We start from the raw sequence: 57,671 nt of genomic DNA on the forward strand, positions 1-57,671 counted from the left end.
TATCTACAACCGTCTGGGGCGTATTTTCCTGCGTCTTTACGAAGAGCAGCAGGACTTGCCGCTGTACCTGATGCCCGATCTGTCCGAGAGCATGTATACCGAAGGTGCTGTGCGTGCCAAGGCAGCGTTGAAAGCCAGCCTGGCGATGGCGACGATCAGCATGAACCAGAATGACTCTGCCGGTCTGGTGCCCTTTGGCGAAAATATGGAAATCATCACCAAGGGCAAATCCGGTAAAGCCAACATCATGAGTTTTGCCCGCCACCTGTCGGGGCTAAAACCCCAGGCACAAACCGATCTTGCCAGCTGTTTGAAAAAGCTGAGCAGCCTGAACCTGCGCCCCGGATTGCTGGTGATTGTCAGCGACTTTTTTGATCCGGCCGGGTTGGACGGAATCAAAAAAGCACTGGGTCGCCTCAAGCACAAGGTTCTGTTGATTCAGGTCACCCGCCCCTCGGATGCAGACCCGACCATGCAGGGCGAGCTGCGCTTGCGCGATTGCGAGACCGGTGAAGTGGCGGATATCGCCATGACCCCTGCGGTGATCAAACGCTACAAAGAAGTCTACGACGATTTTTGTGGGCGTTTGGCAGAGCTGGCGAAAAAGCGTCAGGCGGGGCTGTTGCGGCTGGATGCTGAAGGCGACGTGGTGTCGCAGATGGCAAAACTGTTTGAGACCGGCAGTTTGGCGGTGTAGAGCCGCCGCGTTGCGTCTGGCGGTCGGACGCAACCCCAACGTGCTTTCGTTATTCCCGCGTAGGCGGGAATCCATCTCACTACCTTGTGAGATACATGGATCCCCGCTTTCGCGGGGATGACGGAAGGGGAATAACGACGAAGCTGTAGGTTTTAGCGTCAGACGTCAGACGTCAGACCACAAATCGAGCGAAGCGAGAGAGCTATGAATTTCGCAAATTTATCACCACTGTCAGTAATGGCAGGCATCGCAGCCCTGGCTGGGATTTTGTACGCCCTGCAACGGCTGCGTATTCGGTTCCAGGAGCGAGAGGTTTCGACCCTGATTTTCTGGAAGGAGGCGCTCAATGAAGCGCCGGTTAGAACCTTTACCCAACGGTTTCGCCATTTCTGGGCGTACCTGTTGATTCTGGCGATCTGCTCCCTGGTGTGGCTGGCGATTGCCGAGCCCGAGTGGAAGAACGAAGCGGGCAGTGACTTTTATGTGTTGCTGCTGGACGGCTCAGCCGGTATGGCGCGAGGCGATCGCTTTGAACAAGTGGTGGCCGAACTAAAGGCCGACCTTGAACGCCTGCCGCCGAGCCAGCGTCAGGTGATCTGGTGTGGCGGCGAAGCCAAAACCCTGCTGAATCCCGGCGAGCACACGCTGTTGTTGAGCAAGCGACTGGACAATCTGGTGCCGGAAGCGGTGCCGGCCAGTATCGAGCGCCAGTTGGCGAATGTAAGCGCCACCCGTCGACAGAAATCCGATGTGCAAATTCGCGTCTATGGTGATGCGCCAGTGCGTGGCGAGATTCTCGAGCAACTGCCGAACGGCGTTGATGTGGTGCGTGGTTCCAGCGAGATCGAATCCATCGCCGGCAACTCCGGAATCACGGCACTGGGTGTGGCCGAAGCGGCCAGTGGTGAGTGGGGCAAGGTTGATGTGCTGTTTCGCATCGAAGGCGACGATGTGTATGCCCCAACGGTTGAAGAGATTGAAGTTCAGGTTAACTCACAGGTTTTGCCGAGCGATCAATTGGCACTGGACAGCGACGGAGTCACTTACCGCGTAGCAGACCTGCCAGCAGAGGGCGGTTTATTAAATCTGGAGATCACCAAGGCTGACCTGTTGCCGCTGGATAACCGCGCACAAATTCGTCTGCCCAATCAACAGCCAATCCGGGTATTGCTGTCTAACAGCCTGCCAGCACCAATGGCGATGGTATTGCGTGCCGACAGTGCGGTTGAGTTAGTGACTGAAAATCCCGACGTAGTTGTACGCGCCAAAGGTGAAAATCTGGGTGGTCGCGTGCCGGCGCTGGAGTTTATTGCCGCCAACTTGCAGGACGAGGCGTTTGTCCTTGGTTACCAGGGCGAAAGCGATGCCCAGGCGATGTTGATGGCCGCCATGCAACAGACCGGCCTAGGCAACATTGATATCACCGGACTGGCCGAAGCCGCCCAGCGTCCGATCCAGGTGTCAGCCGAGCAGGGCGACATGTGGAACTTCACTTTGTGGCGCGAATTGCTGGACAGCGAATACAACTTTGTCCAGTCGCGAGCGTTCCCGCTGTTTATTTCCCAAAGCGTTCGCTGGTTGGCGGGTGTGGAGCGTTGGTACCCCTACGCTGCCGCTTCACAGCCGTTGCCAGCGGCGTCGACCGGTGTTGAGTCCCATTTTGTGTCTGACGCTGGTCAGCTTATCGACACCCTCGGCGCCGATTTTATTCCCAACCGAGCGGGCGAACTGCGTCGGGCGGGTAACAGTGAGCCATTGATTGTCTCCCTGCTGAGCAGAGACTCCACCACCGGCGCAGGGCAAAGTGCCCTGACAGAGAAAGGCCTGGGTGCCTTTGATCTGGGCGTGGAGCGCAACAGCCTGGTGTGGCTGTTGCTGTTGGCACTGATCGCGCTGCTGGTGGAGTGGTGGCTGTATCAGAAAGGGCGGATGCCGTGATTTTTAACAGGTCGCACGTCGCACGTCTGACGTCGCACGCCAGTGCGGTGCCAGTCTCTCTGAAAGGAATGTTCTTTCAAAGTGTGCAGCGTAAAGACGGGCTGCGATTGATAAAGATTAGTGCTTTTGGCGTGCGACATGCGACGTCAGACGTGCGACCAACAAGGTTGTGATTATGCAAATCAGTTTTTTAAATCCGGGCTTTTTTATTTTATTGGCACTGATACCAGTGCTGTGGTTCTTACCCCGGAAAGTTGATCGAAAAGTTCAGGGAATATTGCGTTCTCTGTTGTTGGCCCTACTGGTCACCGCACTGGCGCGTCCGGTATTGCTGGCGCCCAGCAATGAGAGCTACCAAGTGATGATTGTCGACCGTTCCGCCAGCCTGAGTAAGGCGCAACAGGCCGAAGCAAGTCGAGTGTTGTCTGACCTCACCGCAAGCGCCACAGCCGGCAACAAGGTCACCGTTATCGAAGTCGGTGGAAAGCCGCAGCGCGATGGCGATTCAGACGCCGGTCAGGCACTGCGCGTGGACAAGCCCGGCAGCAGCTCATCACTCAGTGCAGCTCTGTCTGCGGCGGCGCTGCAGATTCCGGAAGGCGCCAATGGCCGTGTTGTATTGATTTCTGACGGACTGGCCACCGACCGTGAGTGGGGCGATACCGTTACTCAATTGATCGAACGCGGTATCACCGTGGATACCTTTGACCTCGGTCATCGCAGTGACGATATCTATCCAGCTGCGCTCTACACCAATGGCGAATTGCGTGTCGGGGAAACCGCCAGCGCCAACGTCACCGTTATCGGCTCCGGTGAAGTGACCGTATCCCTGACCGATGAAGAGGGCAACGAACTGGCTTCCGGTCGCACGGTGATTGATGGCCGTGCCGATGTGGCCCTGCCGTTTGAACCCAAACAATCCGGCTTTATGTCAGTGACCGCCACGGTTACCACACAATCAACCGATAGCCGCAAAGACAACAATCGCCTGACCTCAACCTTTGCTGTTCAGGAGCCCTTGAAAGTGCTCTACATCGGTCATCGGGTTCAGGGCAGTGGTGTGCAACTGCAAAAGCTGGTGGGTGCGGGTTTTGTTATTGAGACACCGACCCAGCCTCTGGATGGCAATTTCCCGCTCGACGATTACCAGCTGGTGATGATCGACGATGCACCAGCCAAACAATTGCCAAAAGCCTTTCAGCAACGTGTGAGTGACGAAGTCCAGAAGCGCGGATTGGGCCTGGTGTTTGCCGGTGGCCGCGGTGCTTTTGGTGAGGGTGGTTACTACCAGACCCCGGTGGCGGAAGTACTGCCTATTGAGTTCCAGCAGCGCAGTGAAAAGAAAGAGCCCACTGTGGCACTGGCGATCATTATCGACACCTCTGGCTCCATGTCCGGGGAACGGATTGAGCTGGCCAAACAGATGGCTCGGCTGTCGCTGAACAAACTGAAGAAGACCGACAAAGTGGGTGTGGTGGAGTTCTACGGTGCCAAGAGTTGGGCCGTGCCGCTGCAAACCATGAAAAGCCGCAGCAATGTTGAGCGCGCTATTGGCCGTATGCAGGCTACCGGCTCGACCATTCTGTTACCTGCTATTGAAGAGGCTTTCTACGGACTGCAAAACGTTAAAGCCACCTATAAGCACATTATGGTGATCAGTGACGCGGGCATCGAAAGTGCTGACTTTGAAGGGGCCATCCGGAAGGTCGCCAAAGCCGGTATTACCCTGTCTACGGTACTGCCAGCTTCTGGCGAAGATAATGCCATTATGACCAAGATGGCGCGAATCGGTGGCGGGCGTTTTTACGCGGTCCCGAGTCAGTTCAACCTGGTTGAGATCAACTTCCGCAAGCCCAGTGAAACCCGTTTGCCGGCTTACAAGGCTGGACACTACTCCGTGCAGGCACGCACCGGCAGTGGCTGGTGGGGCGAGGTGAATCCGGCTGACTTACCGGCGGTGAGTGGCTATGTAGAAGTGCAGGCCCGCCAGGGAGCAGATGTGTTACTGCAGACCGAAGGCAGTGCCCATCCGTTGCTGTCCAGCTGGCGCTATGGTCTGGGCCGGGTGACCGCCATGATGACCGAGCCGGTAGGTTCGGGCACTAACAGCTGGCAGGGCTGGGATGACTACGGTCGAATGCTGGCGCGAATACTGAGTCGCACCGCAGACGATGGTCGGGCCTTTGATTACCAAATTATCCGTCAGGATAACCAGCTCCATATTGATGCCGTGCGCAGCTTCGCCGGTATGGACACTGTCCCGTCGCTCAATATGGCTGAAGACGCTGAGAGAACCATTAACTTTACCGAAATGGCTCCCGGCTGGTTCCGCACCACACTGGCGGTTGATGCCAGTCAGGCACTGCAATTTGAGGAGACTGGGCACTCTCAAGCCCGTTACCTGAACGCGCCTTCACAACTGGTGGCAGAAGATCAGGTGGATCCGGAGCGCGGGCTGGATTTGGATCGACTGGCCAAAGCCACAGGCGGTGCCAGTCTTAGCTCGGGCGAGCAGGCCTCGGCAATGACCAGCAATGCCGACTCACTCTCGCTGCAAAAACTGTGGCCCTGGGTGCTGCTGTTGGCGCTGTTCACCTATCTGGGTGAGATTGTGTACCGCCGCTGGCCAAGCAAGAACTAATAACATTTATTGCTGAAATTAATGATCGTCATCCCCGCGCAGGCGGGGATCCACCTTCCACGGAAGTTGATGGATTCCCGCCTGCGCGGTAATGACGGAAAAACAGAATGTAAGTAGTGATGCCAAACGGCATCCTGGAGAGAGGGAAATAATTGTGGCAAAAGTGATTTCCAATGTATCGCTGGCGGCGCTGATGACCGTTGGCCTGATCGGCAGCCCGCTGGCTTTGGCCGAGATTGATGGTGTATCCGAAAAACCGCTGGTGCGTGCCATTAAAGGCGAGAGTCTGTGGGTATCGTTTGACCAGGCCGACGCCCAATACAACGCCATTATCAAGAGTGGTGAAAAAATCAACAAGCGCATCAGCGCACTCAAAAAAGACACCAGTGGCTCAAAGGAACAGCAGGCAGCGCGTTACTATCTGGCCAGTATGTTTCAGTGGCGCCACGGCAATCTTGACTCGGCACTGAAAAGCATTGATCAGGCATTGGAAATTGGCCGTTACGGCGAACTGTTACGCCAAAAAGCACGCTTGCTGGACGCAGCCGGTAAAACCAAAGAGGCCATTGCCAGCTATCAGGATGCATTGCCCCTGCTCAGTGGCCAAGTACGCCAAAATACCGAATTGCGTTTGGCGTTGTTACAAGCGGATGAAGATATTCAACCACTGCTGAAACTGGCCGAGCGCAGCGATGCCGAGATGAAAAATCGTGTGGCACTGATCCTGGCGATCTATGGTGAGACCGGTGAAGCCTCGCGTCTTTATAACCTCTCCAAAGACGCCAGCGAGCAGGAGCAATTGAAATACTACTTACGCATTGCCGAGTGGGCGCTGCAAGATCTCAATGTCCTGAAAGCGCAGGACGCCGCCTGGCAGGCGGTTCAGCTGGCGGAAAGCCGGGAAGACCGTTTGTACACGCTGGCTCTGTTAACGGAATCCCACCGCAAAGACGATACCCTGGATGCGCTGGTGGAAAAGCTGGCCACAAACAGCAAAAGCCTCGGCGATGATGCGCGCTCCCTGTGGGTTAGCTTGCTCCGGGAAACCGGCCGTGCCGATGAAGCCCTGACCAAATTGAAAGGCCGCGCCGAAAGTGAGTCCGATGCCGTAAAGCGCCAGCTGATTGGTTTGTACCAGGAATCCGGTAAAGTGACCGAGATGGAGTCCGAGCTCAAGCGCCTGATGTCGGTGGACAAAACAGAGACCATCTGGCCGCAAGGGCTGGCGGAGTACTATCTGGAGCGCGGCGACAAAGCCTCGGCCAAACAGGCCTGGAAACAGTTTGTGGATCAAAATAGTGATCCGGCTCCGCTGTTATCCGGTGCCAACTCGATGAAAAAACTCAACTTCGATGAGCTGGCACTCTCAGCCGCCGCCAAGGCCCAGCAGGACGGCAGCTCAATCAAAAAAGCGGCGATGTTTCGCTTTGACCTTTACCTCGATCGCGGCAAACAAAAAGATGCCGAGAAGGTATTGATCGATCTGGACAAGACCCTTGCGGCTTCCGATCCACTGCGAAAGGTCGTTGCCCAATCCTACGAGCGTCTCTCCATGCCCAAAGAGGCATTGCGAGTGATGACCGTGTTTGCCGAATCCGGTGCCGAGCAGGATATTTCCGCCAAGCAGTATCTGGCTGAACTGCAGCTGAGCGCAGCAGAACCAGCTGACGCGATCAAGAGTTTGATGGCGTCACTGCCTGGCGCGGCAGAGTCGCAAAAGCGCCTGATCACCAGCCGTATTATCCAGGCCGCCAAAGAAGCAAAAACTCTCGATAGTATGGTTGCCAAGCTGACCAAGCGGCTGTCTGAAAATGAACTGGCAGAGTGGGAAGTGGACTTTTTGATTGAAGTCTACAGTCGCCAGAATGAAGGCAAAAAAGCCCTGGCCCTGCTGGAAAAACGTTATAGCCAGCCCGGTGCCGATGACGTGGAAGGGCTAAAGAAAAAGGCCCAGCTGTATCGCGAACTCAAAGACTTTGTCGCTTATGACAAGGTGTTGGCGACGCTTGCAGAAAAAGACCCTGACGGTGCGGTGTTTCATATTCGTGGCCGTATCATGAACTACATCGACACTCTACGACACAGCGCCAAAAATGATCAGGAGGTATACACCACCCTGACGGGGTTGCTGGACGATTACAGCAAGGTGTCCGGCAAAGGCGCAGCACGGGAGTTTCAGGCCGGGGTTTTGTCTATGGCTGGGCAGCGTGAAGAGGCCTTGACCATGTTCAGGGAAATTCTGGCTGAAGACTCCTCTCGGGTAGACAATTACCTGGCTATTGGTAACCAGCTGAATGCTATGCGACAAAAAGACCAGGCGTTGGCGATGTACCAGTATCTGGTGGAAGGTACTGAGCGTACGGAAATCACTTGGGCGGCGCTGGATGGCATTCTCAATATGGAGCCGGGCAAAGGTCCGTTGAAGTGGGCCCAACGATTGGCATTGGAAAAACTCTCTGCATCACCCAATAAATTTGATTTTTATCGTCAGCTGGCGGATCTGTCCAGTGATCTGGGGGAACTGGATATCCAGCTCGCCGTGTTACAGAACGGATTGTCGGCAGAGCCGGAACTGCGCATGTCAACGCTTCGCGAACTGTTGCGCTTTACCAGCACCAAACAGGAAGCTGGCCCGATTTTCGGTGGAGCACAGCTGTCCCCAAATGCACAGAAGCATGTGATGTTTGGACGTCGTCTGTTGGCGTTGGGCTTGGCATTACCGCCGGATGTACATATTTCGCTGGGCAAGGCGATGATGGACGCCGGTGATACCGAAGCGGCTCTTACCGCCGTTAAACAGGCGGTGGAAAACACCGGCAGTGGTGAACTGTTACTGCAGGCAGCGGGAATTTTTGAGCAGGCCGATGATGATGTGTCTGCTTTGGTGCTGTATGAAAAAGCCTTGATCACAGATCCGACCAATATTTCGTTGCAGGTAAAAACCGCCTTGGTTAATGAGCGGCTGGGGAACAACGAGCGTAGCTATGAATTGTATCTCAATGGATTGACCAACTTATTGGAGCGCCAGCCAGCGAAAATTGCAGAGTTGGTTGTATCTTCATCTATTCCCGGTGCGCAAGTGGCTGAGTTGGATCCGATTTTGCTTGAAGAAGGTAAAGAAACTAAAAATGCTTTCTTTAGTTCAGGATCAACAAAAGCTGCGGATTTAAAGTATTACTATATTCCCCTGCGAAATGGTTTGACTCGTGCTCTGATGGGAAACTCGACAAAACAGGCCACTGTCGTTACCCAACTGGATCAAAATTATCAAAAAGCACTGTCTGAAGTGGAAAATATGGAAGGTGAACGTCTGGAGCGCCTTGCAAACTACCCCAGGCTGAATGAGTACGCACAGCTGATGCGTTATCTCAATTTTATTTATAGGAACATCAGTATTGTAAATACCATGGACGAAACGCTCTTTGGTCTTTTCCCAAATGATCCATTGCTGGCAGAAATCCTTGTTGCACATCACCTGGAATGGGGTAGTGCCGGCTATGGCAATTTTGTAAGTCAAAGTGATGTGATTGCTGATCACCAAAAGCAGCTGGTTGCAGAAAAATTGGCGGCTGCCCAATCAGAGAAAGTAGAGGGATTACCGGCAATAAAAACAATATCCAGTACACCTGCAAACAGCTTTGCACCACAAACAGCACCGCTGAAACCTGATCAGGAAGCTGCTAAAGAGACACTTAAAGCTGCACTGGCAGAAGGTGATCCAAAAGCAATCCTTAATGCCACCAAAAAGCTGATCGATCTTGGTTTGCTCTATCAGGCACTGGAAATGGCAGGGGATAAGATTCCTGTCGATCAACGCAAAAACCTGGCTCGCTTTGTTATTGCCAATATCCAGGGCGACAATCTTAAGGCAGTTCAATTGACGGCCAGTAATAACGGCAATTTCAACCCATATACCTCTCTCGATAGCCGCAAGTTAACCTGGAATGAAAAGTTGACCCAGTGGTTGGGAGAACCAGTGCTTACGGATGAACAGCTTATTGCTGTATCAACGCTGGACGAGCAAGAGCTGAGAAAAGTATTGGATTTTCAGCGAGGTGAGTGGGTTGATTACATCAGTCTTTATCGGTCACTATCTATAGATGCACGCCCGGAATGGTTAAAAACATTTATTAAACAGGCTGATCAGAACCTAAAATTTCAACTGCCGGGAATACTCAGTGCTTTACTCACTTTGCCATTAAGCGATGAAGAACAAAAGGCAATAAAAGCATCTTTAGATCTGTTGCCAGTCATGCCTTTTGCGGACACAACGCTTGCCCGGATTGATATTCACCCTGATAACATTGATACAGCAAGAAGCTGGGCGGAAATAATTAGTGCCAAGCAGGCAAAAATATTGCCGGACCCGGTATTTGAGCCGAACCTGCTGCGATGTGAAGGTAAACTGGATAAAGCGTTAGATAAATTGGTGGAAATCTACTTCGAGGGTGACTTGCCTCCACGCTTTCCTGGCCAGCCTGGAACTAGGCAGCCGCAGCAGTTTTTGCAGGATTACACAAGTACCCTGATTGCTGGTAATGAAGCGGAGTTAGTAAGCCTGGTAGAGTCATACAACGTGGAGAATGATGAACTTCTCAATGATAAAATTGAGTGGCTTGTTCAGCTATATAGGAACCTGTACGCCGATTCTTTGAGTAAACATCTGGATGCATTGAAAGCTCTTCAGGAACTGCAGCCGGATAATATCCAGTTGTTGGCCGCGTTACAGAATCTCTATAGACGTAATGGTGATTACTTTAAGGAAATTCAATCCAGATTGAGCCAGTACGAGGCGGCGGCAGTTGAGCAGAAGGGCTGGATATCTAATAGTCTTTCGAACAGTTATCAACAGTTGGATAACCCGATCAAGGCATTGGAATTTTCAAATTCGCAACAACCAGGTCGGAATCTGGTTGCATCTAAACCGGTTTACGATGTAAAAACGATAAAAGCTGCGCTCGAAAGCAAAGATCATAGTCAGCTTCGACGTGAGATGGCGTCTTTGTGGCAAAAAGTGGAGTCAACCGAACAGGCACCCAAAGACAATGTAAGTGGGAATGTAACCCAGGGGTTAACTGTTGATCGGTTGGTGAACTTAGAGCTTAGGGAAAGCTCCAATAACCCTTACTTACAAAGAGCAGAAAACATTCAAAGTAAACCCGAGAAACTGTTGCCAAGCTTGGTGAAACACCCGCTAGGTGTAGAAATTCTTTCCGGCTGGCTAAACGGTGTACGTGGGCGTCTTTTGGGCCAGGCAGAAGAGTTGGTGGGTGCACTGGCCGATGCATATGTTCATCAAGGTTCTACCGGTCAGAAGTTTTCAAAACTTGGTGAGCGCATTCTTAACAACCAGGTAAACGACAAGGATATTGCGCTTTGGTTAGCTATAGCCAGTCGAGTACCTGAGTTAGCTAAATCTGAAAGTGCCAGTAAGGTTTTTAACCACTATCAAAATATAGAGAACTCATATCGCCCACCGCTGGCTAAATTAATAGCGTCATTCCTGGTGACTCGTGGAGAGCATGAGCAGGCGAGAAAGTGCTATGAGTCCTTAATTAACTGGAAAATTGCATCCCGAGACCAAATGGAAAACTCAATCAGGTTCACGGGACAAATAGATACTGGTATATCAGGTGTTCTTCTCCAGGCTGAGAAAACTTTGGAACAATCACAATACCTGAATTTGCTTTCTTCGACATTGTCACAAGTGAAACCGGATAAATCCTATCTTATTTCGGAGTTTTCCAAATTGGTACTTGCTCATCTTTCGGTGAGTAAAGATCCTAAAGCATATTATCAACGTGCAAAGGATATTGTTGATAATGCTTTTGTGGATCTATTAAATGGCGGAGATAAAGGAGATTTTTCTGGATCCAGGTTTGCAAATTTACAGCTTGTCATGAGTGCCAGAATCAAACTTGGTAAACGTGAAGCGGCTTTGGAATCATGGATCGATATGGCTGTTGAGGCGGAGGAAAACAAGCGCAGAATGCAAAATCTCTCTGGTGCAAGGTATCAACAGCAAGATAGGGAATCAATGGAGCGTCAGCAAGAACAACGCTTTTTTAATATGTTTTTAGGGGCTAATACAGTTTCTCTGGATCAAGCCAAGAGCAAATCTTCATTGTTGGATGCCTCAGATCCTGATTGGTTGTCTCAAGTTGACCAGAGCTTACAGCGAGCTATTGAGCAGAGAGAGTTGAGCCGTGATGTTGGTATAGATTTATTGCTTCAGTTGGCAGACGCCTGCAAAAAAGGTGGTTTGGATACTCAGCTGGCAAATATCTTTGAGTTCCTCCGTCAGCAGATCTCCTATAAAGATGAGCTGTCAAATACAACCATTGCCACTGTATTCCAAAAAGCCAACGAATTTGGTCAACAGCTGAATGCTCCCAAACTGGAGAAGGAGTTACTGCAACAAGGTGCTATCAAGCCAGAGCATATGGCTGTGACAGTAGAACGAATTGCAGCGCGTGATGGAGTGAAAGAAGCATTTGATCTGGGTGCCAAATTGCTTGAATACACCCTTAACGATGCGTTGATGAGCACCATGATCAGTCTGGCTGAAAATGCTGGTGAGACAGAACAGGCTCAGGAGTGGCGGGTGCTTCAGAAGAAAGCGCAGATTGCACGTAAAGAGCTGAACGCAACCCGGGCTAAAGACGCATAATCCTAATAGTCATGTGTAATAACTCGCCTCTTAAGAGGCGAGTTGTTTTTTTGGAGTTAAAGTATGAATTTCAAGCAAAAAAAATTGCTAAGTTTTATAGCACTGGCCGGGATTTTAGGTGGCTGCACCCCGGGCTCTAATGTTGATACTGTAAGTCAGGCGGTAGATCCTTCAGCATATATTGTGCAAAGCTACCCTTTGGATACCAAAGAGTACCGTTATGTAGAGTTGGAAAATGGTTTGCGCGCTATTCTTATTTCCGATAAAGACGCTGTTAAAGCTGCCGCATCTTTGAATGTGGATGTAGGCTCCTATCAGGATCCGGATGGCTGGGATGGCTTGGCACATTTTCTTGAGCATATGCTGTTTTTGGGTACCGAAAAATATCCCGATTCAGATGAGTACATGAAGTATCTGGATGCCCATGGTGGTCAGCGCAATGCGTACACTGCATACGATATGACCAATTATCATTTTTCGGTGGATGCCAATGGCTTTGAAGGTGCCCTGGATCGTTTTTCCCAGTTCTTTATCTCTCCGCTGTTTACCGAGAAATATGTTGACCGAGAAAAGAATGCAGTGCACTCCGAGTACTTTACCCGCATAAACAATGATGGTATTCGCGGAGCAGAAGTATTTGAAAATATCATCAATCCACAGCATCCGGCCTTTAAGTTTAATGCCGGGAACCTGGATACATTGACCGATAAACCAGATCAGAAAGCTCGTGAAGTATTGATTGATTTTTACAACAGTTACTACAGCGCTGACCACATGACGCTATCTCTGGTAAGTAATCACAGTCTTGATGAGCTGGAAAAACTGGCGAAAGAGAAATTCAGTACCATTCCGGTGTTGAATAGTGTGCCGAAAACCAACTTTCCTGCGCTGTTTGCTGAAGGTGAACTTCCTAAAATTGTTGAAATCAAGCCGATTCAGGAGGCGCGTAGCCTGAGCTTGACCTTTCCGATGCCGGTGATGCGAGAACACTACCAGGAAAATCCGATAGGCTTTGTGGCCAGCCTGATCAGTGCCGAGGGTGAAAACAGTCTGCGGGATCGGTTAAAGGAAAAAGGCTGGATCTTGGGATTTAGTGCTTCAGCGGGTATGAGTTATGGTGGCAATGACAGTTTCACTATAGGGATTGGCCTCACAGAGGCAGGTGAACAGCATCAAGATGAGATTATTGCTGCCATTTTTGACCAGATTCAACTGGTGAGAGATAGCGGTGTTGAAGAGTGGCGCTACAACGAAATCAAAAACCTGGCCGAGATGGGATTCCGTTTCTCGGAGAATGGTTCGCTGGGAATGCAGGGTGCGATCAGTTTTGCCAATGCGTTGCAGCGTGTATTACCACGAGATTTGCTGGGTTCCGGATTTAGGAAATTTGATAGGGTACTGATCAATCAGGTTCTGGATCAATTGCGTCCTGAAAATATGGTGGTTACCTTTTCATCTCCGAGTGTTACACCAGACAAAACCACAGAGTTTTATGAAGCTGAGTATCGCACTTATCAGCCTACGGAAGATCGTGTGGCTAGCTGGAGTAAAACCCTCTTTGCAGATTTGACCTTGCCGGAAAGAAACCCGTTGATTCCAGAGAATTTTGATTTGGAGCAGGTCGTTTCAGCTGAGCAGCCGGTTAAATTGACTGAGAGCGGCTCGGTGGAGTTGTGGCACTATCCCAATATTGAGGATGGTATTCCCCGCACCACGGTAATGTTAGCGATTGACCGCCCTGACCGCCCAACTTTGGAGCAGGTATTTATTCAGCAATTCTACTTTGCGCTGATGAGTGAGCAGCTGCAGGATTTGGGTTATAACGCGAGTCGTGCCGGTATGAGCTATAGCGTAAGCGCTGGCGGCGTCAGTTTTGCAGGTTATTCGGACAAACTGGCTGAATTGTCAGATGTGATTTTGGCTGAGGTGCTAAAGCCACGATTTACCCAGCAACAGTTTGATCGACTGGTAGAAGGTACTGAAAGGCAAGTACGCAACTATTATAAAGTTGCCCCAACGGCTGGGGTGAATAGAGAGTTGCAGAACTTACTGAATGCTGACAGTTACCCTCTGGAAGAGCAGATCACTGTATTGCGTAGTATCACTCTGGAGAAAGTTATGGCTGCTCCCGAGTGGCTTTACGGCGAATCCCGGATGCAGATGATCGCCGCTGGCAATATTACTGAATCCCAAGCACGAGATTTTGCTGATCGTATTGTTAAAACACTGGGTATTCAGGGTACTGACAGAGCTATCCCTAAAGGAATGCGCTTGGTACGAGTTGAGGAGAACAAAAACTCCCCAGCAGTATTTGTATCAGAACTTGACCATCAGGATGCGGCTGTCTTGAGATATTATCAAGGCCGCAGTAATGACCAGAAAGAAATGGTTGCTATGAGCTTTCTGGGACAGATGATTAGTCAGTATTACTTCAATGACCTGCGTACAGAGCAACAGTTGGGATATATCGTTCAGGCTATGCCTGTTCAGATGGATAGAACGGCGGGATTGGGCTTTATGGTTCAGTCACCTACAGCGGATGCCAAGACGGTAGAAGCAGCGACAGATGAGTTTTTGCCGAAATTCCAGCAGATATTGGAGAATATGACCGATGAGCAGTTTGAGCCGCTCAAGCAGGCAACACTTGCCCAGCTGAGACAGCCGGCACAAAGCCTGGGCCAAAAGATAGGGATGTATTGGCAAGACCTGAGACTGGGCTATCCCGAATTTAACTCCCGCGAATTATCCATTGAGGCAGTAGAGAAAGTCACCTTGAGTGATATCCGTGACCTGTATCAAAAGACTATTCTGGATAACCCCCGAAGCCTGTCAGTGATCGCACCTGGGGCAAAAGGTGGGGTAACTGCCACAGTTGGTACGGCACAAGAGTATCAAGAGCAGAAGGAGATTATCACCCGCACCTGAAAATCTTGACCAGAAACTAACCGATCAGAAAGCCGGCAACAGGATGTTGCCGGTTTTTTTGTTTTGAACTGCAAAAAACTAAAAAAAATGAATAATGACACTTCACATTATCAAACCTGATGCGTCTATAAGGTGAGCTAGTCTAATTTGAGTCTATAGTGAGTAGTGCGTGTGAAGCTTCGCAGAGTGAAAACAGTGCCTGATAACAGTTCCCGGCGTATCGCCGATGTTATGGAGTTACTATATCGTGACCACGGGGCGGCTCTCCGGTCATTTTTGATTGGGCGTGTGCGAGATGTGTCCGATATCGAAGATGTTATTCACGAAATATTTCTACGCTTGTCAAAGCAAGATGATATTGAGGATCGACTCAAAGAGTCGCCTAGAAAGAATCGAGCCTATCTCTTTACGATGGCAAATAATCTGGTGGTTGATTGGGAGCGGCGATTGTCGGTGCGGCGCAGATATCAATCGGCTCAGATTTTATCTGAAGAATCAAATGCTTATGAATTATCTCCGGAAATTGTGATTGCTGCCACCCAGGAGTTGGATGCGGTTAAAGCGGCTATTCGGCAATTGGACCCAAAGTGGCGACAGGCATTTTTACTTGCAAGATTCAAGGGGTTAAGTCGCACAGAGATTTCAGAAATTATGGGAGTTTCAATTCGGCAAATTGAAACCTACCTATCAAGGGCATTAATTGAATTGCGGAATGCGGTACCCAATCGCGGAGGCGATTATGAATAGGAAAGTCAGTATGTTTAGTAAATTAAGGGCCGCCAAGAATGTAAATCGACTGTTTGAAGGGGAAGCTTCAGAGTCAGATCTCAAGCGAATGAATGGTTGGCAGAGTAGTGACTCCGAGTATAAGGCCGAGTACCTGGCTAATTTGCACTTCCTGGCGGATCTTGAACCATTGGTAAATGATGAGGAAATCCAGTCATATATGGATTTGTCTGCCAAAGCCACTACTTCAAAAAATCCTTGGAAGTGGGCAGGTGTAGCTGCTCTATTAATGGTCTCTGTGTTCGTTGCTTATAATCAGATTGTCATCAATCAGTCTGGAACTGATGAGGCTGCTTACCGTTATGTGACCCAAGTAGGTGAAACAAAAACAGTTGTTTTAGCGGATGGTAGCGAGCTATCGATGAATAGTGGAACAGAGCTGATGGTAAGCATGACCAATGAGCAACGAAATGTCATGTTGAGACGTGGTGAAGCTTACTTTAGAGTTGAAAAAGATAGTGATAGACCCTTTTCTGTATCAGTAGACGGTCAACAGGTGACGGTTTTGGGGACTTCATTTTTGGTAAGAAAGCACGCCAAAGGCATGAATGTAGCTGTTGAAAGTGGCCTGGTAGGGGTGCATCCTGAGGCAGTGAAAATGTCGTCAAACGCGCCAGAGGTTGGGAGTACAAAGGCTTCAATTACAACTGGGGATCTGTTTCAGGTATCGGCAGGCTGGTATGTTGAAATGGACCTCTCAACCGGCAAGGTGTCTTCTAGCAACAATATTCCTGTTGAAAACTACTTTAGTTGGAAGAAGGGCTATTTAGAATTTTCAAGACAACCTCTATATCTTGTTGTGAGTGACTTAAACCGTTATAGCCCGAAAAAAATAGTCATTGAAGATCCGGAAATTATGAATATGGAAGTTAATGCAGTTATCTACATTGACCGGTTATCCCAGTCAATTAGGGATTTGCAAAAAGTAATGCCGATAGATGTTATCAACGAATTCGATCGAATTATTTTAACGACAAAAAAATAGTGCACATTTTTTATCGTGATGCGTCTAGTTAGTGATCTGTCACAAAAGTGACCAATCAACTAACAGTAGAGGTAGGTTTACATGATTAGAAGAAAACGCTTGATGTTAGCTGTGGCTTCAACCGTAGCCATGATGGCATCCTTATCGTCTGCAAGTACATCTGAGGCCATAGAAGTTGACATTAAAAGTCAAAGTGCTGATTTGGCACTGATGGAACTGGCCAAACAGTCCGGTGTGCAAATAATGATGTCATCGGATGCCGCAGGTGTGGCCAAGCTCCCGGCTATCTCTGGAAGTCTTACCATGACTGAAGCGCTGGATCGGCTGTTGGCGGCCAGCGGTTTGAAATATGAGTTTACTTCGGAAGGGTCTGTTGTTGTCTCAAAAGATGAAGAAGAAAATAAATCTGACGCGACTAAAGATAGTGATGAAGTAGAAGAGTTAGTAGTAACAGGTAGCCGCTTAATCACTGAGCCAGGAAAAATGACTCGCCAGATGACGGTTTTTGATCGTGAAGAGATTGAGCGAAGCGGAGCGACTCGGCTGGATGAATTTCTTCGTCGTCTCCCTCAAAACGTCAACGCGCCAAGCAATATCGGGTCAGGCTTCCCAAACCCAGACAGGATCAGTGATTTTGGGCTCGGACAGAATGTTTTTGCCGGCAGCAGTGTCAACCTCCGGGGCCTGGGCTCTCAGTACACATTGATTCTGATTGATGGTCGCCGTCCTCCAAAAGGCGGTCAGTTTGGTGGAATAACCGATATCAGTAACATTCCTTTGGGAAGGGTTGATCGCATTGAGGTGCTCTATGATGGTGCCGCCTCAATCTACGGTGCAGATGCGGTAGGTGGTGTTGTCAACATTATCACCAATCGAGAATTTGAAGGTACAAATGCCACACTGACCTATTCTGATACCACTAAAGGAGGTGGTAAACGGTACAATTTTGATTTGGGGCATACGTTTAATTGGGACAGTGGCTCACTGACAGCGACTTTCGGTTATCAGACCCAGGATCAGATTGATGGTTCTGAACGTGATCTGAGGCTTGGTCTGGCAGAGCAATTTCCCTTGGGCCCATCGTTGCCGGGCAATATCAGGGGGGTAAATTCGAGACCGCTTATGTATGTCAGGGATTTGGATGGTGATGGCAATACCCTGAATCAGGACCTTGATGAAAGGTTGTCGGGTTCTGTGGAAGTGAATGTGGCTTATCAATTTGGTCCGTTCACTATTCCATTTGGTACCAGGGTCGTGGATCGAGGTGACCCTACCGCTAACCTTGGTTCTCTGGTTATTACATCAGATTTTGTCTCTGCCGATGGATATGATCCCGTTATTCAAGCTCAACTTCCAGAATACGACGGAGAGTTGACTCTTTATGATATTGATGATTCCGGGAACATTGGTGAAAGTCTTTACGTACCATTTCGTGGTAATGCGGTCTCCCCGGAAGATGAAACCTATAGCGCTGGGCTGTCCCTGAATCAAGAGTTGTCTGATAGTCTGGATTTATCCCTCTCCCTGGCGTACAGCAAAACTGAAAAAGCCAGTAATACCAGGGGTGACTCTACAAAATTCCAGGTGGACAGGGAGGCCTTTGGTAACCCCTTTGGTTATCAATTTGACTACGCATTTCAAAATGAATTTCCACAGGAGCATCAATTTGTAGATCAGTCCTCTATATCCCTTTCTGGTGATTTGAATTGGGAAATTAATGACAATTGGTCGGCTGAGTTTGGGTTTGGGTTCAGTGAGCAAAAAAACCACTCTGCAACCATCAATCGTTTTAGGCCAAGTGTTCCGACAATTTCCACTGGTGGCGAGTTTATACCAAATCTTTGGGATCTTTTTAACGGGTTTTATGTGACTCGAGATGAATTCTTTAATGAAACGGTAATTGATCTTGGCACCAGATTTAACGACCCTCTGCTTGGATACGATAGTGCCCAGGCACTTGCCGAGGCGGTGATTGATCCTCTCGTTAATACGTCCAATAATGGCTTTTCCCGAGATCTTGATCTCACTTTCCGGGGGAACTTGATGGCGTTGCCTGCGGGTGATATCACTACGAGTCTGACTCTTTCCCATCGACGTCAGATGAATGAAGTTTATAACGATAACGTCACGTTTTTCTCTGCTGTTCTGGACGGTGGCGCCCCTTTTTCGAACACACCGGATTACAACGAACGGTATGGGTCATCGTCCAATGCTGTTGGTGGAGAGATTGCGATTCCGTTATTGGGAGAAGCCAGCGGCTTGCCATTTGTACAGGATTTCCTCATAAACGCCAGTGCCAGGTATGAGGAATACAGCCATGTGGAAGACTCCGGAGTTAACTGGCAGCTAGGTTTTAACTGGGCCCTGAATGACTGGATGACAGTTAGGCTGAACAGAACGTTTAGCCAGATTGTGCCGGAGCAGGCTCGCTCAGCAAGACCGGAGAGAGGTCCGACATTTGGGTATCCATCCTTCTATATCGATGAAAACATACCGCTGCTTGGTGCATACCCGGATTACAGCACTCCACTCTGGACACTGAGAGGGACAAACAAGGGTCTCAAACCCGAGAAGTCAGACGGGTTGGCGCTTGGGTTTATTTTTACCCCGACATTTGTAGATGGCCTGGATATCCAGGTTAATATCTCCGAAGTGGAAACCAATGATCAAATCGGTAACAGCGGTTTAAGTAGCGTATGGAACTCCAATACGATACTACCGGAAAATATTGCACGGAATCCGGTGCTTCGAATTGCCGACCCGGATAATAATCCTGGTGATAGGTTTGATTTACTTGATAGCCTCGGAAATGTGATTGGCGGATCAGCAGCCGGTGATTATATTCTGGATGACCGTGTCCGAAATGTTGGCAGTACTTACAACCTGGGGGCGGATCTGGAGGTTCGATACGCAACTTCTACGGATTGGGGCGATATCAATATGATTTGGAGGCATCAATATATTCACAGGAATGAAGTTGTGCAATCAGATGTCTGTGCTGACGACGTCTGTGCGAGCGACCTGAATTCGGGAATGAGCCAGTTGTATGATGTTCCGGTCGATATCGTCGATACTATTGATCGCCAGAGCTTTCTCGGCAGAGTCGCGTTACCCAGGAACCGGGGTTCAGTAGAAGTTAACTGGGGATATCGTGGGTTACTGGTTGGGCTGTCGACCACCTATCAGCAGGAGACGTCCATTGTTCGGGAGCCTGTTTTGATGATTCCCACATTTCCTATTGATTATCCCGGGCAACAGGCAAATATAAGCCGTGAGGATACAAAACCTTATCAGGCGGTAAACATGGTGCTGCAGTATGATTTTGCCGGTGATATGTTCGATGCTCCGGATTGGTTGTCCAGCACCAGAGTCTCCTTGACTGTTGACGGTGTATATCAATCCGATAGTGAAACCAACACTACTTTCATTCGGAAAGACTTTGATCAGGAGGTTTCTCCCTATGAAATTAACCGCTTTACCTTAAACCCCAGGGGCAGAGCGTTCTCTTTGCGCATTAATAGCACATTCTAAGAGGTATGCTTTAGGGGAGTGGGTAACTCCCCGTGAACCAGGTTTGATCTGGCAGCTTCTCCGATAAATGGTTGCTGCCAGATTAAGCCGGCTACTGAGTTAACTGGAAATCTCATCTTGGTCATGGTGCTAAATTCTGGGGAAAGGTCACATCTCTTCTATTGTTTCAGAATTCAGAACTCCCAACCTCGCATTCTTATCGATCGAAAAAACAGATCAGCCTGTCCAAATTAATCAATTTCATCAATTTTTGTTCCTCTTCTACACTTCTCGATGAGAGTTTGCTTACCGTTATCTGATGAGTGGAGACAACAAAATGTTGAAACAAGCAATTTCTGCCGTTGTATTGCTGACCATTACAGCATCGCCGGTAATTTCAGAAGATAAAGACATTAACAACGATTACTGGTGGCCAAACCGACTGGATCTTGAGCCGCTACGTAAGAATGACCCTGCTTCCAATCCTTTGCATGACAACTTTGACTACGCGGCTGCCTTTAGCAGTCTGGATTTGAATGCAGTGAAAAAGGATATTGAAGAGGCAATGACTACCTCACAGGACTGGTGGCCAGCGGACTTCGGTCATTACGGACCTTTCTTTATTCGCATGGCCTGGCACAGTGCTGGCACCTATCGGGTAAGTGACGGCCGTGGAGGGGCCGATGGCGGTATGCAACGCTTCGCGCCACTTAACAGCTGGCCAGATAACGCAAACCTGGATAAGGCTCAGCGTCTACTTTGGCCAATCAAGCAGAAATATGGTCGCAGCTTGTCTTGGGGGGACTTGATGGTACTTACCGGCACTGTTGCCATGGAGTCCATGGGATTTAAAACCCTTGGATTTGCCGGGGGCCGAGAGGATGGCTGGGAGCCCGATGAAGTGTACTGGGGGTCTGAAGGTGAATGGCTTGGCGACAGTCGCCACAGTGGCGATCGAATGCTGGATAAGCCGTTTGGTGCAACCCAGATGGGGCTTATTTACGTCAACCCGGAAGGACCAAACGGTAATCCGGATCCGCTGGCGGCCGCTCACGACATACGCCGAACTTTTGGGCGCATGGCCATGAATGATGAAGAAACAGTCGCCCTTATCGCTGGCGGTCACACCTTTGGTAAGGCTCACGGTGCTGCAGACCCCTCAAAATATGTCGGCGCAGAACCAGAAGCTGCCAGTATTGAACAGATGGGGTTGGGCTGGAAAAACAAGTATGGCTCAGGGAAAGGGGCCGATACCATTACCAGTGGTTTTGAGGGCTCGTGGACTGTGAACCCCTCGCAATGGACCCACAATTACTTCCAAAACCTGTTCAATTTCGAGTGGGTGCAAAGTAAAAGCCCGGCGGGAGCCACCCAGTGGGTGCCAAAAGATGGAGCAGGTGATGGCTTGGTACCGGATGCCCATGATCCGTCCAAGCGCCATTCGCCCATTATGTTTACTACCGACTTATCACTGAAATTTGACCCATCCTATCGGGAAATTTCAAAGCGGTTTCTCGACAATCCAGGAGAGTTTGAGCTGGCGTTCGCAAAGGCCTGGTTTAAATTAACCCACAGAGATATGGGCCCACGATCCCGCTATTTGGGATCTCTGGCTCCCAAAGAAGCGATGATCTGGCAGGACCCGGTTCCTGCAGTTGACCATAAACTGGTAACAGAAAAGGATGTTGCCAAGCTCAAAAAAGAGATTTTGGATTCAGGGCTCACGGTTCCCCAATTGGTGAGAACTGCCTGGGCATCTGCTTCTACCTATCGCGGCACGGATATGCGTGGCGGTGCGAATGGTGCTCGTATTCGTCTGGCTCCTCAAAGGAGTTGGGTGGTGAATAACCCGGCGGAACTGGACTCCACTCTTGAAGCACTTGAGAAGATCCAAAGAGACTTTAACTCCAAACAACATGGTGGCCGCCAAATATCACTGGCCGACATGATCGTTCTGGGAGGTGCAGCCGCAATTGAGCATGCTGCCAAACAGGGCGGTGTGAGTATCGAAGTCCCATTCAGGCCTGGTCGTACAGATGCAACCCAAGCCCAGACCGACGTGCAGTCTTTTGAGGTTCTGAAGCCGACTGCTGATGGATTCCGTAATTACTTTGAGGCGGGAAACAGCCGTTCTCCGGCAGAGATGCTGGTGGAAAAAGCAGCTCTGCTGGGACTCTCCGTGCCGGAGATGACTGTTCTGGTTGGCGGAATGCGGGCAATGGATGCCAATGCCAATCGGGTTAAGCATGGAGTATTGACCAGTCAGCCCGGCATATTGGCCAATGATTTCTTTACTAATTTGCTCGCAATGAATACTTCGTGGAGTAAGTCTAAAGACAAGGAAGGAGTATATGAAGGGCGTGACAGTGCAAGCGGTAAGCTTAAGTGGACTGCCACTCCAGTAGATCTGATCTTTGGGTCAAATAGTGAATTGCGAGCAGTGTCAGAAGTCTATGCCTTTGAAAACGCTAACGAAAAGTTTGTTAAAGACTTCGTAAAGGCCTGGTCAAAAGTAATGACATTAGACCGCTTTGATTTAGCAGAGCGTTGAAACCAGAAAGGTTTTTTGGGTCACTATGGATTAGGGAGGGGCTTTCTTGAAGGCCCCTTTTTTTTATGGAAGGCCCTGGTGAATCAAATTCGTCTAAACTTTTTTCTGTAAAAGGGTAGGGTACTTCTTTTCTGAAACGATATGCCTAATGAGTAGACGTATCGGACAAAACCTGATGGCTGAAAGGCTGAAAAAAGTGGTCGAGATCTCACACTGGCGAGATAAGTCGCGTAAGCAGGTGCTGGAGCAGCTGTTCAGGGACCATGGTGCCGCCTTGAGTCGGTTCCTGAGGGGGCGGTTTGGGCCAGATGTGGAGCTTGATGACCTGGTGCAGGATGTTTTTGTGTGGCTGGCCAGCAGGGATGACTTATATCACAAAATATCTCCGGAAAGTGGCAGCAATCGCTCCCTACTGTTCACGGTCATCAACAGTATGGCGGTGGACCGGGAGCGACATAAGAAAGTGCAACAACGGTTTGTTCTCGAGGGACAGCAATTTGAAGATGATCAGGAATTGCAGCCATCTCCGGATCAAATATTGGAAAAAAGGCAGCAGTTGGAGCATGTGCACCGGGTAATCATGAATTTGAGGCCAAACTGGAGAAGAGTGTTTATTTTGAGTCGCTTCGAGCATAAAAGTTACCGGCAAATAGCCGAGGAAATGGGTGTGTCGGTAAAGCAGATAGAAAAGTATATGTCGAATGCGCTTAAGGAAATTCGTACCGCATGTAAGGGATTTCGTTCTTTTAAGGGAGGATCTAAAAATGAGTATTAAGAAGTTTGGTCGGGCCAGATCCTCTGATATATCAAGTCAGGCAGCTGATGATGTTGCCCTGTTGTTCTCAAGTCACCTAAATGATGATGATTTAGAGAGAATGCATAAGCATCACGGCGATAATCCAGAGCTGAAGGAAGAGTTTTTGGATACCCTGCATATGCTTGACGAACTCGATGAGCTAGCAAGTATCGAGGAGTACAGGAGCGAGTATAAAGAAGTTGCCCAGACGGAAGCCAATAAAAGCCGATCTGGTCACTGGAACGGCTGGGGAATGTCTATTGCGGCAGGTATGGTTTTGTCTGCCACGGTTCTCTTTTCATACGTATCCATGAACCCCGAGATAGCCGATGATGGAAATATCCTGAGATACGTTACCCGGGTTGGCGAGCAAAAAACTGTCGAACTGGAAGATGGCTCCGTTATTGATATGAATACAGGGAGTGAAATTCTGGTAGATATTGGCAGTGAGGAGCGAGTTGTAACCCTGGTCAGGGGGGAGGCTTTCTTTGATGTCGCGAAAGACCCGGAGCGCCCCTTTTCGGTTAAGGTGGACGGACGTGATGTAACGGTACTTGGCACTTCCTTTGATATTTTGAAAACGCCTGATGAGTTCACCCTCTGCGTCTTGGAAGGGGTTGTTTCTGTTCATAAGGCGGAATCAGAGGTTGTTCCGGAATCACCAGAGTTTGCAGTTACAAGCACCGAAGAGGTGGTTTTGGAGGATGTGGGCCAAAGGCTGGTTAAGAAAGGAATAGTAGTTTCATATTCAAGTTGGGATGATGAAGTAACCGCCAAATGTGTTAATAGTCCTGAGCGGTTGGTCAGCTGGCGTAAAAAGTTACTTAGTTACAATGGCGAAACATTATCAGATGTGATTCAGGAGTTTAACCGCTACTCTGCCAAGAAGATTCTTATTAAAGACTCTTCAGTGATGGATCTGAATATCTATGCAACATTCCGGTTGGATCGAATCGATATCGCTTTGTCGGATCTTGAAAAGATTCTGCCAATAAAGGTTACCAGGCATCACGATCGTATAGTTATATCTTCCAAGTGAAGAGTTTATATGTTTAATACCATTTCAGTGTGGTCCGTAAAGGGCCACCAATCATGATCAATAGTTCAAGCTGGATCGTTCAAATATTTCAGGCAGGAAGCCAATTGGTTTTGAGGCCTGATGGTCAACCCTCTTCAAGTCTCAAAATATTAAATCGTTGACACTGTTTTTCTCAGTGCTGATTTTATTGGTTGTTCAGGTGGTGAGCCAATTTAATTTTTCTGGAAATAAAAAAAATTGGTAGGGTGTTTTCGATCTGGCGCGCTATGAGATTAGTCAATCGAAAAAAATTGACATAATCCAAGTGAATTATGGTGAGGTAGGTAATGTTAAAGAATCGTCGAGAATTCCCTAGAAAGAGATTGATGGCAGGTGCGGTAGCTGCGACCTGTATTTCAATGTCTGCACTTTCATTTGCTGGTGATAAACCTCTGAATCTGGATATTGAGGGTAACTACGCAAATGTCACATTGATTGAGCTGGCTGAAAAAGCTGGTGTTCAAATTATAGTTCCTGAGTCCATCGCCAAGAAAACCTGGCTGAAAGGTGTTAAGGGTGATTATGATTTGGTGGAAGCTCTTAATGCCATGCTGCTAGGCAGCAATCTGAAGTACAGCTTTACATCTGACGATACAATTCTTGTCACAGAGTCAGAAGAAGGCAGTGAGGAGAAAGCCGAAAAAAAGGACCAAAAAGTTGAAGAAGTTGTTGTAACCGGCAGTCGCATCAGAAATGTGGCGCCAACTTCTCCCGTAATAGTGATTACACGTGAAGATATTGATAGACAGGGTCTGTCAACAGCAGAAGATATTGTCCGTTCTTTGCCTCAGAACTTTTCTTCAGTGAATATGGCAACCACTCTGTCAGAAGCGGGTCGGGACCGCGATACCCCCTACGGAGCAGAGGGTCACTCTTTTGCCAACCTGCGAGGACTGGGTAGCAATGCCACTTTGATCCTGATTAATGGTCGACGTACAGCATCTGCTGCTTCTTATGAGGATGGACGAGTAAACCTCGGTAACATCCCGGTTGGTGCAATTGAGCGTGTAGAGGTGTTGTTGGATGGTGCGTCAGCAATTTATGGCGCTGATGCGCTGGGTGGTGTGATCAACTTTATCCTTCAGAAAGAATATTCTGGTTCCAAGACCACTGTTCGCTATGAAACTTCCGCCAATGCGGCACGCCATTACTCCATTGATCAACATCTTGGTTTTGGCTGGGACAGTGGCAATGCGCTGGTATCTTTGGGTTTTCAGGAGCGTTCAAGTACCTCTGCTTACAAGGCCGGTTATGACAGCTATGATTTTACGGACAGAGGTGGTCGGAATTATTTGTCATCAAATCTCTATTGGGCTTATAACACCAGGGGTAACGTCAGGGGGGCTGATGGCACCCATTACGGATCCTTGCCCGTTGGTCATGATGGTGTCGACTGGACAATTGATGATTTGAGTATTGATAACGTCGAAAAATATGACCGCGCAAAATATTCTCCAGCGGGTAGTGTCAGCTCTGAAACCACCAGTTTTAATTTCAATGTTGAACAGGATTTAGGTCTGGGGGTCTCCCTATTCATGGATGGTGGATATTCTGAATCGGCCACTGCTGCAACTCAGGGTGCGTCTGCAATGTACCTAAGGGTGCCAACAACAAACCCGTTCAATAATACCGGTGAAGACCTGGTAGTTCTTTATCTAAACCAGAATGAAATCAGCTCAGGTCTTATCGATTATTCAAGTTACAGGAATACCTACAAGACCTATAACCTGACCACGGGGTTGAAAGTGGATTTGTGGGGGGATTGGCAGGCGAGTGGTGAAGTGGCCGCCAGTCGCTCCACAGCAGACATAGGCAGCTCTGGAACGCTTATTCCTGAGGAGGCTATTGCCGGGGTGGATGAAGAAGGAAATCGCATTCCCGCCTTCAACCCTTTTGGTGATCAGTTAGCCCATGAAGATGGATTCGACTTTTCTCAATATGCGTTTAACACCACCTACAGAAGTTCCGGAAATGATATGTTGCGTGGCACTGTCCATGCTGATGGTAGTGTGATGCAAATTGCGGGTGGTGATATCAAGTTGGCAGTGGGTGCTACGTATCGTCCGGAAGAATTAGATCTGTCGGACGATCAAACTCGTCAAAACGTTTATAAAGCCAATATGACAACCTGGAAACAGGAAGTGTATGGTTACTTTTTTGAAAGCTCCATACCGCTTATCAGCAGTGAAAACAGTAAGTCATGGGCAGACTCTTTGTTGTTAACAGTTGCTGGTCGATATGACGAATATGAATACAGTGGTTATTTTGACAGTGAAACTGAAAAAACAGACAAAAGCTACAGCCGTTTCAGTCCGAAATTTGGGGTTCTCTGGGAGCCTACCGATACTGTTAAAGTGCGCGCTTCCTGGTCAGAATCTTTCAGGGCACCTGACTTGAGAACCCTTTTTGAAGGGGAGACCGATTGGAGGACAGAAGAAGAAGTTCTTGATCCAAGAACGGGCGAATATGTGTTGGTACCATTTTTCCGTGGCGGTAACCCTAATATTAAACCGGAAACTTCGGTTACTCTCAGCGGTGGTATTGAATGGTCACCCAGTTTTGTACCGGGCCTGACTGTTTCCAGTACTTACACTAAAATCGATTGGACCGATAAAATTGGTTTGGGGCGCCCTTGGTATCCCTATATTCGAAATAATGTAGATGCATTCCCGGATGTGTTTATCCGCGATGAAAACGGTGTTCTGGTCAAGGTAAAACAGGTCAATGTGAACCTGGCCCTGAGGCTTGTTGAGAATGTTGATATCTCTGCTCGATATGAAATGGATACCGATTACGGTTATTTCATAGCCGAATTGGCGGGAACCGTAAACTTGACTGACGAAGAGCAGGCATTTGAGAACACCCCGGTTACAGAGCGTATTGAGACTGACCTTGGGCCAGACAAAGTAAACTACAACGTACGATTTGGTTGGGATAAAGGCAGTTACGGTGCCAACCTTTACTATCGCTACTCTAGTGGATACAGCAATGTAAACAGAACGGGTGGTCAGTGGGTATACGATGGTTCCTGGGTATTTACACCCAACCCGCCAGAGGCAGTTGAACACTGGTCTACCTGGGATCTGACCGGCTACTGGGATATGGGTAAGGGTGTTCGCATCAATGCGGGTGTTCGCAACCTGCTGAACAATAAATTCCCATTCTTTGATGCTGGTCGTGGCTATGATGGCTCCAGAGTGGATACCCGTGGTCGGGTCATGTACATGGATGTCACCAAAGAGTTTAACTTCTAGTTTATTCATCCATCTTTAACTCTTTAGGGGGAGGTAAAACTCCCCCATTTTTATCTTTAATTTCAATTCCTGTTTTCGAGGTAGTTATGGCGTTTTTTAAGTCTTCTATGAAAATTCCGGCTCTGGTTGCCGCTCTTTTGCTTGGCGCAGGCGGCTTTCTTTATGCTTCAACCACTGGGCAAGAAATGGTTGTAGAGGGAGATATTTCCGGACTTTCTAATCAAAAAATCTATATGAAGCTCTATAAGGAAGACCGTAAGCCTGTAGATTTCCTGGTGGCAGATATAGTGGATGGGAAGTTTATCTTCAATGGTAAAGTTGAGAATCCCCCTGCAATGGTTAGCTTTCATTTTGATGACCCCTCCATAAGATGCAGGGGGCAGTTTTTGATTGATAATTCCAAGATCCGTATGACATCAGAGGCAGGGGTGTCTGTAAATAAGAAGTGGACACACGTAAAGATATTGGAGTTTTCTGGTTCTAAAAGTAATGAAACCTACCAATTGTTCAATGATGAGATTAAAGGTGAGTTCTATAATCGTCGTGTAGAAATCAACAATAAAATTGGCGATATGAACTACGATTGGGAAACGCCTAAAGAGCAGTGGTCAGATGAGGATCAAGAGAGTTATAAAGCTCTACGTGCTGAATACGAGCAGGTAGACCAGGATGAAATTGCACGTCTTGAAAAATTGTCCAATGAGAAGTCTGATGAATTGTTGGGATTGATGGCTTTTTCCAGTCTTAGTGGAAAGAAGTCTTTTTCCAATGAGAGTGACCTGCAAAAATCAATTGATGGTCTTGGTAAAGAAGTTAGGGAGAGTCAGTTAGGTAAATACTATTTTGCTCGGATCAGGGCGGAAATAGAGCGTAAAAGGCTTGCTTCGGAAGTAACCGCAGGGAATAGCTTCAAAGATTTTACTCAAAAAGATGTTGATGGAAAGCTTGTGAAGGCCAGTAACCTCCTCAAGCCGGGAAGACTTCTGTTTATCGATTTCTGGGCGTCCTGGTGTGGCCCTTGTCGAGCTGAAAACCCACATGTATTGGCAGCTTACGAAAAATATCACGATAAGGGCTTTGATGTTTTGGCAGTATCATTGGATGACAGTCGTGAAGCCTGGTTGGAAGCGATTGAAGAAGATGGCATGCCCTGGATTCATGTGTCCGACCTGAAAGGGTTCGAGAATGCAGCGGCAACAATGTATGGTGTTAATGGCATACCCTCAAATTACCTTTTGAATGAGAAAGGGGAGATCGTTGCGACCCAGTTGAGGGGAGAGCGACTGCACGATAAGTTGGCTGAACTGCTGGACTAATCGAGTAGATAAGTTGGAGTCTTCGTATGCCTCTCCTTTCTGCAAGGGAGAGGCATAATTTTTTATGGCGGTGTTCAATAGGGGAACCCTATAATGAAAAGCCTGCAGGCTACCAGGGAATTTCACTGCCGTCGTAATTGATGAACTGACCCGACTGTTCCATTTTCAAATTATCAAGAACAGCTTTGAGGCCGCTGGCACTCTGTTGAGTATTAATGAGTGCATTTGGTCCACCCATATCAGTCAGTACCCAACCCGGATGCAATACCACGGCTTTGATGCCCAATCCTGATGCATCTATAGACAGGCTCTTCATCGCCTGATTTACAGCGGTTTTAGATGATCGGTACATGTAGTTACTGCCAGATTGATTGTCTTCAATGCTGCCAACCTTGCTGCTGATGGTTGCGATGGTTTTTTTATCGCTGGATGCAACCTGGTCTAAAAATACCTGTGCCATCAACAGTGGCCCAATGGTATTTACCTTGAATACTTCCAGCCATTGATCACTGGTGATGCTACCGAGTTTATTTCCAGAGCCACCATAAATGCCGGCATTATTCAGAAGTACATCAATCGACTTGCCTTTGAGCTCCTCGGCCAGTTGTTTGATACTTTGTTCATTGCCCACATCCACGGAGTGGATGGATAACATGGTGTTGTCTGACTGGAGTTGCTTGAGCTCATCAGCCTGGTCAGGCTGACGGCAGCAGGCCAAGACATTCCAGCCTCCTTCAAGGTACTGGCGAGTCAGCTCAAGTCCGATTCCCCGGTTTGCTCCGGTTATTAATAAAGTTGGCATATCGAACCCTTCCTGCTTTTGATGGATTGCGCTGGCATCCAAACTGGTAGGTTTGAATGGTCTGTTATTTATTTGGAAATTGATTGCCTGAGTGTCTGAGCCTACAGCAGGTCTTTGAGTTCACTATAGCTGTAACGCAAAGCTCTCAGCACATACTTGCGTACCATGCTCTCGGATATCCCCAGGTGCTCGGCAACTTCTGGGTAGCTATGGCCCTGTACTTTGTGCATATAAAAGGCTATTCGGCACTTTGGAGGTAGCTCCTGCAGAATATTATTTAACAGCTTCAGTATCTGCCTGCCGGATTCCGTCTGTTCGGGGGAAGGGGTAGCGCCATACGCAAAAGAGTCGCTCTCAATCTCTGTTGATTCCACTTCCGGGCTTCTCTGCTTCCTGCGGAAGCGGTCAATCGCGATGTTGCTGGCGATTCTCTGAAGATAGGAGCGCAGGTAACTGTGGGTGTTGGGTTCGTCCAGCTTGAGCAGGCGGACAAATGCTTCCTGGACAACTTCCTCAGCGTCGGCTTCGGAAACACCGAATTTCATGACATGACGAAGCATCCACACTCGATGCTGAGTGTAGAGTCGCGTGTAGTATGCGGCTTTATTTTTGTCGCCATGCTCCTCATTAGAGGAGAGCATTTGCGCAAACTGCTCTTCAGATGCCATGTTTGGTAAACTTATTTAAGTGCTGCTAGATTAGCTCAATAGCATCGAATTTGGCAATCGTGACCAATTTTTATCTATGGTTCCGGGTTAAGTGATCAAAGTATTCCCAAAATCCCCACCATCTTCGTTACTGAGGTAAGTAGACAGGATTGGTGCCTGTTCGTGTTTTGAGCAAATCTTCGTATAATGGCGCTCGTCCCGCAATTGTCGGGGTTACTACAGCTTCTTGGAATCATGATGAAAGCGACTACAGAGACAAACAGGGAAGACCACATTGAGGAGGCCGCCGCAGAGTGGGTGTTGCGCTTCAGTGAAGGTAGTTTGACCGATGAGACTATGGAACAGTGGAAAACCTGGATGGAGGCCCATCCGGATCATCGTCGCGTGTACGAAAAAATGTCCATGCTATGGGGAATGGCCGATGAGCTTGATGCCATTGGCATGGATAATGTTTCTGATTCTGCCGCTCAGCAAAAACCATCGATTGAGAAAGGACCTTCCTGGATCGAGAGGTTTCGTGGGTGGTTTACCGGCCCACGAGTTGCAATGGTTTCCTCTGTAGCCCTTGCCGCTACCGTAGCCCTGGTATTTGTCCCTTTCGAAAAAGATCCGATTGAGGCTTCCAAGCTTGAGATGGTGGCTGGAATGAGCACCCCTAAGGGCGAGCATCGGCAGGTAGAGCTTCCTGATGGCACTGATCTGGAGTTGGGCGCTGATTCCGAGTTGCGTTTTGCCTACAGCGATACTGAACGACGAGTTATCCTGAAGCGGGGAGAAGCGCTATTTAATGTCGCCAGCGATCCCAACAGGCCGTTTATTGTTGATACCGGTGTGGGTGAATACCAGGCTCTGGGTACCGCCTATAATGTGCGTCTCAGTGCTCAAGGCTCAACCTTGACCGTGTTGGAAGGTATGGTTCAAGCCAGTGTGAGTACACCGGATGCCGATTATAACGGGTTCACACCACCGAGATTGATTGCCGGTGAGGGTCTGTCCATCACCACTGATGGCCATATGGGTGAGGTTTACAAGGTAGATCTCAATGCTGTAGCCAGTTGGCGAGAAGGGCTGTTTTCTTATGTTGATGCACCGCTAAAAGAAGTTTTCTCGGACTTGAACCGCTATTCAGAACAGAAGCTGGAGCTGGATGCTGAAGCAGGTGAGCTGCGCTACACCGGAACCATTCATAAAGACAGAATAGAGGGTGCGATCTCTGCGCTTCCTGATGTCTTTCCAGTAAGGGTTATCCGTTTGGGTAATCGTATTTTGGTCAGGGCTAAATAACCTTAGCCCTGGCACTTCCCTCAAGACAGTAATTCTTCTGTCAGTTTCCTGATCTCTACTTTATTGATTGTGTTGGGTATCTTCACGTGGAGTGCCTGCATATCTGGTTATTTCACGCTAATAATAAATTAGAAAATAATTTAAAAAAAATTCCCAAAATCTTTCTCCCATTCGTATTTAAGAGTTGAACAGGAAATTTACATTCTGTTCGAACTTCAAGTAAACAACGAGGGGGGTTCCAAATGAACCACGACTTACAATCAAAAGATATTAATGCGTTTGCTGGTCTGAAGTTACAGCGCGCGATTCGTCAGGCAAGCATGAAGCTTGCTGCCACCACTTTGGTTGTGGCAAGTGCTGGTGTTATGGCTGCTGACGTGAAAGATACTGAGAAGAAAGAAGAAGTTCAAAAAGAGGTTGAAGAACTGGTTGTTACCGGTAGCCGGGTAGCGCGCAATCCGTCAGAAATGGCGGGTCAGGTGCAGATCTATGATGAGGCATATATCGAGGCCAGTGGTGAAACCACTTTGGAGCGTTTTTTAAGACGTCTGCCCCAGAATATTAATGGCACTTCGGATTTTGCTGGTTCCAGTCTTAATGGTGGCAGAAACCTGACCGGCGCATCTACTGCAAACCTGCGTGGGTTAGGAAGCAATGCAACACTAATTTTGGTGGATGGTCGTCGTATAGGTAGTGATGGCTTTTTAGGTGGTGTTACTGATATCAGTGGCATACCTATGTCACGTGTTGAACGCATCGAAGTAGTCCTGGATGGTGCATCGGCAGTTTATGGTTCAGATGCAGTAGGTGGTGTTATCAACATCATCACTAAAAAGGACTATCAGGGAGTAACAGCTGCTCTTGATTACACTATGCCAAGTAATGGTGGCTTCGATGAATATAAATTCAGTGTAAATGGTGGCATGAGCTGGGAAAGTGGTAATTTCCAGGGAAATTACCAGTACTACAAACATTCTGGTTTAGAGGCAACTGATAGCCAATTGGCACTCTCTGATCAGCCGGGAACCATAAATACGGCCAACCCACCTAGGCCTGGCTTTATTGGCATGGGTCTTGCCAACGGTGCAATGTTTTACACTGCCAACGGTAACAATATTACTGTTGCAGAGTGGAATGCACTGGATCCTATAGATCAAGCTATGTATACCGCAGTATCAGCGGCCTCTTTCCCTGTGGATTTTGATAATAACAGCGATATCAATGATATTGTTAATCACGGCATAATTGATAATACGGCGACAGGTAATGGCTCTGCTGATGCTGGTCGTTTAATGCTGCCGAAGCGTGATAGCCACACCTTTGGATTCTCGTTGACTCAAGACCTGTCAGATACAATTACACTGTCTTCAGCTTTGAGTTATGAGAAAAGGGATTCTGTTTCTGGTGGTGGGGTTCCTTCGGTTTCTTATCGAGTGGATGATGGTAACCCCTATAACCCATTTGGTGCCGACTTCACTTACATGGTTTTATTGCCAGATGTGCCAATTAGTTACAGCACAGCAGAGTCAGACCGCTGGAATTTTAACCTGGGATTAAATGGCAACCTTGGCCAGAACTGGACGTGGAATGTCGATACAACTTACAACAAAAGTAAATCAGATGCCTCTATAGCCCCACGTTTGGATACCGGTACGGTGGCCAATGGATTCGCATCAGATGGCGTTACTCCTAAATCCCTGAATGTTCCAGCAGGTTCTGCGCCTCCCGGGGATGACTGTACGCTGACAAATGCGAACGTTTGGGGACGCGACTACTACAGTTGTGCGCCTGCCGATCCAATTAATCCATTTAGCAACCTCAGCGGCTATATGCTGCCTCCGGAATTTGCCAGCAATAGCAATGAACTCTCTATTGTGACCGGTAATTTGCGCGGTTCCCTTTTCAACCTGCCAGCCGGTCCGGTAACTGTTGCGACAGGTTTTGAGTGGCAGCGTAAGCAGCTGACTTCCGCTTCTGAATTCCAGGTTGATATCAGTGGCCCGATTGGTCGTGACCCATACAGTGCTGAAGTAGGGCGGGATGTTCGCTCTGCATTTGTTGAAGGTCTGGTGCCATTAATTGGCGAGGACATGGGAATCACTGCAGTTCAATCCCTTGATTTGTCAATTAGTGGTCGTTATGACGAGTACTACAACACTAAAGCGGATCGTGACTACACCATCAGTGGAGAAGATGTTGACCTGACTAATGATCCGTTCAATGAGCTGAAAGATCCTGGTGGTGACAGTACCTGGGGTGCTGGTTTGATCTGGACCCTGAATGATCAGGTTCGAGTCAAAGTAAATACTCAGCAGGCCTTCGTTGCACCGCAATTAAACCAGCTGATTCGTCTGACCAACCCGGATGCTGATATTGGTTTTGCCTTCGTATTTATTGAAAATCCAGATGGCAGCTTGAGTTTTCAAAGTGTGGATGCCATCGCAGGTGGCAACCCGTCTCTGGAAAACCAGACATCAGACTCTCGCAGTATCGGCCTTGAGTTAACTCCTGATTTCTTGCCGGGATTAACGCTCACAGCTACGCACCACCAGACTGATTACATCAATATGATTACCGTGTTGAACAGTAATGGTGCGATTGTTGATCTGGATAATCTCCCAAGTGATATCGTTAAGCAGCCGGATGGCACGTATCTGATGGATACTCGTTATATTAATGCTGCATCGGTTGAGCATGAAGGTGTTGACTACAAGTTGCGATACAACTGGAGCAACGGCATGGGTGATTTTTACCTGGATGCTGGTTTGTCTCACGTGACTCGTCACGAAATGAAAAGAGACGTTGGTGATCAGGCGCTTGATGTTGTGGGTGCCAGTACTGAATCAACCTTCCAGGTCGTTCCCAAGTACAAGAGCAATATCCAGTTCACCTGGTCTTATCATGGGTTTAACACTTCTCTGGACCTGAGTCGTACCAGTGATACCAAGCAAATTTCCATGCTTGGAGATGAACCTAACTTTATTACCACAACCAGAGCGCCAGAGCTTTTGAACATGACTATTGGTTACGATGTTGATCAAGGTGACATGTTCAATACACCAGACTGGATGTCAGGTGCGAAGGTAGTTCTTGGTATCCAGAACCTGACAAATCAGTTCAGTGAAACCGAAGTCTTTGATGTTGACTCTGGCACAACTGAAGTTAGAAGTGCCAACGCCCAGACAGCTATTGGTCGGGGTCGTGTGTTTAACCTGACACTGAAAAAAGAGTTTTAATTTTTGATGTTTATTTGGCCAGTATTGCATTAGCAATGCTGGCCATTTTTAGGAGAGAGCGGGGCGAACTCCTATTTATCGATTCGCCCTGAAATTTAGGAGTAGTTAGCTATGAAAAAACTGAAAACAACAATCCTGTCATGCCTGATTGGCATTGTGGCAGTGAATGCTGAAGCAGGTGAAAAATTTGTTATTACCGGTGATATGTCATCTGTATATAAAAGCGGTGATATGGTGATTTGGTCACCGGAAAAAAAGAAGAGCAAAAAAGAAGCTGATGGTAAGAGCGCAGCTAAACCAGCGGCAGCCATGACTATGGGCAGTTCCATGTCGATGAGTTCGGCATCCAGTGGCAGCCAGTCCATGAGGGACAATCTTAATATTCTGGCTGAAGGCAAGCTGGTAGATGGCAAGTTTCGCATTGAGGGTGAAGTGGACAATGTGCAACAGGTCTACTTCTATGTGCTTGATGCCGTAGGTGAGGACGGCAGCAAAAGAGCGCCAACAAAAGGTCAGGGCTTTATTCTGGAGCCAGGTGAGCTGACTATGGCTCCATATAATGCTGGCTTTAGCAAATTTGCAGTAAGCGGCGGTAAATACAATGACGCAGTGTATAACTCCTGGAGAATGTCAGAGGAATACAAAGCGGCAGCGGCTGAGATGAAGCGCCTGTACACTGAAGTTGCTGGTGAGACCGAAGAAGAGAAGCGTACTCGTCTGGATAAGGCTTCGGAAGCGCAAAGCAAAATGTTTGACCTGGAAGCTGAAGGTCGTAACAAGGTAGCTACGACTCATCCGGATGTTTTGGCTCGTAAACTTGCCATCCAGACTGCTTGGTTGGGTGGGCGCTGGATGCTTGATGCGGCATATACCATTCGCGAAATGGCCCCTGAAGACAAGTGGGTTAATGAGTACATTGCCAGTCAGGAAGCCTATTACGCCAAGCGCGCCAAGAACGATCAAATTGGTCGTATTGGCAGTGGCATCAAAGACTTCGATGCTGAAACCCTGGAAGGAAAAGTTATTTCCCTGAAAGATGTTCGCAGCAAGAATAAATATGTGTTGTTGGAGTTCTGGGCTTCATGGTGTGGTCCTTGCCGCGCAGAGATTCCTCACATGAAAAAAGCCTATGAGAAGTATCACGATAAAGGTTTTGAGATTTTCTCATTCACCATTGATGATGATAAAGACGCTTGGGAAACAGCCTCTGGTGAAGAAAACCTGCCTTGGATCGATACCGGACACGGCAGCGAAAGTGAACCCAAAAAGCTGTATGAGGTAATGGGAGTTCCTGCCAATTACCTGGTTGATGGTGAAACAGGCGAAGTGATTGCCCGAAACCTGCGCGGTCATAAGCTGGATGAAAAATTAAAAGAATTGCTGGACTAAAAGGTTGTTGTAAAACGTTTTTAACGCCGTAGTGGAAACGCAGATAGTTTTTAAACAACCTGCTAATACCTACCTCTTTGGCCACTCTTTGCAGGGTGGCCTTTTTTGTGTTTGGAAAAAAATACTAGAGTAGCCCGGATGTCGCGAAGCGAAATCCGGGATATGTAGATGTCAGTAAATGACCTCCCGGATTACGCGTTTCCTTATCAGGACAATGGGGCTTACTTTTCCTGGCTCAGTTGGCTCAGGTACTCACGCTGATCATGAAATTGTTCAGCCAGTTTCTGGCAAATTAATCGAGCCTGGTCTGCTTTCAGGGTGATCTGGTTTGATAAAGTCGATTTGTGATTAAACCGACCTTTACCTGCCAGCAGGCAATACCAGGATGTACGAGGGAAGATCAGGTTATTTGTCAGCTGTTGAAGGATGTAGTCAAAATTGGAGTTGGAGTCGTCCCAGGCAGCCAGAATACTGTTAAGTGTATCAGAGGTATTTGAGCTTTCTCTGTTGGCTTTCCAGTAATCAGAGTCACTACGCGTATTAAGCTTGTAGTGAAGCGCAATGTAATCTCTTACTCCATCAAAAGAACGATTTATATCTTCGTTGTAAGCTTTTTGTGTTTCGATCGACAGTCCGGATTTTTGCAGCTTGTCGATAAAGAGATTGAGTGAAAACAGGGTAAAAGAAATTGCTGTAGCCTCTAAAGGCTCGACAAAGCCTTGTGCGAGCCCAATAGCAATGCAGTTATGGTTCCAGGGTGCTTCAACCCTGCCTATGCGCATCTTCAGGTGCCTGGCTGGTGCATCTTTTGAGCTTGCTCCCAAATGATTGCGTAACTCCTGCTCAGCTTGATCTGCTGACGTAAATGCCGAGGAGTAGACATAGCCATTTCCATTTCGGCTCGTCAGAGGGATCTTCCAGGCCCAACCATTGCTCAATGCAGTGGCAGTAGTTTCCGAAGGCAGCTTATTAGCTTCTATAGGAGTGGGAATAGCGATGGCACTGTCATTAAACAGGCAGTCATCAAATGGCAGGAAAGGGACATTTAAAACTTTATTTATCAGCAGTCCGGAGAATCCCGAACAGTCAATAAACAGGTCTCCTGCAATAGCCCCATGGGTTGAGGTAATCAGGGCTTCGATATCTCCGCACTCTTTTCGGGTAACCTCCGAAACGGTATCAACAATATGCTTTACGCCCTTACCAATGGCCTTTTCTTTCAAAAAATTACCCAACAACCCGGCATCAAAATGATATGAGTAATCATGGTTCAGATTTGAAGGGGTTTTGGTATGCGGTGCTTTACCCGTTCTTGCCAGCTCCGATGAGAGGAAGAAATCTCTGGCATTAACGTCAGCGGCTATGCCAGCTCGCCGTAAGTGGCAGTTACGCAAAAAATGTTGACCGATTGAACTGTCATGCTGTGAAAAAAAGGGGTGGGAATAGTGTATGTACTCCGGCTCTTCACACCAGTTGTAAAAACTGATGCCACATTTATAGGTTGCGTTACAGGCAGGCATCCACTCGCTTTCTGGGATATTCAGCTTTCGAAACAGTTCAACAAAATAAGGTGTTGAACCCTCACCAACACCTACTGTACCTATACTGCTGGACTCAATCAGGGTAATGTTGGATGTGTCGCCAAATTCATGTGCGAACAGGTTGGCCGCCATCCATCCGGCAGTACCTCCACCGAGGATGACGATATGGTCACCGATCGACTCTTTTGGCATCATGACAATTCTCCAAGGGCATTCGTAAATACAAACGAATAAGGAGACGATTTTGGGAATAGGATGTAGCAGCAGGCTCCAAGATAATAGTTAGCAGTAGTCCAGATGCGACTGTTTCGGGATAGGGACTATATGTTTCGAAAAATACAGAAAACCTGCAGAACAGTTGGGCTCGGTATGGCCTTGCTCTGTGCAGCCAATTACAGCCTGTCCTCGGACTTGTCTGAGAAAATTACATTTAATGTTGCTGCCCAACCCCTGGAAAAGGCGCTAGTCGAATTGTCCCGGCAGGCAGCAGTCCAGTTGGTAATGCGGGCTCGAATTGATGAAGGCAGCATGGCGCCAGCTCTAACCGGAGAATATACGCTTTCAGAGGCGCTTGATGCGTTGTTGGGTGAATCCGGTTTTGTATATTCGATAAAGGAAGACGGTACGCTGATTGTCCGAAAGGGCCAAAGCTTCAAAATGATGCGCATACAGCAGGGGCCTCAGCCAGAGGAGATAGTGGTAACCGGCACCCGCCTTGAACAGTCTTTCGAGCAACTTGCTGCCCATATCCTTGTGCTTGGCCAGGAGGAAATTCAGGCTACCGGTGAGGCAACTCTCGAGCGTGTATTGAGGCAGCTTCCTCAAAATATCAATAGTGTTACTGGGGTCGCTGCGGCATTTGGCAGTGACTTTAACAGTGCCCAAAATGTCACCTCCGCCTCGAGCGTTAACCTCAGGGGGCTAGGGGATGAGTCGACACTGGTGCTTGTTAATGGCATGCGAATTGGCAAAGCCGGGCTGCTGGGCGGAGTCTCTGATGTGTCCGGTATACCACTTCACGCGGTCGAGCGCATTGAAGTGTTACTGGATGGTGCCTCTTCCATCTATGGTTCGGATGCTGTGGGTGGGGTGGTCAATATAGTTCTTCGCGAAGATTATGAAGGTGCCAATGCTGCCATTCGATATGGGCGTCCATGGCAGGGCGGGTTTGAAGAGTTGTTGGCTGATATTGACGGGGGGCTTAGCTGGGAGAGTGGACAGCTAAGCGCCAACTTTGAGTACTACCAAACCACCGAGTTGGACGGTGGTGAGCGGGAGGGGCGGTTAACCACCAGTCGTTCGGCTAACTCGCCAGCTAATCTGTCAAATAGCACCCTTGGGGAGCCTCTTTTTTACCGCGTGGGTGATACATTGGTGCCCAATACCGGGTCTCCACCTGCCGGAGGCATACCGGTATTCCAGGCTTCGGTACCTTCCGGGCAGGACGGGACCCAGCTGCAACTCAGTGATTTTACTACCTTCTCAACAACCCTGAATGAGTCGCCTCAGTTGGGCGTCAGTCTGATATCAGAGATATCAAGATATACCCTGGGTGGTACTTTGCGCCAGGAGGTGAACAACGAGGGTGTGGAGTTCTTTTCCCACCTGTACTACAGCGCCCAACAAACCAAAGCCAATAGTGGCGTCTCCAGTTTTTCCGGAACAGTATCCAGCCAGAATCCATACAACCCTTTCGGTGTGGCGCATGGTGTAACCGGATTGCTTCCTGTAGTGGGTGTGCAGGGGAGTGATACAGACTCTCGTCGCCTGCGTTTTTCTGCAGGTTTTAGTGGCCAGTTCAGTAATTTTGGGGTTGGTGAGCTGTGGGATTGGCAGGTGTATACCCTTGTAAATCGAACATCGCTTGATTCGGGCTTTTATAACAACCTGGACTTGGCCGAGTTAAGGCGCCGGCTGGCTGAAAGCGATCCGGACCTGGCTTTTAATCCTTATGGTGACCCGGTGGGCAGCGGTAATTTCCCGGAGGTTCTGGATGCCATTCGACTTCCTGATGAAGAGGCCACCTCAGTGAATACCGAGTTCGATGTTGAGGGTTATGTTCGCGGGTATTTGGGAGGGGCTCCCGGTGGAGATGTTCAGCTGGTCATGGGCGGGGGGTGGCGCGATGAACAGTTACGCTCTGCCAATAAGCAGATTTTCAGGGGTATCAGCTCCCCGTTCGATTCTCCTGTGGTTGGTGCCTATGACGCCTCAGTTTCCCGACAGGTGACATCCCTGTTTACCGAGGCATTGGTTCCCATAATTGGTGATGACAATAGTGTGCCGGGCATAGCGCAGCTGGATGTGTCTGCTTCCGCACGCTATGACTCCTACAGTACGGTTGGCAGTGAAGTAACCTGGCAGTTTGGCATGGTATGGAGCCCAAATTCCCAGGTTCGCGCCCGAGCCTATAGAAGTACCGCTTTCCTTGCGCCTACCCAATCGCAAGCATTATTGGAGCCGCGCCAGGAAGATGGATTCATTGCCGTGCTTCGACAGGATCCACTCAGTATTACGTTTGAACCCGCGCTTTATACCCGAGGTGGTAACCCGGATTTACAGCCGGAAGAAGCGGATACACTGAGTGTGGGGCTGGAGTGGCTGCCAGATATGGTGCCGGGTTTGTTACTGGCCGCAACCTGGCATCAGACTGAATATAACCGACGCATTATTCCGTTTCCCTCGACCTTTATTACCCTGGGCGTGGATGATGTGCAGTTTCCGGATCGAATTCATTACGATCCGGATTTCAATAATGGTGAAGGCCGTTGGGAAGTAGACAGTCGGTTTATCAATTTAGCGACTGTGGATGTAAGTGGGGTGGACTTTCTACTGCGCTACCAGTTGGAGTCTGACTACGGTAATTTTATTGCTGGCCTGAATATCGCCTATACCGATAAATTTGATGTGTTGACCAAGCCTGGAGATCCTGTTGAGAGTCTCATTGGCGAGAAAGATACCAGTGTTTTTGAAATGATCCCGCGCTATCGGGCTAATCTGCGTTTGGGGTGGAATTATCGCGGTTTGTCGATGGACTGGGATGCCAACTTTTCGAGTAACTTAAAATCCCGGAACGTTATTGGAGGAATGCTTGAGAGTGAAACACCAAGGATAATCGACGTGACTCTGTCGTATGACTTTTCTGAAGGTAGCCTTTGGGAGACACCGGCCTGGTTTAAGGATGTGAGGGTTTTGGTAGGGGTCAATAATATCGGTAATCAATTCAGTGATTTGCAGTTTGCTGGAAGTTCGGATGATATCCCGGAAGAATTGGATGGCCTGAACTTGAATGTTGCCGACCCTAGAGGGCGACTGTTCTTTATGGGGGTTGAAAAGGCGTTTTAGGGCTCTCTGTAAAGAGCTATCCGCATAATCTGGCTGTTAATTCCCAAAATTCGCTTCTGATTCGTTTATCACAATGAGCCAGCTTGATTGCTGGCGCAGTGAATAATGAGTTAAATAATTTTCAGGAGTGGAGTGTTTTGAAAAAGTCAGTCGTTACGGCAGTGGCAATATTGATGGGACTTCTGGTCGCCATCGTTGGTTGTGCTGTGCAGAACCCTAACGCCTATGTTCTTACCGGTGATTTCTCTGAAATGTATGTCGGTGGAGAGGTGGTTATTTTTAGCGGATATAAAGATGATCAGCCAGTGGTGGTTGCTTCAGCGGAGTTGGCAGATGGTAAGTTCCGTGTAGAAGGGGAAGTGGATCAGGCTCAGCGAGTTTTTGTTTATGTAAAGAACGGCGTTGGTCCTAATGGTGAAAAGTGGGCTCCGATTAAGGGGCAGCAATTTATCCTGGAGCCAGGTGATGTCCATGTCACTTACACAACCAGAGATCACACCTCTGCCACTGGTCACTACAACGACATTGTGATGGGTTCCTGGAAAAACAGTGAGACCTATAACAAGGCAATGGATGAATTTCAGGCTGCCCTGAAGGCTTCCAGTGATAAAACACTCTCCGAGGAAGAGCTTAAGGCAGTGAGTCAGGCAATTGGTGAGGGCCAGATGGCAACCATCAATCTTGAAAATGAGGGATTGAAAGAAGTTGCCCTGAATCACAATGACCCGATGGCGAGCCTGCTGGCAATCCAGATGCTGCGCTATGGTGGTGGGTCTTGGGTATTGGAGAAAATGTATGAACTCGCAAAGGTATATCCCGAGAATGAGTGGCTTTCTGAATCCATTGCCAGTGCAGAAGCTCGCAAACTGAAGACAGATAAGGCAAGCGCCATTGCGGTAGGTACCAGTATTCTGGATTTCGAGGGTGAGAGTCTGAATGGTGAGACACTCAAATTGATCGACGTCCGTAAAAAGAATAAATACGTTCTGGTGGAATTCTGGGCTTCCTGGTGCGGTCCTTGCCGTGAAGAAATTCCACACATGAAAAAAGCCTATGAAAAATTCCATGGAAAAGGTTTTGAAATTTTTGCGTTTTCACTGGATGACGATCGTGATGCCTGGGCACAGGCTTCAGAAGAAGAGCAGCTTTCGTGGGTAAATACCAGCGACCTCGTAGGCTGGGACAGTCCTGTTGCCGAACTGTACGGTGTTGCAGGTGTACCGGCAAACTATTTGGTTGAAGCAGCGACTGGCAAGATTGTTGCCAAAAATCTGCGTGGCTATGCGCTGGATGAGAAGTTGGCGGAGCTGCTGGAAGAGAAAGTGCAAATGGCGCCAGCAATGATGATGTCGATGTAGTTTTAAAAGCGGTAAGGTGAGTGCGAGAACCGTGGCACAGTTGTGTCACGGTTTTTTTATGGGTTTTTGTAGGGTGCGCCGTGCGCACCGTTCTGCATTTGGTGCGCACGGCGCACCCTACATCTTTTAATATTTTCTTGCTTCGTTATCCCCGCTCAGGCGGGAACCCATAAATACCGAGAATTTTTCACGATGGATCCCCGCCTGCGCGGGGATGACGAGCATAATTTGTCATCCTGAGCGTAGCGAAGGATCCCTGTATTTATGTAGGGTGCGCCGTGCGCACCTTTTGCATGTGGTGCGCATGGCGCACCCTACATCTTTTAATATTTCTTTACTCGTTATCCCTGCTCAGGCGGGAACCCACAATCACCGAGAATTTTTCACGATGGATCCCCGCCTGCGCGGGGATTACGAGTATATTTTGTCATCCTGAGCGTAGCGAAGGATCCCTGTATTTATGTAGGGTGCGCCGTGCGCACCTTTTGCATGTGGTGCGCATGGCGCACCCTACATCTTTTAATATTTCTTTACTCGTTATCCCTGCTCAGGCGGGAACCCACAATCACCGAGAATTTTTCACGATGGATCCCCGCCTGCGCGGGGATGACGAGCATAATTTGTCATCCTGAGCGTAGCGAAGGATCCCTGTATTTATGTAGGGTGCGCCGTGCGCACCTTTTGCATGTGGTGCGCATGGCGCACCCTACATTTTTTAATATTTCCTTGCTTCGTTATCCCTGCTCAGGCGGGAACCCACAATTACCGAGAATTTTTCACGATGGATCCCCGCCTGCGCGGGGATGACGAGCATAATTTGTCATCCTGAGCGTAGCGAAGGATCCCTGTATTTATGTAGGGTGCGCCATGCGCACCTTTTGCATGTGGTGCGCATGGCGCACCCTACATCTTTTAATATTTTCTTTTTTAGTCATCCCAAGCGCAGGCGGGAGCCCACAATTACCGAGAATTTTTCACGATGGATTCCCGCCTGCGCGGGGATGACGAGCATAATTTGTCATCCTGAGCGTAGCGAAGGATCCCTGTATTTATGTAGGGTGCGCCGTGCGCACCTTTTGCATGTGGTGCGCATGGCGCACCCTACATCTTTTAATATTTTCTTGCTTCGTTATCCCCGCTCAGGCGGGAACCCATAAATACCGAGAATTTTTCACGATGGATCCCCGCCTGCGCGGGGATGACGAGCATAATTTGTCATCCTGAGCGTAGCGAAGGATCTGTTGTTGTTGTCGTGTTTATATCGGAAGGGTTGATCAAAAATACTATGGGATTTTCTGGCCTTGCGGGCTTCGTCTGACGCATAAAAAAAACCGGTCATTTCTGACCGGGTTTTGTATATGGCGCATCCGGGAGGATTAACTCAAAACAGCCTGTGGGCTGTTTTGCCCCCTATGGGGCTGCGCAGCCGTTGGCTGCTTGGTTCAAATTCCTTTCGGAATTTGTCGAACCTGGGGAGGTTCTCACCTCCACTCCTGCGCATAAAAAAACCCGGTCATTTCTGACCGGGTTTTGTATATGGCGCATCCGGGAGGATTCGAACCTCCGACCGCTCGGTTCGTAGCCGAGTACTCTATCCAGCTGAGCTACGGATGCGTCGTTGAGGTCGCGTACTATAGGGATGCGACCTGTATGAGTCAACCCTGTTTTGATAAAAAAATGAAAAAAATCTTCCTATGAATCAAGTTGTTGAAGTTTTATACAGTTTTGGGGGGTGAAGAGGTTTTTGGGCTCTTCAGGGTTTTTGCACCGGGATCTCCAGGGTCTCTTTAAGCTGTTCCATTACCACGTAACTGGTAGACTCCTGCACCCCCGGAAGTTGTAACAAGGTTTCCCCAAGAAACTTACGATATGCTGACATGTCGGCGACGCGAGCTTTGATCAGGTAGTCGAAATTGCCGGTAACCAGATAGCACTCCTGAACCTCAGGCAATGAAACGGCAGCTTCACGGAATGCTTCAAACTTTTCCTGAGAGGTACGTTGCAGGCGGATCTGAACAAATACCACCAGTGCTGCGTCCAGGAACTCGGGATTGATCAGGGCGGTATAGCCGTTGATGACACCTTCCTTCTCAAGTCGCTTGATTCTATCTATACAGGGAGTGACAGAGAGGCCTACATGCTTAGAGAGCTCGGTGTAGCTCATTCGGCCGTCTTTTTGTAACAATTTCAGTATGTTACGGTCTATTTTGCTGAGTTCTTTGGCGCGCTTCTGCATAAAATTTCTTGAATAATTTGTTTAAACAGGAAAATTTTCGGATAAAGTCGGTAATTAATCAAACAATTTTGTGGCCAATCCATATAATGGCCACCATCTGAAGAACTGCCTGAGCTGTAGTCAGGCAAAGTCCAGACAACCATATATAGAACGATATATATAAGTCCCAATATCCAGGATTCAGGAGCTATCTCATGCTGATTGGTGTACCAAAGGAAATCAAAAACCACGAATACCGCATCGGTTTGACCCCGGACTCTGTTAAAGAGCTGATCCGCAATGGTCACCAGGTAATGGTAGAAAACAACGGTGGCGCTGCCATCGGTTTTGACAATGACCAGTACGAAGCTGCTGGCGCCGAGATCGTTGCTACTCCGCAAGAGATCTTCGAACGTGCCGAGATGATCGTTAAGGTTAAAGAGCCGCAGCCGAACGAGTGTGAAATGCTGCGCGAAGGTCAGGTTCTGTTCACTTACCTGCACTTGGCTCCGGATCTGCGTCAGACTGAGCTGCTGGTTAAGTCTGGTGCTACCTGTATTGCTTACGAAACCGTTACCGACAACGCTGGCACTCTGCCGCTGTTGGCGCCGATGTCAGAAGTAGCTGGCCGTATGTCTATCCAGGCTGGTGCTCACCACCTAGAAAAAGCACAGGGTGGCCAAGGTGTACTGCTGGGTGGTGTACCTGGCGTTGCTCCGGCTAAAGTACTGGTTATTGGTGGTGGTGTGGTTGGTGCCAACGCGGCAACCATGGCTCTGGGTATGGGTGCAGACGTTACTATTCTGGACCGTTCTGTTCCGCGTCTGCGTGAACTGGACAAAGAGTTCGAAGGTAAGGTTAAGTGCGTTTACTCTACCGCTGCTGCTATTGAGCAATACGCTCTGGAAGCAGACCTGGTAGTTGGTGCTGTTCTGATCCCGGGTGCTGCTGCCCCGCGTCTGCTGACCCGCGACCAGATTTCTCGCATGAAAGACGGCGCTGTTGTGGTTGACGTTGCTATCGACCAGGGCGGTTGCTTCGAAACTTCCAAGGCAACTACTCACCAGGATCCAACCTACGTGGTTGACGGTGTAGTTCACTACTGTGTGGCTAACATGCCAGGTGGTGTTGCCCGTACTTCTACCATGGCACTGAACAACGTAACCCTGCCTTACGCCATCTCTCTGGCTAACATGGGTGCCAAGGCTGCCATGCTGAAAGACGTGCACCTGCTGAACGGCCTGAACGTTCACAAAGGCATGATCACTTACGATGCAGTTGCTACTGCACACGGCATGGAGTTTGTTGCTCCGGCTGAGGCACTGGAGAAGTAATAACACTTCTTTATAGCTCTTTTAAAACGCCAGTCTCGAAAGGGGCTGGCGTTTTTATTTGTGGGTAGCAATATCGGCGGTTGCACCTGCTTGGGCGAACTGGGAAAATTCCCTCCTTTATAACGAATATCAGGATCGCAGCACGTGGAAAAGATTGGCCTGTTCTTTGGCAGTGACGAGGGGAATACCGAAGGTGTGGCGCAGCGAATTGCTGCCAGGCTCGGTGAAGATGTGGTAGATATTCACGACATTGGTGAAGTAACCCAGCTGGAGTTCCTCGACTACGACAAGCTGATTCTGGGCATACCAACCTGGGACTTTGGCCAGATTCAGTCTGACTGGGAAGATTTTTGGGGCGATCTGGAAGAGATCGACTTTTCAGGTAAAACCGTGGCCTTTGTCGGGCTGGGTGACCAGTTTGGCTACGGCGACTTTTTCCTGGATGCCATGGGTATGTTGCACGATGTGGTCATCAAGAGTTGTGACAAGGTGGTAGGGCACTGGCCTACCGAGGGTTATGAATTTGAAGCTTCCAAGGCTGAAATTCCCGGTGAAGCTAAATTTGTAGGCCTTGCACTGGATGAAGACCAGCAGGAAGAGTTGACTGCTGACCGCCTCAACCGCTGGTGCCAGCAGGTGCATGAGGAGTTTGGTTTGACCACGCCGGTTGTGGTTCTGGACGACTGATTTTTCTGTCATTCTTCGCGAAGCGAAGGGTCTCTGGATTGATGCTACTACGAGATTCTTCGCTTTGCTCAGAATGACAATGACGATGCACCTACATGCATAGTGTCATCCTGAACGGAGTGAAGGACCTGAGGACTTATGTGCATCGGGATTGTCGCCTTTGGCGCCCAGCGCTAATCTCGTACTTCGATCTAGTTTGAGATTCTTCGCTTTGCTCAGAATGACAAAAAATAATACTCAGAATGACAAAAAATAATACTCAGAATGACAAAAAATAATACTCAGAATGACAAAAAATAATGCTCAGAATGTCAGTTAAGGCGCTTCTGCTACAAACACCGCTCTAACTGGAGCTGGATGTCCTTCTACTGTTTTGCTGTCATCATTCGGGTCAAGAAAATCCGGCAGCGATTCAAAGGTCATCCACTCGGTAGCGCGCTGCTCATCAAGAGTGGTTTTACATTCATCCACCACGCGTGGGTTTTTAAACCCGCACTTGCGCATCCAGCTCAGCATGGTCGCGGAAGAGGGCAGATACCAGACATTTGGCATTTTCGCGTAACGTCCTTCCGGTACCAGCACATAGCCTTCCGGCCCTTCGACAATCAGGGTTTCCAGAACCAGTTCTCCGCCTTGGCGCAAACAGTCTTTCAATTCGCGCAGGTGATCCATTGGTGAGCGTCGATGGTAGAAAACTCCCATGGAGAATACCGTGTCAAAGGCGCGCAGATTTGCCGGTACCTGTTCAATACCCACCGGTAAAACATCACAGGCCAGCTCTTTATTCTGAGCTTTATTGATAAAGTGCTTCATGGTGTAGAACTGGTGTACAAAGCGTGGAGATGGGTCGATGCCAATTACGCGATGTGCACCTTCGCCCATCATGCGCAGGCAGTGATAGCCGTTACCACAGCCTACATCCAGTATCAGGCGATTGGTTAAAGGCGACAGGTGAGGCAATACGCGATCCCATTTCCAGTCGCTGCGCCATTCGGTATCGATATGAATACCAAACAGGTCGAATGGCCCCTTACGCCAGGGGTGCAAACCTTTGAGTATTTCGCTTAGCTGTTCGCGAGTGCTTTCGTCACAATCTTCCGCTGTGCCAATAGCAACTTTATCCAGCAGTTCCACTTGGCTGGGTGTTAAATCCGGTAACTGTTTTAACACCGCTTGCCAATCCGGCAGGTCGCCCCAGCGAGCTTCACTTAATCCCTGTTCTATTTGCTCGGGAAGAAGTTCGGCCCAGCGTTTCAGTTTACTTTTGGCGATGGCGTTAATGAGTGGAGAAAAATTGATCATTTATTTAATCTAGGTTATTCGTCATTGCGAGGGAGCAAAGCGACCGCGGCAATCCAGTGACTTACGCAAAAGACGCTGGATCGCTTCACTGTGTTCGCGATGACAAAAAGGGTTACTTAATCGCAATCATCGAGGCAAAATTAAAACACTGGAACCACACATCAACACTGGAAAAACCGACCTTTTTCAATCGATCACGATGATTTTGCAGTGTTTCCGGAATCAATACATTTTCCAGCGCAGTACGCTTTTGGCTTACTTCCAGGTCACTGTAGCCATTGGCTTTTTTGAAGGCGTGGTGCAAATCAATCATCAGCTCATCGTGGGGTTCGTCGTCGAATACCACTTTTTCTGACAGCACCAGAACACCGCCTGGCTTTAAGCCGTCGCAGATATTTTTCAATATCATCTTGCGATCGCTCAACGGAATAAATTGCAACGTGAAATTCAGTACCACCATAGAGGCATTGGAGATGTCGATGTCCTGAATGTTACCCAGGGTTAATTCCACCGGAATAGTGCTGCTATCGGCATTAATAATGGCCTGACTGCGATCCAGCATGGCCTGGGAATTATCAACGGCAATAATTTTGCAGTCCGGGTGCTTGATATGGTGACGCATTGCCAGTGTGGCGGCACCCAGCGAGCTACCGAGGTCGAAACATTGGGTGCCGGGTTGCACGTAGCGTTCTGCCAGGGTTCCGATCATTCCGATAATGGATTCATACCCAGGCACAGAACGTTTGATCATGTCGGGAAATACAGCAGCTACACGATCGTCAAATTTAAATCCGGCGATTTCAGCCAGCGGGCTGGCAAATACTTTGTCGGTAGTTAAGTCGCTCATGGTGTCTGTCTTGGTTAATTGTCATCCTGAAATCGTGTAGCGATTGAAGGATCTCATGTTGAGGAAGCGGAGATTCTTCGCCGACGGCTCAGGATGACAGTAAATTCAATTTGGTTCTATCAGCATCTCGGCCAAACGCTCGCGTACTTCACTTGGCAGAGGCTTGGAGCACTGTTCCTGATAATCAAAATAGACCATTACGGTTTTCGCGCAGGCTGCCAGAATATCGTTCTGCCAGGCCTCCTGGTATACAACCACGGAGCTGTTACCGATTTTTTCCAGTCCGGTCCTGATAATGACATCATTTCCAAGATGAATTTGCGCTTTCAAATCCAGCTCAATGCGCGCCAGAATCAGTGGCCAATCATGCGTGGTCATCGCCGGGTGTACGCGGCGAAAAAAGCCATCTCGACCCGTTTCGAACCAGACGGGCAGGGTGGTATTGCTGATATGACCCAAGATGTCTGTTTCAGAAAATCTTGGTGTGATAATGGTTGTGTCCATCATGCCTCTATATTGCTTATAACAGATAACTTGTCATTCTCGCGCAGGCGGGAATCCATGTGATTTGGTGTATCTATTCACAATGGATCCCCGCCTGCGCGGGGATGACGACCTTAACAAGCTTCTTGATTCTGTCATCCTGAGCGCAGCGAAGGATCTCATAGTCAGAGGTTTTGAGATCCTTCGCTGCGCTCAGGATGACAGTTTCCGTAACCTGTATGAAGCGAAGCGCAATGCGGGATGACTCAATTAACTACAGCGCAATTCGCTCCAGCTTCAACTCATCCAGCTTCGCCGCTTTATCGGGATTGGTGATAATCGCAATGCTGGCTTTATCTTCGGTCAGATACGTTTTTGCCACGCGCTTGAGATCATCGATGGTTACTTCCAGCACCCTGTTGCGGAATTTCTCGCGTTTTTCACGAGTGCGACCATAAAGCTCAGCGTGATAAGTCTGCTTGGCCTCGCCGGCAGGGGAGCCAGGTTTATCGATACTTGATATAACGCCCAGTACTGCTTCTTCCAGTCGGCTCTCTTCGTGCGCTTCAGTGTGCAGCCACTCAAGAGCGGCATCGAAATCTGCCAAGGTACCTTCAATGCGCGGGTCGCGGTAAGAGAAGAAACGGAAGGCACCAATGTGGTTGTCCTGGCCGGCACCGCCGCCATAGGCGCCGCCCTGCTCGCGAATGGTACGGTGCAGATAACCGTTGCGCAGGAATCCACCCAACACGGTCAGTGCGGCAGAATCCGGGTGATCCATTGGTACAGTCGGATAGGCCTTGGCGCAGAAATTCACCTGGGTACTGGTGGTCCAGCACTGATGGCGCTTCTCGTTGACTGGCAGGCGGGAGAAGTTATCGAAACTGTCTGCAGAGTTACTGCCGGCGATTTTAGCGAAGGATTGCTGGTAATCGGCCAGTTTGTCTTCGTCTGCGACCAGCAATAACTTGCGAGGTGCGGCGAGAACTTTCTGGTGAATACCTTTGAGTTTTTCAGACAGCTTTTCCAGTTCGGCTTTATCCTTGATAGCGTTATCCAGTTGTTTGATCAGCTGAATACCTTTCAAGCCACCCCAGCGGTGAGCAAGTAGTGCGCCGGGACCTACGCCGCTTGCCGCTGCCGTCATAGCCAGTTGGTGGCCGCTACCGGTAACGCCCATTTCACGACGGGCGCGGCTTTGGGAGACCAGCTCGCGAATACGCGACAGCTCATCAAAGCGTACGTTGTTCAGGGTGTCGTGCATCAGTTCGGTCATTGCTTGCTGGTTGCTACCAAGGCCTTTGGCGCTCAAGGTCAGGTAGCCACTCAGTTGTTGCACATTGTCCGGGGTGCTGCGGGCAGTGGCGTATGCATTGATGGCTCCGCACAGTTGTGACTGGCGCATCTGGTTTTGCAGATAGTCCAGTTCGCCGCAACCCAGTTCAGTCAGGCAGTTGGCGTACACCGGCAACAGATCCAGCTCGTCGTCGCTCAGGTTCGGCAGTGGCATGATAATTTGCTGGTAGACCAAACCATTGGTGCCAGCCGCGTAGCTGGTTTGCAGGTCATTCTTTTCGGTGGCGGCAATGTAAGCCATTTCGTGAGGAATATCTTCACGTCCCACTTTCGGCAGAATGGATTCGTCATCTTTCTGCTGTTGGCGAGCGGTGAGAGCAGCAGCGCGTTCAACGATACGCTGTTTATCTTCGTCGCTCAGCTCATTTTTAATTGCTGCAAGGCGTGTTGCCTCGGCTGCGTCTTTAAGCTCTGCCAGCTGCTGGTCAGGGCGCATGGTCAGGCGCACGCGGTGGCGGTTTTCAAGCAGCAGATCGCGCGCCAGGCCTTTGATAAATTCCGGATCCTTGATGTTGTCACGCAATTTGTTCAAAACCGGGTCCAGATTGAGCAGGGCAATCGGGTCGCCGCGGTGAGTTGCGCTGGTCAGCGAAGTCAGAATCAACTGCAGGCCGTAAGGGTAGCTGTCACCGCCAATTTCGCGCTGCTGTAATTCCAGCTGGTGCAGGGAGGCGGAGACTTGATCGTAGGGCACGCCGTTTTCGCTGACGTCTTTCATTACATCGAGAATCATTTGCTCGACGGCGTCGGCGTTTTCGACTTCGCTGCCTTCCAGGCCGCAGACAAAACAGAGCTCGTATTGGGAATCATCCAGCCCGCACAGCGGTGATGGCGCAGTGCCAAGCTCGCTGGTTTCCAGGGCTTTTTGCAGTGGTGACGCACTGTTGTCCAGCAGCACGCTGCACAGCAGGTGTGCTTTCATACTCGCTTCAAGGTCGGTTGCCTTGCCCAGCAGCCAGCCCATCACGATATGGGTTTTGTTGTCGGTGCTGCCTTCTTCGGTCAGGGCGTAGGCTTCTTCAACGCGAACCGGTGACAGGTAGCGTTTTTCATCCGGTACGGAAATATACTCGTCCAGCTTTTCAAAACGGTTCAGTGCCTGATCTTCAAACTTCTGCTGATGCTCTACCGCCGGAATATCACCAAAGGTCATAAAGATGGCGTTGGACGGGTGGTAGTGGGTTTTGTAAAAGTCCCGCAGCTGTTGGTACGTCAGGTCGGGAATACACTCCGGCTCACCGCCACTGTTGTAGTGGTAGGTGGTGGTGGGGTAGAGGTACTTGCACATGGCCTGCCAGAGAGTAGAAGGCACCGAACTCATTGCACCTTTCATTTCGTTAAATACCACACCTTTGTACACCAGCGGTGACTCAGGGTTGGTCGGCTCTTCAAACTCCACGCGGTGGCCTTCCTGGGCAAAATCCAGTTCGTCCAGGCGGGAGAAAAATACCGCATCCAGATATACATCCAGCAGGTTGTTGAAGTCTTTCTTGTTCTGGCTGGCGAACGGGTAAGCGGTCCAGTCGGAACTGGTGAAGGCGTTCATAAAGGTATTCAGGGAGCGGCGAATCATCATAAAGAACGGATCGCGCACCGGGTATTTTTCACTACCGCATAGAGCGGTGTGCTCAAGAATATGGGCGACGCCGGTAGAATCTTTGGGCACTGTGCGCAGGGCTACCAGAAAAACATTCTCTTTCTTGTCGCTGGAAAGGTGAATGTGTTGGGCGCCGGTTTTTATATGGCGATACTCTTCAACAGTCAGGTTTAGTGATTCAACGGGCTCACTGCGGATAAATTCGAAAGCAGGGTGTGACTGTTGACTCATAAAGCGGTGTCCTTAGTTTTTCCGGAATTTCTTGATAGTTAATTCGCCATTCTACCTGATATACGTCTTCCACCCCATAGGTTGGCGTACCGTCATTGCGAGCCGTGAAGCGGAGAAGCAATCCAGTGACACAGGGTGCGCAACGCACACTGGGGCAAGGGGCTGTCATCCTGAACGTATTGAAGGATCCCGGTGTTTCTTGGTGATATGTAACCGTTGGGCCCGCTCCATTCGCAGCCTGACAGGCCGCTCCTCATAATACCCACAAATCGTCGCAACCTGTCAGGCTGCGCATGGAGCTACTTGGGTTCGGCCAACCATCTTTCTTTCCTGTCGTCCTTCGTTACACTCAGGGTGGCATGGCTAAAATGAGCATAAATAAGTCCAAAATAGACGTTACATTTATTGCCAGTTCACCTAACATATTTTCTGTTTTAGCAGATTGACAGGAAGGGTAAGAGGCGAAAAGCGTTGATTTTGCTGGTGATGCGTCAGGTGGCACACTGTGTTGCGAATATCGCCGGACAATACGGGTTGACCCTTTTTCATTCAATCCGTAAATTGTCCTGACTAATAGCCAATAGCAAGCAATATTTTTATGTTCCAAAACGCTCTTAACGTCGTTGTCCTTCTTGTCGTGGTGCTTCTAAAGTGTCCGCGGGGGACTTCTGTTATCTGAGCTTAGGCTAAATAGAGATTTCAAAAACCCCGCTCCCAACAGGATCGGGGTTTTTTTATGGGTGTTAGAAGCTGTTTCATAACGCAACGAAAGCAGTAGTTATGAAACAGCTTCTAGCAAGAGTGCTTTACTGAAAGTAAATCAGAAGGCACAAAAAACAAAAGAGGGTGACAAAGTGGAACGCTTATCTGGCGGTGAGATTATTACCCGGGCTCTGAGAGACTCAGGTGTAAAACAGGTATGGGGGTATCCCGGTGGGGCAGCCCTTCATATTTACGATGCCCTCTTTCAGCAGCAGGATATAGAACATATTCTGGTACGTCATGAGCAGGCAGCTGTTCACGCCGCAGATGGTTTTGCCAGGGCAACGGGTGAAGTGGGTACCGTTCTGGTGACCTCAGGCCCGGGGGCAACCAATACCATTACTGGTATTGCTACTGCCTATATGGATTCAATTCCCCTGGTGATTATTTCTGCGCAAGTAGTGCAGGAAAAGATTGGCGAAGACGCGTTTCAGGAAACCGATATGATCGGTGTCTCCCGACCGGTGGTAAAACACAGCTTTCTGGTAAAGCGTCCAGAGGATCTGGCGGCAACTATTGCCAAGGCTTACCACATTGCCAAAAGTGGCAGGCCCGGACCGGTTGTTGTGGACGTGCCCAAAGACGTAACCCGCCCGGATTATAAAATCAGCTACGAATACCCCAACGAGGTGAATATTCGTTCCTATCAGCCTCGCGATAAAGGCCACCCTCGCCAGATCAAAAAGGCAATGGCGCTGATCGCTTCAGCGAAAAAGCCCATTATTTACGCAGGTGGTGGTGTGGTTCTTTCAGAGGCCCATAAAGAGCTGACTGAACTGGCGCATCTGGTGAAGTGCCCGGTAACCCTGACTCTGATGGGGTTGGGGGCATTCCCCGGTAATGATCCCCAATTCCTGGGGATGCTCGGTATGCACGGTACGGTAGAGGCCAACATGGCCATGCACGAGGCGGACCTGATTCTGGCAGTTGGCGCCCGTTTTGATGACCGGGTAACCAATGGTTGTGACAAGTTCTGCCCCAATGCGCGCATTATTCATATCGATATTGATCCGACGTCAATTTCCAAAACCATTGATGCCGATGTTCCCATCGTGGGCGACTGCAAACTGGTTCTGGAAGAAATTGTTAACCGTGTGAAAATCGACCTGGATGAATCCAATACCGAAGGTCGCAAGCTGGATCAAAAAGCCATTGATGCCTGGTGGCAACAAATTAATCAGTGGCGGGAAAAATACGGTATTTACCATGAGTCCCGTTACCTGCCCAGCGAAAGTGAATCCATCAAACCGCAGGATGTAATCAAGGCGCTCAGCAAAGTAACCAGCGGTGATGCCTATGTCTGTTCCGATGTTGGCCAGCACCAGATGTTTACCGCCCAATATTACCTGTTCAATCAGCCGCGCCGTTGGATCAACTCCGGTGGGCTCGGCACCATGGGCTTTGGTTTGCCGTCGTCCATGGGGGTGAAAATGGCGTATCCCGATCAGGATGTGGCCGTGGTAACAGGCGAGGGCAGTATCCAGATGTGTATCCAGGAGCTGTCCACCTGTACCCAATACAATCTGCCGGTAAAAATTATCAACCTCAACAACCAGGCATTGGGAATGGTGAAGCAGTGGCAAGACATGCAATACGCCGGTCGCCATTCCAGCAGTACTTACGAAAACTCACTGCCAGACTTTTGCAAACTGGCCGAAGCATACGGTCATGTGGGAATTCGAATCACCCGATTTGAAGATCTGGAAGCAGGGCTGCGAGAAGCCTTTGCCATGAAAGATCGCCTGGTATTTGTCGATATTCAGGTGGACCGCAACGAACACGTTTACCCCATGCAGATCGCTGGCGGTGCCATGTGCGATATGAAAATCAGTAAAACGGAGAGAATCTGATGCGCCGAATCCTTTCATTGACTATGGAAAATGAGCCTGGCGCACTGTCTCGCATTGTGGGGCTGTTTTCCCAGCGCTGGTATAACATCGACAGTATGACGGTAGCGGCAACCGATGACCCGACCCTGTCCAAGCTGACCATCACCACACACGGTGACGATAAAGTGATTGAGCAGATCACCAAGCAGCTGAACAAACTGGTAGATGTTTTAAAGGTGGTGGATCTCACTGAGAGCAAACACATTGAGCGGGAGTTGATGCTCATAAAAGTGAACGCCGTAGGCTCCAGACGTGATGAAGTTGCGCGCTGTGTCGAAATCTTCCGTGGCCAGATTGTGGATGTGTCACCCACCAGTTACACCGTGCAGATCAGCGGCGATACCGCAAAAGTGGAAGCCTTTATTGCCGCAATGAGTGAGCTGGGAATTATTGATATGTCTCGTTCGGGAGTTGTGGGAATTCAGAGGGGCTAAGTTGTCATCCTGAGCGTAGCGAAGGATCTCGTAATAACATCAAACCAGAGATCCTTCACCCGCTTCGCGAGTTCAGGATGACAGACCTGATTTTTGCACTTCAATTCGCCATCTCCCATCTCCCATCTCCCATCTCCCACTTTTTTACTCTCAAAAGGTGGCAAGAATCGCCAAATGCCACTCTATACTAGTGATACGTATTATTCCGGGTGGTACTGGTTGATTGTGAAACCTTCTCCAAAGTCGCTAATTGGTAGGCTTTTCGCCGAACATCGCGGCCGTTTGCAGCAGTATTTGCGTAGACGGTTGTCTAACGATGCTGATGCCCAGGAGCTGGCACAGGAGGCCTACTTGCGCCTATTGAGAGTAAAAAAGGTGGATTTGATCCGGCATCCTGAGGCCTATCTTTATCGAATTGCTCGAAATCTGGTCCATGAGCTCTATAGCGGCCCACCGAGAATTGACGGAAAAGCCTTCGACGAATTTGCAGAAGAGGAAGAGTCTGTACTCCAGGTGCCATCCCCCGAAGAGCAAACCGATAAAGTACGCCGTCTGGAACGTATAGAAAAGCTGCTGGGTGATCTCAAGCCCAAATGCCGGGCAGTGTTGATTCTGTACTGGCGTGACGGGTTAACCCAACAGGAAATTGCTGAAGAGCTGGGAATTTCCCGGTCCATGGCACAAAAGTATATGGCGCAAGGACTGGCTTATTGCCAGAAGCAGTTGGATGACATCAATGATTGACAATAGAACAGGATTTCTAGGTGCAGGAGTTCAGAGATGAATACAAGCACAGAAAAGCGTAAGCAACATCGTTCCATAGATGAGGCAGCAGAATGGTTGGTTCTGCTGCAGGATGATGATGTTTGCACTGAAACCAAAGAAGCATTTGCCGAGTGGCTGCTAAGCTCCCGGAATCATGTCCGGGATTATTTGAAACTCGCCATGCTGAGTGAAGATATCGCCTCTTTGGATGCCTCCATTCTGTCAGCAGAAGAGCTTAAAGCGGTATTGGCTGAGAAAGCTGAAGTGGCCGACATTGTTAAATTGTTTGATAGACCAGCATCAATACCAGCGACCAGTCAAAATGGCAAAGTAAATTCCAAAAAGCAAAAAGCATGGTCGTCAGGTTATAAGTTGTTTGCGGCTGCTGCAGCAATGGTGATGGCTGTAGGGGTTGGACTGTTTTGGCCGGCAGCTGATCCGGTGATAATTTACCAGACAGCTTTAGGTGAACAGTCGTCAATGGCCCTTGATGATGGATCACTGCTGGTAATGAATACCCAGACCGAAATTCAGGTGGATATGGATCAAGAACATCGTAATCTTTACCTGAACTCGGGAGAGGCATTTTTCGATGTGGCTAAAGACCCGACCCGGGCATTTCGCGTGATAGTCGACGGGGCTGTTATTGAAGCGCTTGGAACATCCTTCAATGTCAGGCATTTTTCAAACTATACCGAGGCAACCTTGCTCGAAGGTGCTATCTCGGTAAGTGCCAAGCCTGGAGTTGAGCCGATCATAGTTGGCATTTCAGAACGAGTCCGGATAAATCATGAGACGGGATCTGTCGATGTTTCATTGGTGTCTCCAGATGCCATTCTTGCCTGGCAGAACAGAAAGCTGATTTTTGATGGCGAGTTACTGAGTGATGCCATCAGTGAGTTCAATCGCTATAACAAAAGGAAGGTAACTATTCTGGATGCAGTATTGGCCTCCAAAAAAGTCAGTGGTGTGTTTAATGCGGATGACCCTGAGTCTTTT

General features: G+C 48.9%; 32 protein-coding genes and 1 tRNA gene (2 of these 33 only partly in view). 24 read left to right on the forward strand and 9 right to left on the reverse strand.

What is annotated here, in order from left to right:
* The 13 genes from QP938_05305 to QP938_05365 all read left to right on the forward strand — a co-directional run.
* Window positions 1-697: the 3' portion of a DUF58 domain-containing protein gene (locus QP938_05305; protein WIO75327.1), read on the forward strand. It extends 200 nt beyond the left edge of the window; 697 of the gene's 897 nt are visible here — the last part of the coding sequence; its start codon lies beyond the left edge, outside the window; the stop codon is at window positions 695-697.
* A gap of 204 nt (window positions 698-901) precedes the next feature.
* Window positions 902-2,635: a BatA domain-containing protein gene (locus QP938_05310; protein WIO75328.1), complete on the forward strand. Its 1,734-nt coding sequence runs from the start codon at window positions 902-904 to the stop codon at window positions 2,633-2,635.
* A 175-nt stretch (window positions 2,636-2,810) separates the two neighbouring features.
* A complete protein-coding gene (locus QP938_05315; protein WIO75329.1) occupies window positions 2,811-5,276 on the forward strand; it encodes a VWA domain-containing protein in 2,466 nt (821 codons plus the stop codon).
* 154 nt (window positions 5,277-5,430) lie between these two features.
* Window positions 5,431-11,946: a hypothetical protein gene (locus QP938_05320; protein WIO75330.1), complete on the forward strand. Its 6,516-nt coding sequence runs from the start codon at window positions 5,431-5,433 to the stop codon at window positions 11,944-11,946.
* Window positions 11,947-12,009: 63 nt separating this feature from the next.
* On the forward strand, window positions 12,010-14,871 hold the full coding sequence (locus QP938_05325; protein WIO75331.1) for an insulinase family protein: 2,862 nt from the start codon (window positions 12,010-12,012) through the stop codon (window positions 14,869-14,871).
* A 231-nt stretch (window positions 14,872-15,102) separates the two neighbouring features.
* Window positions 15,103-15,618 (forward strand): RNA polymerase sigma factor, encoded by a 516-nt coding sequence (locus tag QP938_05330; GenBank protein ID WIO75622.1) that lies wholly within the window; start codon window positions 15,103-15,105, stop codon window positions 15,616-15,618.
* Window positions 15,619-15,628: 10 nt separating this feature from the next.
* Window positions 15,629-16,642 carry a FecR domain-containing protein gene (locus QP938_05335; GenBank protein WIO75332.1) on the forward strand — a complete coding sequence of 338 codons (1,014 nt, stop codon included), beginning with the start codon at window positions 15,629-15,631 and terminating at the stop codon, window positions 16,640-16,642.
* Between the two features lie 81 nt (window positions 16,643-16,723).
* Window positions 16,724-20,173 carry a TonB-dependent receptor plug domain-containing protein gene (locus tag QP938_05340; GenBank protein WIO75333.1) on the forward strand — a complete coding sequence of 1,150 codons (3,450 nt, stop codon included), beginning with the start codon at window positions 16,724-16,726 and terminating at the stop codon, window positions 20,171-20,173.
* Between the two features lie 316 nt (window positions 20,174-20,489).
* Window positions 20,490-22,703 carry a catalase/peroxidase HPI gene (gene katG, locus QP938_05345; protein ID WIO75334.1) on the forward strand — a complete coding sequence of 738 codons (2,214 nt, stop codon included), beginning with the start codon at window positions 20,490-20,492 and terminating at the stop codon, window positions 22,701-22,703.
* 148 nt (window positions 22,704-22,851) lie between these two features.
* Entirely contained in the window at window positions 22,852-23,478 is a 627-nt protein-coding gene (locus QP938_05350; GenBank protein WIO75335.1) for a sigma-70 family RNA polymerase sigma factor, read from the forward strand.
* On the forward strand, window positions 23,468-24,538 hold the full coding sequence (locus QP938_05355) for a FecR domain-containing protein (GenBank protein ID WIO75336.1): 1,071 nt from the start codon (window positions 23,468-23,470) through the stop codon (window positions 24,536-24,538). The genes QP938_05350 and QP938_05355 overlap by 11 nt, the downstream gene beginning before the upstream one ends.
* 326 nt (window positions 24,539-24,864) lie before the next feature.
* A complete protein-coding gene (locus QP938_05360) occupies window positions 24,865-27,831 on the forward strand; it encodes a TonB-dependent receptor (GenBank protein WIO75337.1) in 2,967 nt (988 codons plus the stop codon).
* Window positions 27,832-27,917: 86 nt separating this feature from the next.
* Entirely contained in the window at window positions 27,918-29,147 is a 1,230-nt protein-coding gene (locus QP938_05365; protein ID WIO75338.1) for an AhpC/TSA family protein, read from the forward strand.
* Between the two features lie 109 nt (window positions 29,148-29,256).
* Here the strand turns inward: QP938_05365 and QP938_05370 are convergent, their stop codons facing one another.
* The gene (locus tag QP938_05370; protein ID WIO75339.1) at window positions 29,257-29,949 is read right to left on the reverse strand and encodes an SDR family oxidoreductase; all 693 of its coding nucleotides are present in this window, start codon (window positions 29,947-29,949) and stop codon (window positions 29,257-29,259) included.
* 101 nt (window positions 29,950-30,050) lie between these two features.
* On the reverse strand, window positions 30,051-30,617 hold the full coding sequence (locus tag QP938_05375) for an RNA polymerase sigma factor (GenBank protein ID WIO75340.1): 567 nt from the start codon (window positions 30,615-30,617) through the stop codon (window positions 30,051-30,053).
* Window positions 30,618-30,854: 237 nt separating this feature from the next.
* Here QP938_05375 and QP938_05380 point away from each other — a divergent pair, with 237 nt between their 5' ends.
* The 3 genes from QP938_05380 to QP938_05390 all read left to right on the forward strand — a co-directional run bounded on the left by QP938_05380 (window position 30,855) and on the right by QP938_05390 (window position 36,526).
* A complete protein-coding gene (locus tag QP938_05380) occupies window positions 30,855-31,901 on the forward strand; it encodes a FecR domain-containing protein (protein ID WIO75341.1) in 1,047 nt (348 codons plus the stop codon).
* 242 nt (window positions 31,902-32,143) lie between these two features.
* Window positions 32,144-35,137, forward strand: coding sequence for a TonB-dependent receptor (locus QP938_05385; GenBank protein WIO75342.1), 2,994 nt, complete (start codon window positions 32,144-32,146; stop codon window positions 35,135-35,137).
* 111 nt (window positions 35,138-35,248) lie between these two features.
* On the forward strand, window positions 35,249-36,526 hold the full coding sequence (locus tag QP938_05390; protein WIO75343.1) for a TlpA disulfide reductase family protein: 1,278 nt from the start codon (window positions 35,249-35,251) through the stop codon (window positions 36,524-36,526).
* A gap of 221 nt (window positions 36,527-36,747) precedes the next feature.
* Here QP938_05390 and QP938_05395 read toward each other — a convergent pair whose 3' ends face one another.
* Window positions 36,748-38,262 (reverse strand): tryptophan 7-halogenase, encoded by a 1,515-nt coding sequence (locus QP938_05395; protein WIO75344.1) that lies wholly within the window; start codon window positions 38,260-38,262, stop codon window positions 36,748-36,750.
* 129 nt (window positions 38,263-38,391) lie between these two features.
* On the opposite strand from QP938_05395, the gene QP938_05400 reads away from it, so the two are divergent.
* Together QP938_05400 and QP938_05405 are read left to right on the forward strand one after the other, a co-directional pair.
* Window positions 38,392-41,412 (forward strand): TonB-dependent receptor, encoded by a 3,021-nt coding sequence (locus tag QP938_05400; protein WIO75345.1) that lies wholly within the window; start codon window positions 38,392-38,394, stop codon window positions 41,410-41,412.
* Between the two features lie 137 nt (window positions 41,413-41,549).
* Entirely contained in the window at window positions 41,550-42,770 is a 1,221-nt protein-coding gene (locus tag QP938_05405) for a TlpA disulfide reductase family protein (GenBank protein ID WIO75346.1), read from the forward strand.
* Between the two features lie 1,537 nt (window positions 42,771-44,307).
* On the opposite strand, the gene QP938_05410 is transcribed toward QP938_05405, so the two are convergent.
* Window positions 44,308-44,384, reverse strand: a tRNA-Arg gene (locus tag QP938_05410).
* A gap of 139 nt (window positions 44,385-44,523) precedes the next feature.
* Complete coding sequence (locus QP938_05415; GenBank protein ID WIO75347.1) at window positions 44,524-45,006, reverse strand: Lrp/AsnC ligand binding domain-containing protein; 483 nt, start codon at window positions 45,004-45,006, stop codon at window positions 44,524-44,526.
* 194 nt (window positions 45,007-45,200) lie between these two features.
* Between QP938_05415 and ald the strand changes: the two genes are divergently transcribed.
* Both ald and QP938_05425 read left to right on the forward strand, forming a co-directional pair.
* Window positions 45,201-46,319, forward strand: coding sequence for an alanine dehydrogenase (gene ald / locus QP938_05420; GenBank protein ID WIO75348.1), 1,119 nt, complete (start codon window positions 45,201-45,203; stop codon window positions 46,317-46,319).
* A 144-nt stretch (window positions 46,320-46,463) separates the two neighbouring features.
* Window positions 46,464-47,006: a flavodoxin gene (locus QP938_05425; protein ID WIO75349.1), complete on the forward strand. Its 543-nt coding sequence runs from the start codon at window positions 46,464-46,466 to the stop codon at window positions 47,004-47,006.
* A 315-nt stretch (window positions 47,007-47,321) separates the two neighbouring features.
* On the opposite strand, the gene cmoB is transcribed toward QP938_05425, so the two are convergent.
* The 4 genes from cmoB to QP938_05445 form a co-directional block, all read right to left on the reverse strand.
* Window positions 47,322-48,308 carry a tRNA 5-methoxyuridine(34)/uridine 5-oxyacetic acid(34) synthase CmoB gene (gene cmoB, locus QP938_05430; protein WIO75350.1) on the reverse strand — a complete coding sequence of 329 codons (987 nt, stop codon included), beginning with the start codon at window positions 48,306-48,308 and terminating at the stop codon, window positions 47,322-47,324.
* A gap of 112 nt (window positions 48,309-48,420) precedes the next feature.
* Window positions 48,421-49,155 (reverse strand): carboxy-S-adenosyl-L-methionine synthase CmoA, encoded by a 735-nt coding sequence (gene cmoA, locus QP938_05435; GenBank protein ID WIO75351.1) that lies wholly within the window; start codon window positions 49,153-49,155, stop codon window positions 48,421-48,423.
* A 105-nt stretch (window positions 49,156-49,260) separates the two neighbouring features.
* Window positions 49,261-49,659, reverse strand: a complete 399-nt coding sequence (locus QP938_05440; protein ID WIO75352.1) for a thioesterase family protein — start codon at window positions 49,657-49,659, stop codon at window positions 49,261-49,263.
* A gap of 253 nt (window positions 49,660-49,912) precedes the next feature.
* The gene (locus QP938_05445; GenBank protein ID WIO75353.1) at window positions 49,913-52,822 is read right to left on the reverse strand and encodes an insulinase family protein; all 2,910 of its coding nucleotides are present in this window, start codon (window positions 52,820-52,822) and stop codon (window positions 49,913-49,915) included.
* An 854-nt stretch (window positions 52,823-53,676) separates the two neighbouring features.
* On the opposite strand from QP938_05445, the gene QP938_05450 reads away from it, so the two are divergent.
* From QP938_05450 to QP938_05465, 4 genes are all read left to right on the forward strand, one after another.
* A complete protein-coding gene (locus tag QP938_05450; protein ID WIO75354.1) occupies window positions 53,677-55,434 on the forward strand; it encodes an acetolactate synthase 3 large subunit in 1,758 nt (585 codons plus the stop codon).
* Window positions 55,434-55,907: an acetolactate synthase small subunit gene (ilvN, locus tag QP938_05455; GenBank protein ID WIO75355.1), complete on the forward strand. Its 474-nt coding sequence runs from the start codon at window positions 55,434-55,436 to the stop codon at window positions 55,905-55,907. The genes QP938_05450 and ilvN overlap by 1 nt, the downstream gene beginning before the upstream one ends.
* 174 nt (window positions 55,908-56,081) lie before the next feature.
* Complete coding sequence (locus QP938_05460) at window positions 56,082-56,651, forward strand: RNA polymerase sigma factor (protein WIO75356.1); 570 nt, start codon at window positions 56,082-56,084, stop codon at window positions 56,649-56,651.
* A 36-nt stretch (window positions 56,652-56,687) separates the two neighbouring features.
* Window positions 56,688-57,671 carry the 5' portion of a FecR domain-containing protein gene (locus QP938_05465; GenBank protein WIO75357.1) on the forward strand. It continues 81 nt past the right edge of the window, so only the first 984 of its 1,065 coding nucleotides appear in the window; its start codon is at window positions 56,688-56,690; its stop codon lies beyond the right edge, outside the window.

It is taken from the genome of Porticoccaceae bacterium LTM1, assembly GCA_030252795.1.
In the GTDB taxonomy this organism is placed as follows: Bacteria; Pseudomonadota; Gammaproteobacteria; order Pseudomonadales; family Porticoccaceae; genus SCSIO-12696.

Coding starts and splice junctions, on each gene's coding strand:
- katG (WIO75334.1), top strand. CDS start 20,490: ATGTTGAAACAAGCAATTTCTGCCGTTGTATTGCTGACCATTACAGCA.
- QP938_05335 (WIO75332.1), top strand. CDS start 15,629: ATGTTTAGTAAATTAAGGGCCGCCAAGAATGTAAATCGACTGTTTGAA.
- QP938_05350 (WIO75335.1), top strand. CDS start 22,852: ATGAGTAGACGTATCGGACAAAACCTGATGGCTGAAAGGCTGAAAAAA.
- ilvN (WIO75355.1), top strand. CDS start 55,434: ATGCGCCGAATCCTTTCATTGACTATGGAAAATGAGCCTGGCGCACTG.
- QP938_05340 (WIO75333.1), top strand. CDS start 16,724: ATGATTAGAAGAAAACGCTTGATGTTAGCTGTGGCTTCAACCGTAGCC.
- QP938_05360 (WIO75337.1), top strand. CDS start 24,865: ATGTTAAAGAATCGTCGAGAATTCCCTAGAAAGAGATTGATGGCAGGT.
- cmoA (WIO75351.1), bottom strand. CDS start 49,155: ATGAGCGACTTAACTACCGACAAAGTATTTGCCAGCCCGCTGGCTGAA.
- QP938_05375 (WIO75340.1), bottom strand. CDS start 30,617: ATGGCATCTGAAGAGCAGTTTGCGCAAATGCTCTCCTCTAATGAGGAG.
- QP938_05325 (WIO75331.1), top strand. CDS start 12,010: ATGAATTTCAAGCAAAAAAAATTGCTAAGTTTTATAGCACTGGCCGGG.
- QP938_05400 (WIO75345.1), top strand. CDS start 38,392: ATGTTTCGAAAAATACAGAAAACCTGCAGAACAGTTGGGCTCGGTATG.
- QP938_05415 (WIO75347.1), bottom strand. CDS start 45,006: ATGCAGAAGCGCGCCAAAGAACTCAGCAAAATAGACCGTAACATACTG.
- QP938_05395 (WIO75344.1), bottom strand. CDS start 38,262: ATGATGCCAAAAGAGTCGATCGGTGACCATATCGTCATCCTCGGTGGA.
- cmoB (WIO75350.1), bottom strand. CDS start 48,308: ATGATCAATTTTTCTCCACTCATTAACGCCATCGCCAAAAGTAAACTG.
- QP938_05330 (WIO75622.1), top strand. CDS start 15,103: ATGGAGTTACTATATCGTGACCACGGGGCGGCTCTCCGGTCATTTTTG.
- QP938_05310 (WIO75328.1), top strand. CDS start 902: ATGAATTTCGCAAATTTATCACCACTGTCAGTAATGGCAGGCATCGCA.
- QP938_05355 (WIO75336.1), top strand. CDS start 23,468: ATGAGTATTAAGAAGTTTGGTCGGGCCAGATCCTCTGATATATCAAGT.
- QP938_05380 (WIO75341.1), top strand. CDS start 30,855: ATGAAAGCGACTACAGAGACAAACAGGGAAGACCACATTGAGGAGGCC.
- QP938_05370 (WIO75339.1), bottom strand. CDS start 29,949: ATGCCAACTTTATTAATAACCGGAGCAAACCGGGGAATCGGACTTGAG.
- QP938_05445 (WIO75353.1), bottom strand. CDS start 52,822: ATGAGTCAACAGTCACACCCTGCTTTCGAATTTATCCGCAGTGAGCCC.
- QP938_05385 (WIO75342.1), top strand. CDS start 32,144: ATGAACCACGACTTACAATCAAAAGATATTAATGCGTTTGCTGGTCTG.
- QP938_05440 (WIO75352.1), bottom strand. CDS start 49,659: ATGGACACAACCATTATCACACCAAGATTTTCTGAAACAGACATCTTG.
- QP938_05315 (WIO75329.1), top strand. CDS start 2,811: ATGCAAATCAGTTTTTTAAATCCGGGCTTTTTTATTTTATTGGCACTG.
- QP938_05365 (WIO75338.1), top strand. CDS start 27,918: ATGGCGTTTTTTAAGTCTTCTATGAAAATTCCGGCTCTGGTTGCCGCT.
- QP938_05390 (WIO75343.1), top strand. CDS start 35,249: ATGAAAAAACTGAAAACAACAATCCTGTCATGCCTGATTGGCATTGTG.
- ald (WIO75348.1), top strand. CDS start 45,201: ATGCTGATTGGTGTACCAAAGGAAATCAAAAACCACGAATACCGCATC.
- QP938_05460 (WIO75356.1), top strand. CDS start 56,082: ATGCCACTCTATACTAGTGATACGTATTATTCCGGGTGGTACTGGTTG.